General features: G+C 43.9%; 55 protein-coding genes (2 of these 55 cut by a window edge). 6 read left to right on the forward strand and 49 right to left on the reverse strand.

The annotated features are described in order from the left end of the window. From GDK41_RS09730 to GDK41_RS09945, 44 genes are all read right to left on the reverse strand, one after another. Nucleotides 1-283, reverse strand: partial view of a PAAR domain-containing protein gene (locus GDK41_RS09730; protein ID WP_152086229.1) — the 5' portion only. Its footprint begins 17 nt before the window's first position; only the first 283 of its 300 coding nucleotides appear in the window; the start codon lies at nt 281-283; its stop codon lies beyond the left edge, outside the window. A gap of 3 nt (nt 284-286) precedes the next feature. Beyond that, nucleotides 287-997 (reverse strand): phage baseplate assembly protein V, encoded by a 711-nt coding sequence (locus tag GDK41_RS09735; RefSeq protein ID WP_152086230.1) that lies wholly within the window; start codon nt 995-997, stop codon nt 287-289. Further along, on the reverse strand, nt 987-1,595 hold the full coding sequence (locus GDK41_RS09740) for a hypothetical protein (protein WP_152086231.1): 609 nt from the start codon (nt 1,593-1,595) through the stop codon (nt 987-989). The genes GDK41_RS09735 and GDK41_RS09740 overlap by 11 nt, the downstream gene beginning before the upstream one ends. Nucleotides 1,596-1,691: 96 nt before the next feature. Further along, nucleotides 1,692-2,045: a hypothetical protein gene (locus tag GDK41_RS09745; RefSeq protein WP_152086232.1), complete on the reverse strand. Its 354-nt coding sequence runs from the start codon at nt 2,043-2,045 to the stop codon at nt 1,692-1,694. Nucleotides 2,046-2,053: 8 nt separating this feature from the next. After that, nucleotides 2,054-2,788 (reverse strand): hypothetical protein, encoded by a 735-nt coding sequence (locus tag GDK41_RS09750; RefSeq protein ID WP_152086233.1) that lies wholly within the window; start codon nt 2,786-2,788, stop codon nt 2,054-2,056. A gap of 13 nt (nt 2,789-2,801) precedes the next feature. Next, a complete protein-coding gene (locus GDK41_RS09755) occupies nt 2,802-3,362 on the reverse strand; it encodes a phage tail-collar fiber domain-containing protein (RefSeq protein ID WP_152086234.1) in 561 nt (186 codons plus the stop codon). Next, nucleotides 3,362-4,303, reverse strand: coding sequence for a phage tail protein I (locus GDK41_RS09760; protein ID WP_152086235.1), 942 nt, complete (start codon nt 4,301-4,303; stop codon nt 3,362-3,364). The genes GDK41_RS09755 and GDK41_RS09760 overlap by 1 nt, the downstream gene beginning before the upstream one ends. Beyond that, nucleotides 4,304-5,194, reverse strand: coding sequence for a baseplate assembly protein (locus GDK41_RS09765; RefSeq protein WP_152086236.1), 891 nt, complete (start codon nt 5,192-5,194; stop codon nt 4,304-4,306). 816 nt (nt 5,195-6,010) lie between these two features. After that, nucleotides 6,011-6,538, reverse strand: a complete 528-nt coding sequence (locus tag GDK41_RS09770; RefSeq protein WP_152086237.1) for a hypothetical protein — start codon at nt 6,536-6,538, stop codon at nt 6,011-6,013. Nucleotides 6,539-6,549: 11 nt separating this feature from the next. Further along, the gene (locus GDK41_RS09775) at nt 6,550-7,929 is read right to left on the reverse strand and encodes a hypothetical protein (RefSeq protein WP_152086238.1); all 1,380 of its coding nucleotides are present in this window, start codon (nt 7,927-7,929) and stop codon (nt 6,550-6,552) included. A 9-nt stretch (nt 7,930-7,938) separates the two neighbouring features. Beyond that, nucleotides 7,939-8,256, reverse strand: a complete 318-nt coding sequence (locus GDK41_RS09780) for a hypothetical protein (RefSeq protein WP_152086239.1) — start codon at nt 8,254-8,256, stop codon at nt 7,939-7,941. Nucleotides 8,257-8,265: 9 nt separating this feature from the next. Beyond that, complete coding sequence (locus GDK41_RS09785; protein WP_152086240.1) at nt 8,266-9,501, reverse strand: hypothetical protein; 1,236 nt, start codon at nt 9,499-9,501, stop codon at nt 8,266-8,268. After that, a complete protein-coding gene (locus GDK41_RS09790) occupies nt 9,501-11,522 on the reverse strand; it encodes a DUF4815 domain-containing protein (protein WP_152086241.1) in 2,022 nt (673 codons plus the stop codon). The genes GDK41_RS09785 and GDK41_RS09790 overlap by 1 nt, the downstream gene beginning before the upstream one ends. 9 nt (nt 11,523-11,531) lie before the next feature. Beyond that, entirely contained in the window at nt 11,532-12,017 is a 486-nt protein-coding gene (locus GDK41_RS09795; RefSeq protein ID WP_152086242.1) for a hypothetical protein, read from the reverse strand. Nucleotides 12,018-12,195: 178 nt separating this feature from the next. Continuing rightward, entirely contained in the window at nt 12,196-12,972 is a 777-nt protein-coding gene (locus GDK41_RS09800; protein WP_152086243.1) for a DUF4376 domain-containing protein, read from the reverse strand. 9 nt (nt 12,973-12,981) lie between these two features. Next, nucleotides 12,982-16,197, reverse strand: coding sequence for a hypothetical protein (locus tag GDK41_RS09805; protein ID WP_152086244.1), 3,216 nt, complete (start codon nt 16,195-16,197; stop codon nt 12,982-12,984). A gap of 303 nt (nt 16,198-16,500) precedes the next feature. After that, nucleotides 16,501-19,740: a hypothetical protein gene (locus GDK41_RS09810; protein WP_152086245.1), complete on the reverse strand. Its 3,240-nt coding sequence runs from the start codon at nt 19,738-19,740 to the stop codon at nt 16,501-16,503. 9 nt (nt 19,741-19,749) lie between these two features. Next, a complete protein-coding gene (locus tag GDK41_RS09815; protein WP_152086246.1) occupies nt 19,750-20,310 on the reverse strand; it encodes a phage tail-collar fiber domain-containing protein in 561 nt (186 codons plus the stop codon). Nucleotides 20,311-20,396: 86 nt separating this feature from the next. Then, a complete protein-coding gene (locus tag GDK41_RS09820) occupies nt 20,397-21,335 on the reverse strand; it encodes a phage tail protein (protein ID WP_152086247.1) in 939 nt (312 codons plus the stop codon). Nucleotides 21,336-21,337: 2 nt separating this feature from the next. Next, complete coding sequence (locus tag GDK41_RS09825; protein ID WP_152086248.1) at nt 21,338-22,243, reverse strand: baseplate assembly protein; 906 nt, start codon at nt 22,241-22,243, stop codon at nt 21,338-21,340. 226 nt (nt 22,244-22,469) lie between these two features. After that, on the reverse strand, nt 22,470-23,015 hold the full coding sequence (locus GDK41_RS09830; RefSeq protein ID WP_152086249.1) for a hypothetical protein: 546 nt from the start codon (nt 23,013-23,015) through the stop codon (nt 22,470-22,472). Next, nucleotides 23,008-23,343, reverse strand: coding sequence for a hypothetical protein (locus tag GDK41_RS09835; RefSeq protein ID WP_152086250.1), 336 nt, complete (start codon nt 23,341-23,343; stop codon nt 23,008-23,010). Before GDK41_RS09835 ends, GDK41_RS09830 begins: the two co-directional genes overlap by 8 nt. Further along, a complete protein-coding gene (locus tag GDK41_RS09840; protein ID WP_152086251.1) occupies nt 23,343-27,587 on the reverse strand; it encodes a phage tail protein in 4,245 nt (1,414 codons plus the stop codon). The genes GDK41_RS09835 and GDK41_RS09840 overlap by 1 nt, the downstream gene beginning before the upstream one ends. A 16-nt stretch (nt 27,588-27,603) precedes the next feature. Next, nucleotides 27,604-28,140 carry a phage tail protein I gene (locus tag GDK41_RS09845; protein ID WP_152086252.1) on the reverse strand — a complete coding sequence of 179 codons (537 nt, stop codon included), beginning with the start codon at nt 28,138-28,140 and terminating at the stop codon, nt 27,604-27,606. Then, nucleotides 28,137-29,042, reverse strand: coding sequence for a baseplate assembly protein (locus GDK41_RS09850; RefSeq protein ID WP_152086253.1), 906 nt, complete (start codon nt 29,040-29,042; stop codon nt 28,137-28,139). Before GDK41_RS09850 ends, GDK41_RS09845 begins: the two co-directional genes overlap by 4 nt. Nucleotides 29,043-29,058: 16 nt before the next feature. Next, a complete protein-coding gene (locus GDK41_RS09855) occupies nt 29,059-29,763 on the reverse strand; it encodes a hypothetical protein (RefSeq protein ID WP_152086254.1) in 705 nt (234 codons plus the stop codon). 242 nt (nt 29,764-30,005) lie between these two features. Then, nucleotides 30,006-30,698: a DUF4376 domain-containing protein gene (locus GDK41_RS09860; RefSeq protein WP_152086255.1), complete on the reverse strand. Its 693-nt coding sequence runs from the start codon at nt 30,696-30,698 to the stop codon at nt 30,006-30,008. Nucleotides 30,699-30,707: 9 nt separating this feature from the next. Then, nucleotides 30,708-33,641: a hypothetical protein gene (locus tag GDK41_RS09865; RefSeq protein ID WP_152086256.1), complete on the reverse strand. Its 2,934-nt coding sequence runs from the start codon at nt 33,639-33,641 to the stop codon at nt 30,708-30,710. Next, nucleotides 33,638-34,180 (reverse strand): phage tail-collar fiber domain-containing protein, encoded by a 543-nt coding sequence (locus tag GDK41_RS09870; RefSeq protein WP_152086257.1) that lies wholly within the window; start codon nt 34,178-34,180, stop codon nt 33,638-33,640. Before GDK41_RS09870 ends, GDK41_RS09865 begins: the two co-directional genes overlap by 4 nt. Then, a complete protein-coding gene (locus GDK41_RS09875) occupies nt 34,177-35,004 on the reverse strand; it encodes a phage tail protein I (RefSeq protein WP_172971592.1) in 828 nt (275 codons plus the stop codon). Before GDK41_RS09875 ends, GDK41_RS09870 begins: the two co-directional genes overlap by 4 nt. Next, nucleotides 34,997-35,998, reverse strand: a complete 1,002-nt coding sequence (locus tag GDK41_RS09880; RefSeq protein ID WP_152086259.1) for a baseplate assembly protein — start codon at nt 35,996-35,998, stop codon at nt 34,997-34,999. Before GDK41_RS09880 ends, GDK41_RS09875 begins: the two co-directional genes overlap by 8 nt. A gap of 111 nt (nt 35,999-36,109) precedes the next feature. Continuing rightward, nucleotides 36,110-36,571 (reverse strand): hypothetical protein, encoded by a 462-nt coding sequence (locus GDK41_RS09885; RefSeq protein ID WP_152086260.1) that lies wholly within the window; start codon nt 36,569-36,571, stop codon nt 36,110-36,112. Nucleotides 36,572-36,582: 11 nt separating this feature from the next. Then, complete coding sequence (locus GDK41_RS09890) at nt 36,583-37,353, reverse strand: hypothetical protein (protein WP_152086261.1); 771 nt, start codon at nt 37,351-37,353, stop codon at nt 36,583-36,585. Nucleotides 37,354-37,449: 96 nt separating this feature from the next. Beyond that, nucleotides 37,450-37,755, reverse strand: coding sequence for a hypothetical protein (locus tag GDK41_RS09895; RefSeq protein ID WP_152086262.1), 306 nt, complete (start codon nt 37,753-37,755; stop codon nt 37,450-37,452). A gap of 2 nt (nt 37,756-37,757) precedes the next feature. Next, on the reverse strand, nt 37,758-38,636 hold the full coding sequence (locus GDK41_RS09900) for a hypothetical protein (protein WP_152086263.1): 879 nt from the start codon (nt 38,634-38,636) through the stop codon (nt 37,758-37,760). Nucleotides 38,637-38,720: 84 nt separating this feature from the next. Continuing rightward, the gene (locus GDK41_RS09905; RefSeq protein WP_152086264.1) at nt 38,721-39,032 is read right to left on the reverse strand and encodes a hypothetical protein; all 312 of its coding nucleotides are present in this window, start codon (nt 39,030-39,032) and stop codon (nt 38,721-38,723) included. Between the two features lie 36 nt (nt 39,033-39,068). Further along, nucleotides 39,069-39,593: a phage tail-collar fiber domain-containing protein gene (locus GDK41_RS09910; RefSeq protein ID WP_172971593.1), complete on the reverse strand. Its 525-nt coding sequence runs from the start codon at nt 39,591-39,593 to the stop codon at nt 39,069-39,071. Between the two features lie 126 nt (nt 39,594-39,719). After that, nucleotides 39,720-40,619, reverse strand: coding sequence for a phage tail protein I (locus GDK41_RS09915; protein ID WP_152086266.1), 900 nt, complete (start codon nt 40,617-40,619; stop codon nt 39,720-39,722). Between the two features lie 9 nt (nt 40,620-40,628). Beyond that, on the reverse strand, nt 40,629-41,453 hold the full coding sequence (locus tag GDK41_RS09920; protein ID WP_152086267.1) for a baseplate assembly protein: 825 nt from the start codon (nt 41,451-41,453) through the stop codon (nt 40,629-40,631). 100 nt (nt 41,454-41,553) lie between these two features. Then, nucleotides 41,554-41,802, reverse strand: coding sequence for a hypothetical protein (locus tag GDK41_RS09925; protein ID WP_152086268.1), 249 nt, complete (start codon nt 41,800-41,802; stop codon nt 41,554-41,556). After that, nucleotides 41,799-42,197 carry a 3TM-type holin gene (locus GDK41_RS09930; RefSeq protein ID WP_172971651.1) on the reverse strand — a complete coding sequence of 133 codons (399 nt, stop codon included), beginning with the start codon at nt 42,195-42,197 and terminating at the stop codon, nt 41,799-41,801. The genes GDK41_RS09925 and GDK41_RS09930 overlap by 4 nt, the downstream gene beginning before the upstream one ends. Beyond that, nucleotides 42,197-42,613, reverse strand: a complete 417-nt coding sequence (locus tag GDK41_RS09935; protein WP_152086270.1) for a glycoside hydrolase family protein — start codon at nt 42,611-42,613, stop codon at nt 42,197-42,199. The genes GDK41_RS09930 and GDK41_RS09935 overlap by 1 nt, the downstream gene beginning before the upstream one ends. Nucleotides 42,614-42,622: 9 nt before the next feature. After that, nucleotides 42,623-42,994 carry a hypothetical protein gene (locus tag GDK41_RS09940; RefSeq protein WP_152086271.1) on the reverse strand — a complete coding sequence of 124 codons (372 nt, stop codon included), beginning with the start codon at nt 42,992-42,994 and terminating at the stop codon, nt 42,623-42,625. Then, nucleotides 42,972-43,247, reverse strand: coding sequence for a helix-turn-helix domain-containing protein (locus GDK41_RS09945; protein ID WP_172971594.1), 276 nt, complete (start codon nt 43,245-43,247; stop codon nt 42,972-42,974). Before GDK41_RS09945 ends, GDK41_RS09940 begins: the two co-directional genes overlap by 23 nt. 562 nt (nt 43,248-43,809) lie before the next feature. Here GDK41_RS09945 and ettA point away from each other — a divergent pair. The 4 genes from ettA (at nt 43,810) to GDK41_RS09965 (ending at nt 47,517) form a co-directional block, all read left to right on the forward strand. Further along, a complete protein-coding gene (gene ettA, locus GDK41_RS09950) occupies nt 43,810-45,474 on the forward strand; it encodes an energy-dependent translational throttle protein EttA (RefSeq protein WP_152086272.1) in 1,665 nt (554 codons plus the stop codon). Between the two features lie 103 nt (nt 45,475-45,577). Further along, nucleotides 45,578-45,946 (forward strand): PilZ domain-containing protein, encoded by a 369-nt coding sequence (locus tag GDK41_RS09955; protein WP_152086273.1) that lies wholly within the window; start codon nt 45,578-45,580, stop codon nt 45,944-45,946. Nucleotides 45,947-46,114: 168 nt separating this feature from the next. Further along, a complete protein-coding gene (locus GDK41_RS09960; protein ID WP_152086274.1) occupies nt 46,115-46,543 on the forward strand; it encodes a hypothetical protein in 429 nt (142 codons plus the stop codon). A 59-nt stretch (nt 46,544-46,602) separates the two neighbouring features. Then, nucleotides 46,603-47,517, forward strand: coding sequence for a M14 family metallopeptidase (locus tag GDK41_RS09965; RefSeq protein WP_152086275.1), 915 nt, complete (start codon nt 46,603-46,605; stop codon nt 47,515-47,517). 48 nt (nt 47,518-47,565) lie between these two features. On the opposite strand, the gene GDK41_RS09970 is transcribed toward GDK41_RS09965, so the two are convergent. Beyond that, nucleotides 47,566-48,156 carry a CBS domain-containing protein gene (locus GDK41_RS09970; RefSeq protein WP_152086276.1) on the reverse strand — a complete coding sequence of 197 codons (591 nt, stop codon included), beginning with the start codon at nt 48,154-48,156 and terminating at the stop codon, nt 47,566-47,568. A 366-nt stretch (nt 48,157-48,522) separates the two neighbouring features. Between GDK41_RS09970 and GDK41_RS09975 the strand changes: the two genes are divergently transcribed. Then, on the forward strand, nt 48,523-49,479 hold the full coding sequence (locus tag GDK41_RS09975; protein ID WP_152086277.1) for an FHA domain-containing protein: 957 nt from the start codon (nt 48,523-48,525) through the stop codon (nt 49,477-49,479). A 35-nt stretch (nt 49,480-49,514) separates the two neighbouring features. Here the strand turns inward: GDK41_RS09975 and GDK41_RS09980 are convergent, their stop codons facing one another. Next, a complete protein-coding gene (locus tag GDK41_RS09980) occupies nt 49,515-50,024 on the reverse strand; it encodes an Mpo1 family 2-hydroxy fatty acid dioxygenase (protein ID WP_152086278.1) in 510 nt (169 codons plus the stop codon). A gap of 144 nt (nt 50,025-50,168) precedes the next feature. On the opposite strand from GDK41_RS09980, the gene GDK41_RS09985 reads away from it, so the two are divergent. Further along, a complete protein-coding gene (locus GDK41_RS09985) occupies nt 50,169-51,455 on the forward strand; it encodes an amidohydrolase (RefSeq protein ID WP_152086279.1) in 1,287 nt (428 codons plus the stop codon). A 435-nt stretch (nt 51,456-51,890) separates the two neighbouring features. Here GDK41_RS09985 and recD read toward each other — a convergent pair whose 3' ends face one another. The 3 genes in view from recD to recC are tightly spaced (each overlapping or abutting the next) and all read right to left on the reverse strand, a layout consistent with a single transcriptional unit that may run on beyond the window. After that, complete coding sequence (recD, locus tag GDK41_RS09990; RefSeq protein ID WP_152086280.1) at nt 51,891-53,786, reverse strand: exodeoxyribonuclease V subunit alpha; 1,896 nt, start codon at nt 53,784-53,786, stop codon at nt 51,891-51,893. Next, nucleotides 53,783-57,334 carry an exodeoxyribonuclease V subunit beta gene (gene recB / locus GDK41_RS09995; protein WP_152086281.1) on the reverse strand — a complete coding sequence of 1,184 codons (3,552 nt, stop codon included), beginning with the start codon at nt 57,332-57,334 and terminating at the stop codon, nt 53,783-53,785. The genes recD and recB overlap by 4 nt, the downstream gene beginning before the upstream one ends. After that, nucleotides 57,321-57,671, reverse strand: partial view of an exodeoxyribonuclease V subunit gamma gene (gene recC / locus GDK41_RS10000; RefSeq protein WP_152086282.1) — the end only. The gene runs 2,931 nt beyond the window's last position; 351 of the gene's 3,282 nt are visible here — the last part of the coding sequence; its start codon lies off the right edge, out of view — the gene reads right to left on this strand; it ends in the stop codon at nt 57,321-57,323. Before recC ends, recB begins: the two co-directional genes overlap by 14 nt.

The following is a 57,671-nucleotide window of genomic DNA, read 5'->3' on the forward strand; positions in this document are numbered from 1 at the left end:
AACTGCCCTCACCTAGCGCCATTTTGCCGCCGCAATTGGTTGAATCACCTATCCGTGCAACTGCTTTACCTGCGATGGTAAAAGTACCCGCGCCTTGTGCGATTTTTTTAGCAATGTGCTTGGTTTTAGGGTCAGCTATCATACTGTGGGTGCTAATTGGGTCGTCTACACGTAAAACGGGTTTACCCGCCACCGTAAAACTGCCTTGTGTTGCACTGGCGGTGCCTGGCAAAAACCCCACATGTACATTGGTCAAGTGACCATCTAGTGATATGGCTGGCATGACTTACTCCTGCGCACTGATGTTGCTGCCGTTGAGCTTAAGTGTTGCTGCTGCTTTTACGGCCACATTACCACCTGTAGATTCAATATTTACCACATCACCTTTGAGGTTAAGTGCATCCGTTGCCGTAACAGAAATGCTTCCTGTATTGGTGGTCAAGTTAGCATCGCCATTTTCAACCGTGATATTGGCGTTTTCTGTAACCGTAACATTTGCGTTGTTTCTCACAATCACATTAAGGTCGTTATCGCACTCCAAAATAATATCTTTGGCAGATTTAAGTTTGATAACCGCGGTATCTTCTTTGACGTCAATTAAGTATTGATGCTTGTTGCGGTCATACTCGACCATGGAGCCATCTTGGTATTTAGTACGCTGCACGTTAATACGCTCTTCTTTGGCAACATCGCTCACCACTTTGTCGATATTGTGCTCTTGTTGATACACACTCCCCAAGACCACACCTTGGGCTAAATCACCACAAGGTGCCAATACCATCACTTGCTCCCCAACTTCAGGGGCTTGCCAAGTCATATCGTTAAACGCTTGATTGGTCAGCCAAGGCAGCCAAGTAGTAAGCCAATCGCCAATTTTGACCCGCACCTTGGCTGTTTCGTAATCCACCTCATTCACAGTGCCAAGCGATATCAACTTTGCCAATCGGCTTTGCATATCTGCCTGTGCTAGATTACTTTGCAGCGAATTAGCCAGCATTGTTCACCTCCGCTATCACAACGTCACCCTCGGCATTTACCGTTGCCACATGATGATGTACGCCACCTTGTGGACCTAAATACACATCAGTAATAGTCGGCCCAGGTAACTCTTCTGGTGGCTCAACTTGATAGTAAAACTCCCAAACTAGAGTCGCTTTGCCCGCCATCGGCTCACTTTGCGTGCTAAAAGTAAATTCGGCATCTTTAGCAATAAAATACTGCCAAGGAACGGGCACACCGTCTGCCTGCATCAAGGCTTCACCAGTATCAATCACAGTATCCAAACGCTTTAGCAGCGCGATGCTATCGGCATCTTTTGCTTCGATGTCTAGTTGCAGTTTTAGCACTCGTCTATCGAGTGGATTTGGGCTTAAGTTTTTGTTCGACGTAGGCCCATAGGTAACGCCTGACGCGCTCCCTGTTGTTTGCAACTCACTGGCTTGACGTTCGGATATCAGCGTGACACAAAGCTGCGCCACTTGCGTTAAGTCTGGGTTTGGCATTGTCGGTTTTATTAAATCAACCTGTGCGATGCCTTGAAGTCCAGACGTCAGGTACTCTTGCACCTTTTCAACTAGGGTACTGCGATGATTCATAGTGATTCTCTGATATAAATGCTCAGCCTTCTAAAAGTAACAATGGCTGGAGGATTAACGGCGGACGATGTGCCCGAAGAGGGTTAAATAGTTTAACTATGGTTTTGCTAATATTTCACTGACACCTAACGCGCGAGCTTCAATCTCTTGAACAACGTTATCTATGCCTTTTTGCTGATACGGAAAAGTAACAATCCCTTGCTCTGTTTTTTGAGCAAACTGGCCAATTATTGAATTTGATTCAGATGCTGCACCTTTCACTTCTTCTAGTGAAGTCGCCTCTGCTAGCTTAGTTGTTAGCTTGGCAAATTCTACCAATAAAATATGGCATGTATCCGACACGGTACCCAGCAAAGACTCATGATCTGCGACGTTGATTTTGATCTGACCGCGCTTCACTTGCTTTTCAAGATCTAAAATTGCTTGTTCTGATAAAGGTTGATATTCCATAGTGCCCCCTAAGCATCAATTCCAGGATAATTAACGACTCGGTCGATTGAAAAATAGCTATTCCCGCCAAATTCAAGAATGTTCTGAGGCTGTAACCCTTCGCCTTGCTTTGGTGATACGACGTGATTCCTAAATCGCACAAATAGTTGGCTATAAGGATGAAGACCTGAAATTCTTATGGAGTTAATATCATATACTCTTGCACCATCCCACCAGCCTCCTGTCCCCTGTATCGTTAAGTTCTTAGCTGCTATTTCTTCGTTAATTTGCTCACTGGTCGCTTCAGAGTTAGCCAAAATGAACTCTACAGATGAACGAGACCAGTCGTTAACATACTTTCCTGGCTCTTCATAGTATCCAGGTTCCGACGAATAAACATTAACCGTATGAACTTTGGTCAACTTCAGCGGCGCTGGATATGTATGATACCCTTTGTTTGTGACGGGTACTTTAACCCACTGTGTTTGTGTTTCATTATTGGGATCAATAGCGGGTTCTAATGACGCTTTTGAATGCTGAACGCGGTCATAGTAGCTAATAATCTGATTTGCATGACTATTTCCAAATTCTAATATTGCTTTATCAATATTTTGATTTGCTTGCGCAATTACACCATCAACCTCACCCATCTTGGTCGATACAGTACTGTTAATCTGACCAATTTGGTCTTGTACCGTTTGAGTTAAATTATCCGCAGCGGTCACTACATCGGTTAAGCGCTGCGTCATCGTTTTTTCTGACATGAAAACTCCTTAATTATTGAGCTTGCTCTAAAGCCACTAAACGCAGCTCTTGTTCGATTTGCCTTTGCATGGTGTTGAGCTGTACTAGCGCCATATCGGCCAGCTCTCTATCCACAATGATATTGAGGTTGTCGACCCCTACTTTTACTTCGACACTATTGGATGGAATTTGCGCTAAAGACAAAGTCAGCCATTGCAACACCTTCACATCAGGAGTGCGATAACCCAGTGTGGTATTTTCTTGTGAGTACACGCCCAATAAGATCAGCTCAGGCTCGCCCTCACCGCTGTGATCAGGCGATTCGATAAATACGCCAATTTCACGAATGGCGTACTCTAATGGCGCATCAAACTTAGCGGCAATTTTTAGCTCGCTGGTTTCACCATCGCTGTAATCGGTATCAACAATGGCAACACGTTCTTTTTCGCCTTTTAGGGCTGTTTGTGTTTTGCTTGGTGTGTAAGCGGCATCACCAAAGGCCATATGACTAATTTTGCCTTTAAAGCCGCGCTGTGTAGCGCTGAGCAAGGCGTTTAGTCCCGCTTGAGTAAACTGCAAGGTTAATGCAGACATTAAGTCGCTCCTTGTAACGTTAAATGATTAAATTGAATGCGTGTTAGCAGTGCCGCAATACCTTGAGAGATTGCCCCAGGTTCAGGTTCTACCCCTAACCACGCAGCCTGATATTCACAACTCGCAATGGCGCTGTTACCGCCAAGGGCTACGCCCCATGAAGCTTTTGATCTTGGCGGGCTAATGCCTTTAAACTGCGCCTGTTTATCAATCGCAGCAATACCTTGTTTTGTACCTAAACCTGCAGTTAAAAATCCGTTTGCGCTGTTGGGCCTAACGCCCTTAAACTGTGCCTGTTTATCACTTGCACCCACGCCAATTTTTGCGCCCAACACAGCACCAGAAAACAGCGCGCCGTCATCTGGGTGTACGCCGTTAAATGCCCCATCCTTGCGGGCAAGTCCAATCCCTGCACCACTAAACAACCCGGTACCAAATTGCTCTTTCAACGAAATGCCTAATTGCACTTCAACGTGCACTGATGCACGCTTGGCGGTATCTACAATGCGTTTAACCTGCGCTAGCATCGCTTTGGTAAGCAAACCTTGCGCGTTGGTATCGAGGTTTTGATTCACGAGCGCCTGTACCAGCACTGTGCCCCGTTGTGAGCCTTCGCTTTGCCACCACTCTTGAATATCAGTTTCAATGCCTAAACTATCGAGGGCTTTTTTGAGTGCGTACGGGGTAGCCTTATAACGATGTACTTCAAAGGCGTCGCTTATTACTTGGCGTTTGTTTTTCTCGCTCCACGCATCATTCCAGTCATCCACCGAGAGTGACCAAGCCAGCCATGGTAATAACGGCGCTGGGCACTTTTGTGGGTGCCAAATATCGCAAAGTAACTGAGTTTGCTCTGGATAAGTTAACAACTGCGTAAGTGCGTTAAGTAATTTGCTGGCATTACTAGGTAGTAACTTGGGCAAGTTAGCAAAATTATCCATTTACTCCCCCAAAGCCACGTGGGTATTTACTTTTATGCGCTCGCACAGTGCAACCTCATCGGCCGCCACCACAATATCCTCTGATGGGCTGATAATTTGCCCGCTTTCAACCCCCGGCTGATTAAGCGCTGCAAACAGCCCCATTTGATTTATATCTCTACCTAACAAACTTTGTTTTGCTAGATACTGTGCAAGCGCAGCTCTGACCGTTTGCTCAACTGCCGATGCAGCAGGCCCTGGTGCAATATTTATCGACACCTCTAAATCAAAACGCTTTAGCTGTGGGCCAGAGATTGTCACTCTATCGCCTAGCGGGCGTACTTTTGACGCCTCTTTGGCAATGTTGCCATCGATGGTTAATCCAAAGTGTTGATGTAAGGTATTCATCAAATCAGTTGATGGCACCCCATCTTGCTCGTGGCTTAAAATAGTTAGGTGAATATCACAAGGCTCTGGGCTTGTTACATATACATCTTTTACCCGAGAATCAGCAGACAAAGCATGAAATTGATAGGCTTGCTTACTGCCTGCGGTATTTAACCCTTCAAACACCATTTGAATACGCCGACGAAAACGCTCATCCGATTCATCGGCTTGTCTAGCTAAATTGTACCTTGCAGCAATCGCCTCTAAATCATTACCTGTAGCACTTGCTAACATATTGCCCTTGATAGCGTTGTTTAATTTGCTATCGAACAGCGTTTGTTGATATGCCATCATTTCAAGCAATACCGACATAGGCTCTGACTCTAAGCTCAATGCGTCTTTATACTGTGGGTATTGTTCCAGCAGTTTTTGCTTTAGCTGTGATAGCTTTTGTTCAAAATCCAACTCTGTAATGGTGTCAGGTAACGGCACCTTAGACATATCTAATAAATTAAAAACGCGCATATGCACCTCTGACGCCAATAAAAAAGCCCACTTTTAAAAAGTGGGCTTAATTGCTTGGATAATGGAACTGTTAAGGTAAATGCTTATGTTTAAGCATTTAGTTAATCATTCAGTATATGTGTATCTTACTGATTTTTAGCGTTTAAAACAGGTCAATGCTGACCTGAGTTAAAGGCTTAAATTGGTTCATCGTCTTTGTAACCTACCCTGTCATTCTGATTAAAGTCAGAATAACGATGTTAGTTAAGAGTGACGGAATGCTTTGTTCTGCCCAAATAAAAAAGCCTACCAGAGTAGGTAGGCTTAAAATGCAAGTTGGGACATTAAACTGTATGTTAACTCGGTTGAGAAACTCGGTTGAGAAACTCGGTTGAGAAACTCAAGTGAGTTAAGTAATCAGCATATGTGTATCTTACTGATTTTTAGCGTTTAAAACAGGTCAATGCTGACCTGAGTTAAAGATATAAATCTGTTCATAGCCTTTGTGAGCAGAGTCGTTTTGAACCGTGATACCCCAAATAAAAAAGGCCTACCCAAATGGGTAGGCCAAAAACTCAAAGATGGGAATACAACTGTGTATTAACTCGGTTGAGAAACTCGGTTGATAAACTCGGTTGAGAAACTCGGTTGATAAACTCGGTTGAGAAACTCGTTTGATAAACTCGGTTGAAGAATGCAGTTGAGATACTCAGCTGAGTTAATTAATCAGCTTATGTGTATCTTACTGATTTTTAGCGTTTAAAACAGGTCAACTCTGACCTTAAATGAATATTTAAATCACGCTGCTGTCATTTTTACAAAGATCAGAATATAACGTTAAGCTGCGGTTTGCGCCTGCCTTATTACGTAAAAGGTAATACTAGTGGCACGAAAGCGAGGCTGCGCAAACTCTTCATTAAGTAGTGCTTGTGACACTTCAAAACGACCCGACGTAGGAAAGTTAAACGTTGCACTAAACTGGCCATTTTGCACTTCAATAGGAAAGTACACACGGCGACCATCATCGCGTAGCACCGGTACTAAAAATGACTCATCAGCAATATCTAGCAGCCCTGTTAAAGTGACATTCTGTCCTTCAGCCACAGTCACTTTAATCGCATCTAGCGACTCGAAATTGCTTGGAACTTTTAACGCCCCATCAATAGCTTGCAATGTAACCGCTTTAAGTTCTGGCGTGGTTCGTTGCTCAAGTTCTTCTTCACGCGCTTGTTCTTGAGCTTGATATTCCATATACCAAAGCTGCGCTTGTTGTTTAGACTCCCAACGCTCCCCCGTCTCTGGGTGGGTTAGTAAATACGTGCCATGCAAATAGATGGCTTGTTTTGTATCGCTCCAATTAAACATGTGATTCCTCCTTATGCGTAATAAACACGGTAAAGCGCAGTCTCAACGGGACTACTACCGCTGTAATAAAACTTAACCTTTTGAAATACAAGTATTGCTCGATGTATGGGAGAAAACCCAACCATCTGCGGATGAAATTGAGTGTCGTAAGTACTGTGTCCTTGATTATTGTTGTTAGCAGGAGTCACGCTTTCAATTGTTGCTTTAATTGGTAAATCAGTTCCAGGTAGATGAACTCGGCTTTTAAAGCTTCTGGTAAATAATAAATTATCTGTCCTGCCGGCATATGAACTTATCCTGTTGCGAGCTAATTTTTGAGTTGGAACCGGATCCAAAACCTTATAAGTATTATTCCGGTAACTTAAGTCACGTAAGACAGCTGGGCGATACACTTGAAGATAAGCGAGGCTCGCACCATAACCTGTAGAGGAACTCAAGTTAACACTATTCGCTGAGTTTGGTTGAATGACCAAATCATGCAGTGCCACTAAGTTATTTTGTGCAGCCCATTGCGAAAACTCACTTTCACTGGCAAAAGTTTGGTCAAGCTTTTTTTGCCACGCCATACCATCAAACACATGCAATAACTCTGAGTCCACCACATACAACTCCCTTGTTTGCGGTGATTGATATACTTTGAAGTAATCAACATTGTGACTGGATAGCACATTTAGCTCATTTTTCTTGTAAAGCGAGAGTAGCTTCGTGTCATTTTGATAAGTAAATAAATGCGTAAGCTTATCTGTATTGACAAAGAAACCGATATAATTGGCATTATTTGAACTGGATAACGAGGTTGCGCGCTGCGACTGTTTCACTACTCCCTGAGGATCTATTTCTAAAATGACTGCGGGGTTATTTGAGTTGGTTTGCGCCCCGCCATCGTAGTACAAATGGAATGTATCTGTATCATAGTTCACTAAACTAATCGCATTGTATGCACCGTAGTTCTGATTTACGTCCTTTATTAATGCGGCAGTATTATCATAGTAATCAAATACAAAGTGCATTTCGCCAAGTTTACGCTCAGGTTCACTTAACTTCTTCGGTAACCCTTCAAGTTTTCCCTCTACATTGGTCACTAAGCTTGATGTGATCTCATTAAACTTAGTCTCAAGTTCAGGCAACAAACCAAGATTATCACTTTGCTCCAATAATTTTGCTTGTAACTCTTTTACAACGTCACTGGCACTAGTTAGGTGCTCTGTCGCCTCTCCCAAGTGCTCTTGCGCCACAGCCACAATCGCGGCTTCCAAATTCGCACTACTTGATAATTTTTGGATGGCATTGCTAACTAAGGTTTGCTCTTCTGCGCTGAGTTTTTCATTACTGCGCATTTTGTCGACCAAGTGGTCGACCATTTCCTGAATGGCGTTATTAATCGTTGCCATAATGTCCTCTTAAAGTGGGTAGATGGTTTCACCAAGCAGGTGATTGATTTTTTGCTTTCGATGTAGCTCGTGGTGGGCCGCTTGTTGCTGACTTATCAGTACTTTTAGCTCTGCCAGTTTTGCGTCACTACTAAGTGCTTGCTGTGCAAGTGCTAACTGTTGTTGCGTAAGCGCCTCTTGGTGTTGATTGAGGCCCTGTGCATGAGCCTCTACATCGGTATCAATTTGTGTCAGTGCTTGAATTAGCCTTAACACATCTTGTTCAAGCAAATTGCTAGGATGAGGAAGCGGGTAATCACGCTTGGGTGTTTTAATTTCAACGCTCATACTTGCTCCTTAAGTTGAAAATGCGCGTAGGTTTTTCACTCTCGGGCGATGTGCTTCATTGCCGCGTAATACCAATTTCAGTCGTACCCGCTTTAATAAGCTTTCATCTGGTGTATTGGTGCCTTCGCTGAAAGTGTGCTGGTAATCAAATTGCTTCCATCCTCCTTCGCTGACTGAAGACTTACTCAACGCAATGAGGATGGGTTCTGGCTGACTATCATCTAATAAGTACACTTCTATTGCTGCAGCGCCTTCGAGTACCGCATCAAAGCTCACCGTAAATTGACCACCACTATGGCAGCTGATCTCACGAGTGATATAGTCGGCGCTTTGCTCAACCTCACCCAGTGCACATTGGCTGCCTGCAAACAACACCGGGCTTAGCGTGTCGGTGCCCGTTAAATTGGCGCTCACATTGAGGGTTTTACCAATCAGCTTTTGCTTAAGCTGACGTGGCGACCACTCTTGCGCGCGTTCTAAGATGTTGTCACTGCCAGCTACTTTAAAGGTAAAGTCAACATCTGTTTGTGAGCTTGGTCGCTGCACAACCGCCAGTGCCATGAGATCGCTAACGCTTTGTGCGGTAACGCTCCCTAAATCAACACTGTGTGTATGTTGAGTAAACTTGGCGGCTTTTAGTTTAAAGGTTAAGTCTTTGTTTTGATGTGGCGTCCAGGTACTGGCATTGCTTGATGACAACAATACACCTACTTGATAAGGCTGGCTGGTTACCCACCCATGTTGTTGGTCAAACTGACCGAGTTCTGCAATCGCTACCTCATGTTGCGCCCCATCTGTCAACACCACAATGGCGTATTCTTGCCCAGCTTGTAAAAACACCGGGGTAAACTCAAACAAAGTGGCAGCACCTATCAAAATATCATCGCTGGCTACTCGGCTTTGTGCTAACACCGTTTGCGTCGGTATGCCTTGCACTACCTCACGAATCTGTACTTGTACAGACTCATCTCCTTTGTCTGTAAAATACAATTCAACCGCCGCTATAAATCGGCTTTGCTGCAAGGTAAAGGTTTGTGCCAGTGGGTCAAAACGTTGCGTGGTAATGGTTGTTACTTGTGCTAGGGTTTCGGTACGAATTTGACCACTGCCCGTGTAGGTTGCGAACCCTTGTGAACCATGCTCTCCCTTGCCTTGAAACACCACGGTTTTTTCACCCGCGGGGATCGTTTGTGCGGGGATCGTAAATCGACCCGATAGTTCCCCGTTTTCATTTGCTGTGATCATCACGCTTCCTCCGCCACTAATTCAATGCCATCAAACAACACCCTCTCAAGTTGCTCATTTTTACCAAAGCCAGTGATTGTAAAGTGCACAGTTCTTTGACGTAAAAACTCTGCCTGTTGGGTTTGTACTCCCACGCGCTGGGTGTCTACTCGCGTTACAATGCGCTGAACCAAACCACCACCTCGCGTAAAGCGACGCGTAATTGGGCTACTCCAGCGCTGACGAGTCTCTGTCCAGTGATCGACATTCGGTGTTAAAGTCACTTGCGCAGGAACGGGCTCAAATGCCTGATAAGGATTCACCTTCATTGACCCCGTGCGCTTTGGTTGAGTAAGCACATCTTCTAGCGCATAAGGTAATAATTGCGTTTGCTCTGCTTCAAGTGGCTCCACTTTTGGCGTAATTGGTAACGTGAGTTCACCATCAATGATGGCGGCATTTTGATCTCTACCTTGGTCGCGCAAGCCATCGTCTAAAAATGGGTCAACAAATACGCCATATTTACTGGCAGACTCTTGCGAGTTGGCGTCATTGCGCAGGCGTTCAATGGCAAGCAACTGATATAAATCGCGAATTTGGTGCTGCATGTTTTGCAAGTCCAGCATGCTCACCGCTTGAATCGCCACCGACTCAATTCGCGGCGCCGTGCCATCCCATGCTTGATACACATATGCCAAAGGCAGATGCTGCTCTGGGGCGGCTGGCGGCTGTGGATACTCCAGTGCCGATGCGCCTTTTATTCGCTCAACAACGCCTTGTTTGGTCATGACAAATAAATCAATTCGAGGGTTAAACCTCTGATAATCTATTTCTATTTCGTCTGTTAGAATCGTCTCATCAGCACCAATATCCGATGTGTCAATTCTAAAGTGGGTTTGTGTTTGCTCTTTGGCATTAACAACTCGAGCGTAAACATAAGTCACCTGATAGCTACTGCCAGCGGGTGGTCTCTCTTTAGGACCATCAAGCAACCAAACAATATGATTGTCTTCTTGCTTGAAGTCTTGGCCTTCAACGTACTCAGTGTTGTTATACGTGACTTTTTCAATATGCGTCACGCCCGTATTGTGAAAACTCTTATCGCGAAGTTGTCCGGCTTCTCTGCTCAAGTTGCGAGTAGTGCGAATATCAATACTAGCGCGGTCTACCTGTTTTAAAGGCGCAAAGTCAACTTTTGCCCATAACCCTTCTTTGCCCTCAACTGGCGAGAGGCTTGTTTTTTCGGCGCCAATCACTTGCACATCTGGGTTTGCTGGTAGCGTCACTGGCAAAGCCATCGCGTAGTTTAATTCAAACCCCGCAATATGGGCTTTACCCGACTGTAAGCTAAAGTGTTGTTCGCCATTGTCGGTTTTAATGTAATGTAGGCCCAAGCCTGCTACAACGTAGTTACCCCCGTTTGACTCTCTATCGTATCGCGCTAATGCACTTGAAATTGAATCAACCTGCGCAGGGGCTTCTTTGATCTCCAGCACGCCTTGGTTTATTTGGTAGATAGGGTAAAACTCAGTATTAGCAGCTTGCGCCCCTGCTAACAGCCCCCAGCGACCCATTACTTGCAGGCGCGCTGCACCTGCTTCGTTGAAGTTATGATGCACTGTTGGTGAACCTTCACCAGCGGGGTCTCGCAATTCAACATCTTGCTCTTCAGTGATAACGGTACTATCTAAAAAAACGCCAACCACGGTGTCTTTACTAATATCTAGCTCAAGTGTGGCTTCTGGGATTGCTCTGATGGCACCACGAATATATACAGACGCGGCAGCAAGCCTTGCGCGTGCGCCATCATTGTCTTGCTCAACTTTAACGCCGCCACCCGAGACAATATTGCCATCTTTTAGTAAAGCGTCTGCTACACCTTTAACCTGATGGGCCACTTGGTGCTGTACATCATTAAGCTCTCGGCTTTGCAGACCTTTGCCGGCGCGAAACAGGATATGTTCGTACTGTTTGTTGGCATCAAACTTTTGGTAGTAATCAGGATGCTCTGCCCTGATTTGATCATAAATATGTGGTTGCATAATGCTCCCTTAGAAGCTTATTACAAATTCAAAAGATTCACGTACTCCTTGGTCGCGATAAATCGCGGGTCGATGCTCAAGTAGCATCAAAGTGCCTGCTTGCGACACTTCACTAGGGAGTAAATAAGGTTTGCCATTTGGCACATTGGTATTAGGTTTTGTGCCTACCATTAACCCCAGCTCCCGAACGGTTTTAGATAAGCCATCGCTAAAGTCGTAGTTAAATTGGCAATATAGATGCGGGGTTGGATAGTCGACAATTTTATAGCGCCCATTGGGTACTTGTATTTCGCCGTTTGTTTGATCAACTTCGCAATACAGCACGCGGGTTGCCTTGCGATAGCCTAAAATTGAGGTCAGTTGTGTACTAGCACTTTGCTCTGGGGGGAGTTGGTTATCCCACTCGATTGCACCTTGCCCCCACGCCAGATAAATATCTTCTTGCTTAACGGACTGAGCCAGTGCTATGCGCCCTGCACGAGTCAATATGGCCACTGTGTACTCCTTAAAATAATAATAGTTGGCGGATAACGCACACAAAAAAGCCCGCTTCTATGCTGTGCGATTCGTAAACAGGTCATGAGATCCCAAAACAAGTTCAAGATGATCAAAACAAACTTAATGAACGAACCACGTGGCGCAGAAGCAGGCTTAAATCTGCATAAACGATGAATTATTGGCTAACCCACAACTCGGTTTGCTGCACTGAAGCCAACTTACAAGCATTGAACAATTGTGTTTTGCTCACTTGCGCAACCTCGTTGTTTGCCAGCACCCAAGGGGTGTTGTCACCATCTTCCATGACCAACAAAGCGCGCGCCATACGTTGCTGGCTCAGCTCATCCGCGTCAAACTCCATGTCGTCAACTTTTACTGTAAGCTGGGCAAGCTCTTGTTTGCGTGCTTGCTTAAAGCGTTCACGCTTAACTTGTGCGATTTGCGCTTGACTGTGTGCTTGCGTTGCAGGGTAGATATAAGCCACCAAGGCCTCGTCGTCATATTCTGTGCGCGCAGGCTTTTGCTCAGTTGTAAGTGCTAAATCAACCTCAACGTATTCTTTGCGATAACATGCGCGTCGCAGCGACATGTCGATTTGCGGTTGCTCTGGCAGCTCGGGCACTGCGACTTGCTCGTCACTGTCAGCTGCAAGGTTGGCGTTGTGCGCCAGTGCCGCTTGGCGCTGCGCTTCAACTTCGACTACTTCAAGCTCCCATGCTTGATAAGCGGCGACATGGGCTTGTTGCTCTTGCGCAATGGCAAGTTTTAAGGCTTCGTCAACCTGCGCTTGCCCATGGCGTAGAGCAATTTTAGTTAGCACATCGTCATAACTAATACTTGGCAACTCAAGCATTTGCTCTGCACTCTCTGTGCTTGCTTGTTCATTAATCGCTTGAGTATCAGGCACAGTTGAGTCGACCGCTTGCGCAGTCTCGTTAGTAGTTTGTTCCATGGTTAGTCCTTAGTGGCTGGCAATACCCAGCGGAAGTTGAGTGTGATGGCAAAATACTTTCACGGTATTGCCGTTTAGATCTGTTTTGGTATTTTCACCGTTAATGATGGGGATAATTTGGTCATCGCCCCAGTTTAAGTCGTCAGTAAAGAACTTATACGAGTAGTCTGTATTGTTTTGATATCTCAAACCGATATTGTCAATTGACCAGTCCACGTCATTAAACGGCACCGCAGTCGCCGTGCTGAACATTCTTTTTACCAATCGACCTTTGAGTGGTCCATCTGTAATTCGATAAACTCCAAAACCCGTTTTAGGCTCTGTTGAGCTTTCTGATATATCAATAATTGGCTTTTGCTCATATCTCAACTCGCTCCCGTGAAACTGCATATACAGCAGGCCATTTCTTTCAACAATCGTTGGTAATGCTTTTGCACCACCTGATTGATTAAGTGGCTCACGCAACGTAATTGGGCTATGAGATACCTTGTTGCTGTTCCATAAGAAACCACCAGCATGGTTGGGGGCATTAAGCACAGCTAAATCGCGTTGTTGATTACCATCTTGGTTATCTTTGCCAATCACACCGCTTAAGCTACTAATAAATCGGTTTCCCTGCGAAACAAACCTATCGGCTGACGCCCATACACTGCTTACACTCGATTTTATTGCTGTATTAGCCGCAGCAATTGTAAAGTTTGATGGTGATTCATAACTTAACAAGGCAACGATATCAGGGTGCCAACTTCCCGAACTGGTATTTTTTATGTTATCAAAACCAACATCCGAGTTTGTCCAAGTTTCACCTAAATCTCGAGTATAAGTCGCGTTTAGCTTACTATCTGTTATTTTTTTATTAAGTGGATATCCATATGAATTATTAGGTAATTTTGGCAACCACTGGCCTATAACACCATTCGGAAAGGTTGCGGCAATCCGCTCTGGGTGGCCAACAATGTCAGTCCAAGGGAGTGAGTCAAACTCAGCGCTTTGCTCTGAACGATAATAAGAGATCATGATTTTATCGCCTACTTCGATAGCACTTTCATCATCCATATAGACATTAAACACATGGGGTGAAGATGCACTTTGATAAATGCTCACCGCTTTATTTTTTGTTAAGTTCCAACCCGATAGCTTTTCATAAACGCTGCTTGGTCGCGCCCAACCGTTGCTATCAATTTGTACATAACCCAGCGCCGAGCCACCCACCTGATAGACTTCGCTATCAAAGCGCGTCACCATGAGTTTGCCTTTACCGCGCAATGTGCCTGCTACGGCTTTATTTAAGGCATCTTCGCGCAGTTGATTAACATCCAACTTGTTGGCATTTAAGCGTAAATCTTCCACTTGGCCTGCGTAAATAGCATCGTGGAATTTATATTGGTCAGAGCGGCCAGTATAACTTTCTCCTAGGGTTAGGTTGGCCCAACCTGACTCTTGACCCATGTTACCGCCGCCTTGGTTGGCATTTTTATCAAAGCAATCCTGTGTATTGTTAATATCAGTAAGCTCACCGTGAGTCTCATACCAATGATAATAATACCCACCTGATATTCTGCGCTTGCCAGTTCCCATCGGGTTATAAGTTGGGTGATAAGCACCTTGGTTTAAGCGTTGAACTATCGCAACAGGCATAGCCAAAGGTTTAGTCTGTCCATAGCTTAGTGAGCCGATTGTTGTACCTTCCCCTTCAGCAACCCCATTATCTTGTTTAGTGAAAATGGTTTGCGTATGACCTTTCATTACAAACACTTTAGACGTAATGCTCTGTGATGAGCCTTGTGCAAACGTGATACGTCGCCTATCCGCAATTGCCCACTCTGTTGTTATCTCATGAACCGAGGGGCGCAATTCATTCCATTGATCACCGTACCCCTCAATCACCCGCACCCGATATCTCACCTGAATATATGCTTTGGCTTCTGGGTCGTAGTAAATATTATGCTCGGGATTTTTTAAAAACTTAATTCTGTTCGCATCAGAGAGTGTTGACCATTTAACGCCATAGCCTTTGGTGTCAGTGTCCCACAGGCCGAATGCTGAGTAGCTTTGTGCAACTAGGCTGCTGACTAAACTTATGCCTTCATAGTTATTTTGACCATATTGCACATTTCCCAGGGGGTACACTACATCTTTGTCAGCGATTTTTTCATGCCAAGACTCTAAAAATACGAAGTCTTTACGAGAGGTGATCACCTGCTCTGAACTTGACAGCGTTTGCCAACTATGAATGGTAATTTTCTGACCAACTTGCGGCTCTGGCACTCTAAAATACACACCGCCATTTTCAAATGTATGATTTAAAGTGACAGATTGCTTTTTGTTAGCGCTAGCCTGCAAGAACTTTAATAATGGCGCTGCGCCATCAATTCCCATTGCATCACGAAATTCAATATTTGTATCAATGCTACTACTAAAAACAACTTGCAGAGCATGAGCGCCTGAATTGTTCTTATTAACATAGAAAAGCCCTCCAGCATCCGTTTGCTGAAAAGTTAATTCTCCAAGTTCTTTATTGTAGTCACCTGTCGCTAATCCATTTGGTGTTTTATGCCTACATTCATTAAAAGCCTCAGCCGCACTGGTATGCTGAGTTACCTTGCCAGTGACTGAGTCATAGGTTTTAGTGCCATCGGGAGCTGGTGGAAAATAAACATTATTATCTAAATCGTTGGCTGCCTTAATGAACCCTAAACTATGCTGCACGCCGTCCACCAAAACCGTTGGTGTAAGCGTTTTAGAATTCCCTACAGGCGTATTAGTTGCAGGCCCGAGTACCAATCTGCCTTGATTCAACTCACCAAACGCATGCATTCCTTCATTGATTGCATATTTAGCTGAAGTGTAACTTTTCCCCCACTGAACAAACCCTGAGCCCGCATATTGCTGCTTACGTATTTGGCGCAGCGCATCAAACTGAGCTTTGGTCATCGCCTCTGGGTGTGGGTTGATTTTTTGCGTTTCATTAATCAGGCTTGGCAAGGTATCGACTTGATAGCTCTGCCCTTGAAAGTCTTTTAAGGTGACTTTACCGGTTTTGGTTTGCCAGTCGTTAATGGCTTGGTGATTACTTTTAATCAGCTCATGTGTTTGGTTAATATCGACCTTTACTTGGTCGATTTCATTAATACTCTCAACAACATCATTGGCCAGTTTTAAACTGGCACTGGTTTGCTCAGCGGCAGCTTGCTGCAACTGAGCCAGTTTTGCTTCTATTGTCATTTTCCTTTCCTTTACATAGCCTTAGCTTTGCTAAAGACTATGTATCCAACGAATCAATATGAATACCAAAACTTGGCTTCCAACAGACCAAGCTTGGCAAATGGGCTAAGCACGAGCGTGCTTAACATAAGCAGGTAAGCAAGTTGCTAATCACTTTGCCTACCATACCCATACTGTAACGAGATTAAGGGCAAAATATCGGTCAACTTTGCCCTATAAGCAGATAGATCACTCCATAAGCTGCTCACTCGTTATGAGATCCATTGTTTTAGAAAGAAATTGTTTTTTACTTACAAAGTCACCTTAGTAACTCGCAATCCCCAGAGGCAGCTGGGTGTGATGACAAAACACTTTCACCGTGTTGCCGTTGAGGTCGGTTTTAACATCTTCACCATTGACGATAGGAATCGTTTGGTCGTCACCCCAAGAGCTTATGCCCCAAGGAGCATCAACAAAGAAAATATTATTGGCAATGGTTCTATACGAATAACCATTTTCTGTATGTGCCCAATTCAATGAACTAAACGGCTCATTACCAGGCTTTACACAACGTAAAAACTTACCAGCCAATGCCCCGCCCACTTCAGGGTGCACCCAATAAAATCGACCATCAACAAAGTCATCATTCACATTAGCAGAGTTGATAACGATAAACTCTGTATTATCCCACTTCAGCTCCGCGCCGTGAAATTGTAAATACAGTAGACCGCCTTTTTCAACAATTGTTGGAAGCGCTTTTGCACCACAAGACTGATTAATCGGCTCACGCAATGTAATTGGGCTATGAGATACCTTGTTGCTGTTCCATAAGAAACCACCAGCATGTTTGGGGGCATTAAGCACAGCTAAATCGCGTTGTTGATTACCGTCTTGGCTATCTTTACCAATCAAACCACTTAGGCTACTGATAAGCCGGTTGCCTTGCGTAACAAACCTATCGGCAGATGCAAACACACTGCCCACACTCGACTTTACAACCATATTATTGGCAGGCAACGTGAAATCTGCCAACGCTTCGTAGCTCAGCAATTGCACTCGCGTCTCTTCTGCTGAAGAGGTGTAGGCATTTTTTATGGCATCAATGCTTAAAGTACCCGCACTCCAGTTTTCACCATAATCTGTCGTAAGTGCCCAGGTTAAAGCACGATTCGCTTTTTTGTTCAACTCATACGCTTTGCTAGTACCATCTGGCAACTGAGGGATCCATTGACCTAGCACACCATCAGGGAAAGTGGCTGCAATGCGCTCTGGGTGGCCGATAATATCTACCCATGGAAGTGAGTCGAATTCACTCGTCATTTGCTCGCCGTTTATTAGATAAATATCATCCCCAACCTGCCAGTCTAGTAAAGTACTTGGCCCGATATCCTGAAAACGGTTTCCTGATAGTGAAACCGGCACATCTGAGGTATAAATATTGCCACTGGGTTCAACATATGTTGGATAAAGTATACTGCCTCGAGTACTGTTATATAAGTAACTAAATGGCCTATTTTGCGGTTCAATTTCATAACCATTTTGTGTATCGACAGTTCCAAACAAGTTTACGTAGTACTTACCTGCATATGCACTGGCTATTGCTAGTTTTTTTGCTTTTACAGTGGTGAATATTGTTTTTCCTTTCCCGCGCAATGTGCCAGCCACCGCTTTGCGCATTGCATCTTCACGTAGCTGATTTACATCGAGTTTATTGGCGTTTAAACGCAAGTCTTCAACTTGACCTGCGTAGATGGCGTCGTAAAAACGGTATTGGTCGCGACGGCCGTTTTGTGAGTCAGGGTCGCCAAGCTTTCCGCCATATGGCTTAACTTGCGTAAACGCATCAAGCTGGCAAAATAGCTTTTTAGAATTTGAGCCATACCAAAGGTTTTGCCCTGCTTCATTTTCAGTAAGTACACATTTAGTGCCAAGAGGGTTATAAGTTGGATGATAAGCCCCTTGATTTAAACGTTGCACAAGGGCAATTGGTATTGCAAAACATTTGCTATCATGACCCAACAATTTTCTTGACCCAAACCCTTCAAAATCTCCTTTGGTTTTTATTGTCCGCTGGACGTTGTTAAGTGGGTTAAAGTACCCATACCCCAAGCTTTCGCTGTAATAATCAACAGCTGTAATATTTTTTCCTCTGGCATTAAAATAGGGGGTATTACTGCTAATACTCGGGCGCCACGAAGTGGCTACATGTCCAGGATATGTATAGTCAAATTCATCCCCCAAACCTTCAACCACCCTCACCCGATACCGCACTTGAATATACGCTTTGGCCTCAGGGTCGTAGTAGATATTATGCTCGGGATTTTTTAAAAACTTAATTCTGTTCGCATCAGAGAGCGTTGACCATTTAACGCCATAGCCTTTGGTGTCTTGGTCCCACTCGCCGAATGCAGAATACCCTTGTGCAACTAAGTTATTCGCAAGGGCTATGCCCTCGTGAGAGCTTGCACCATATTGCACATTGCCTAGCGGGTACACCACATCTTTATCAGCAATTTTTTCATGCCAAGACTCTAAAAACACTAAGTCTTTGCGAGAGGTGATCACTTGCTCTGAACTTGGCAGTGTTTGCCAGCTATAAATGGTAATTTTCTGACCAACTTGCGGCTCTGGCACACGAAAATAAACGCCAGATTTTGTAAAAGTATGCGTAAAAACCACCTTTTGTTTTGTATTTGCACTGATTGACAACTGTTTTATTAACGGATCTGTGCCACTTGTTCCTCCTGCATCTCGGAGCTCAATGGTTGTATCGATACTGCTGGTAAAAACAATGGAGACCTTATGAGCACCGGCACTTGTTTTATTGATTAAGTAAATACCACCAGGCCCAGTGTCATTACAGTTAAATTCTCCAAGTTCTTTGTTATAAACGCCCGAGTAAACACCATTTGGTGTTTTATGCTTACATTCATTGAACGCTTCGACCGTACTCGTATGTTGCGTGACTTTACCCGTTGCTGAATCGTAGGTTTTGGTTCCATCGGGTGCAGAAGGGAATTTACAGCTTACAATACCGTATGGATAATCGACCGACTGAAGCTCATGGGATACGCCATCAACCACCACTTTTGGAAATGGGCTAGATGACTTATCTTGACCAACCCAGCCACTTGCTTTGCCTGAACGTCCCAAATTCAGTTTATTTTGATATGTCCACATACCATTATTGACTGCATTATTAGTCGAATCACCGTAACCCCACTGAACAAACCCTGAGCCCGCATATTGTTGCTTGCGCATTTGGCGCAGGGCGTCAAATTGGGCTTTGGTCATCACCTCAGGATGAGGGTTAATTTTTTGCGTTTCGTTTATAAGCGTTGCAAGGGTATCAACTTGGTACTCTGTGTCGTTTAAGTCTTTAAAAGTGACCTTACCAGCTTTGGTTTGCCAGTCGCGGGCAGCTTGATGATTTTGCTTAGCAAGTTGGTGTACTTTGTCTATCTCTTGCCAGCTGTCTTCAATAGCGGTTTTTAGGTTTGAGACCTCATTGGTTTGCTCGGTGACAATGGCATTAATTTTGGTTAGTTTTGAATCTATACTCATTGTGGTTCCTTACCATCCGGCGTTTCTTAACCGTTTGTTCAGTAGAAAGTTTTGGTGAATTTGTTTGGTCAAGTTTTTACTTTGTAAGACGTGTGCGTAGGTCATGGTGAGCAGCTCATCGGTTAAAAACACATTGGCATTATTCACCCCAACTGTACAAGTAATGTTGTCATTGGGCAGTGCAGATACGCTGAGGTTAAATACCTCAAGCCACGCGGCATCGGCTGATTTATAGTTCAACTGCTTATTGGGTACACTGTACACAGCCACCAACGTGTCGTTAGACCAAATACCTATTTCTTTAACTGGGTATTCTTGTGGGCCATCAAATAAGGCGCTAAAGCGCAGCTGTTTGCCAAACTCATCGTCGTCGATGATTTCAGCGCCACCAATAGGCACTATTTGTAGTTGGTTACGAAGTGTGGTTTGTGTATTGCTGGGAGCATAGGCTTGATCTCCCACCGACACATGGGTGATCGCCATACTAATGCCCTGCTGCGAGGCACTAAGCAGTTTGCTCAGGCCTTGCTCAGTCCACACAATAGGCGTAAATGTGCTTGGGTCGCTCATGTTGGTTTCCAATTGATATTACAACGTGAAGTTAAAAACAAAATATGAAGGCGCAAACGCGCCAAGGTAGATGGCAGCTTGTTGCGCTATTGGTTTGGTGGCGTTGCGGTTAGGTTTAATACGCCGTAGTTCATTCGCCCGGTGCTTGCACCCGAGAAGCTTAAAGGTGCCACATTGGTGATACGTTTGTAGTTAATTTGTACACTACAAAGTTGCTGCGATTGCCAATTAGCGTTTTGCCAACGGTCATGCCATGGCCCTAACCACACCCGTTGTGCAAGGGTGCGTTGTTGGCTAAATAAACGGCTACGCACAATAGTGTTAGGCAGATGTGACGGCTGTTCTGTGCTTAAGCAATAGCGCCCAGACTCGTAAACATCTAAATGCTCACTGGTTTGACTGCGCCTGCGCTGGTGAGCAAAGCTAATTTGCTCAACGCTTGCATCAACAAAGTGCTTTTGTGTGCGGCCAAAACTGGCCTTAACTAAACCTTTGCCTTGATGCTTAAACATCACACCAGAGTAATCACTGAGCACATGACCAAACCCACAGCCTTGGCTTGATAGCGTTTGCTTGCGAATGTCATAGCCATGATATACGCGAGTCAGTTCGCTGCTCACCGGTGCCGATAGCTGTGCCAGATTAACCACCTTGGTTAAGCGCTCGTCACCGGGCACAGTGCCTGCATCAATTTGATAGGTATAATAATGCTGTCCCGGTGGGGTGTTTTCTATCTGTGCATCGTTTAGCTCAAGCCAACCAAGTGCCGTGGTTAAACTTTTTGGCGTGCCTCGAATACGTTGCCATGCCAGCCCGTCTTTAAGAGTTTTGCGCACATCTTGGCTGTAGGGCAAAATGCTTTCTAACCCATACTCCCACACTAGCCACATAAGTTGCGCATCGTGCGGATTGGCTTTCATATTGGTTAGGTTAGCAATTGCACCATCAAACAGGGTTGTTTGATCTTGGCTTTGCAAGCCTTTGAGCTGCAGCGGGCTATGATTAGGGGGTAAAAGTTGTTGCATTGTTACCTCACGCAAAGTGTGAGTTTAATATTGCCCGGAACGGCACATTGCTCTGGACTGATGTTAATTAACCCATTGGGCTTTTTAATTTCAACCTGACTCACCCCGCTTTTATGCAATTGCGCGCTTATCCAACTCGGTGCTAAGTCCCAATCTAGTTTTGCCTCATTGCGCCACGCGTTGCGCAGCAGCGATTCTAGCTCATTAAACACATCACTAGAGGTATTGGGTTGTAAATATATATCCGCTTCAATATCAACTACTTTCATATCGGCGGGTTGCACAGTGACCGAATCGGTGAGCATTTTAACGCCATCGTTCAATACTTTGTCTTTAACACGTTCCAGCGTGGTTTTACTTGGTGGTGCATCTGCTGGTTGAGGTTCGCGCTCAATGCCTAAGGTATGGCTATCCAAAGCGTCTTTTGCCAGCACGGTTACAATCACACTACCGCGGATCACTTCTCCGTCTCGTATATTGGTTACCGATACATCGGCAATCTCGTTAGGCGCGGCGTTAATGGCATGATTGCGATAGTGCTCGGCACTGCCTGCGGTGCTTGATGCAATGGTATTGTTACGAATACGTTGACGATAATCGTCATCTTGCTCATCGGCCACTCGCTCAACGCCATAAAAGGCACCAAGGTGCTCTAAATCAGCGCCTTTGGCAAAGGCCAATAAATTTGACTGCGCCGCTTGGTTAATACGCTGGCGCAGTAATAGTTCTTGATAGCTTTCTACCTGAAGCCACACGCTAAGGGGATCACTCTCAAGTTCAAGCGCTTGCGCATACTGCGGCGCAAGCTCCACAAAACGCGCCTTGCGCGCTTCATAAATGGCTTCAAATGAGAGTGATTCGATAATGTTGGGTTCAGGGAGTTTGCTTAAATCGATATAACTGGTCATCGATTTGACTCCTTGAGTTGTGGCATTAGTAAATGCCCGAGTTAACACTGAAAATGAGCGTTATGCCGATCGTTTAGGAGATCTTGACCTTCGTTAGGGTGACGAAAGACGAATGTTTAGCTAATACCGTTTTTTAGTAGCCACATAGTTGAGCCTATTTCATCATTCTGAACTAGTACCAAAAACCACTTAAACGAGCAGCGTTAAACGATTAGAAGCGGTTTGCTTAACTAATGTTTTGATTTGGCACGTAGGCGTCAAATTCCATTGGTTCAAAGCTCAGCCTAAACGGTGCGTCAATGCGCTCAAGGCCCGCGTTTAACCGCTCTGCGGTAATAAAGTAATTACCACTTTGCTCAAAGTTGCCAATCATACTCAGCGCACCATTTTCAACCTTGGCCACAAAGCGAATATCATCCACCGGCTGCGTGGCGTTGATCACCCGCTCCACCATGATCATGATTTGCGTATCTTCAAGGCCCTCAGCGTTTGCGGTCAGCGTGAAAGATTCCAGCTTAGGCACCCACCAGATCTTGCCAACAAGGTGGGCGTGGGGGCTGGTGATATTGACATTCTGCAAGCTAATAACTGGGTATGATGGTACTGGCTCTTCGTCAATAATCGGCTGGCTAAATGTTTGACTTTGTTCATTGTACACGTCACCAAGTTGGGCGTTATCACTAAGAATATAATGTTCAACATCCAGTTCTTCATCAAATTGATACAAGCCAATTACAACATTATTTTCATCTAAATGGGCGTAGTTATACATATTCGATTACCTCCCAAGAAACTGCAACATAACGGTGTTCTATCGGTCTGGCCGAACTACCGTTATACATTTCTACTAGATTTCTGACAAAAACAGTCTTGCTATCTTTCAAAACACAATAAATGCTTCCCGCCCACCCACCTGTACTCCCGCTGGGACTATTATCCGTACATTGATAGAAAGCGGATGTAGCCATGTTTACAACTGTCTTATCTGGGTTTACTTCTGGAATCGTAATATCTTTTCCTGAACCTTCCCATCCATGATACGTGCCTCTTATTACCCTTTTCACCCCGCCACCAGCAAGACTACTTACTTGTGTACTCATTATTGCATCTCCCAATGTTTGTCTGAATTTAGAATAAATGTAAGCGTGCAATGTATATCAAATTGCACACTGGTATCCGTTAATAAGGTGGTGCCACGCATCATGGCGATGTGCTCGCTGTTACTACCTTCAACCTCAATGGTTGGTGTGGCGGCCAAGGCTTTGGATACCACCACAGTGGTGCCTTCGCCTAAGCCTGTCACGGCGGGTAGCTTAAACGTGTTACTCGCGGTTAAGTGGTTTTTGCTGTTGGCTGCGAGTGCACCTTCGGTTTTTACAATGCGGCGTTCGCTATATTGGCTGATATTGCCGGTGTGTAGCACAGAGTTACCATCTACAAACAAGCCTGTGCCGTTGTTTGAGCTTAACGAGCGTTTGTTTCTCTGTGTTGTGTGGGTGTGAACAACCATATAGTCATTCGTGCTGTAATTCCCAATACTTACCGCGTCTTGTGTGTGTGATTGAATGATGCAAAGAAGCGATAGAGGGTTTCCGCTTAGCGTTTTAGCTTGAACGATATATTTTTCATGCTCATTGCTGCGAATACACAATTGAATAGGCGTATATCCGCCGCACATGGCATCCACAAAAATTCCTTTGTGGTGATCAACTAATAAATCGGCTTTTACATTAACAACCGTGCTATCCGTGGTGCCTTTTAATTGTAATGTAATGCTGGATGCTAGGTTTGAACCATTGATTTGAGCTATTGTGGTAAATTCATTCTTACTGACTGTCGGCGTGACTCCCCAGTGTTGCTCTACAGCGCCTATATCTGTGGCGGTTGGCTTATGTCCTTGGTGGTAAACTTTTTTGTTGTAATCTGGGCCAGCATAAAGCTCACCTTTTACGTTTACTCGCTTGTCAAAATAAAATTGGCTACGGTCTGTTTGGAAATGACAAAAATCAGCGTTCATCGGGCCAATATCAACATACCCACTATATGTTGATACTCGCAACGCATTGAGCGTGCCTTTACTCAATTTAGTGTTGCCACTACCTAAATGTATATCACCCCTAAAGTTCACCCACGTATTTCCATAATGCATCTGCATTGCCCAGTTATCAGGAATATTATCTGCTCCAACAGCTCCCATGCCAATATATGAATAGCCATTCCCAATATAGCTGAGGTGCAGTGACGCTGTGTCTTCTCTACCACTTTCACCCAATGAGATACCTGCAGCCTGTTCAACCTCATTTCTGGCACCGTGTTGATTGCTATGCAGCGTTAACCATGGATTATTTTTGGTGATGTTAATATCGGCACCAAAATCAAAGCTTGCGCCATTGGTGTATTTGAGTGCAGCAATGCTATTACTAGTATCCCAAATGCCTGTATAGCCGTTGACAGTATTTGGCGTCCAAATATAGCAATCAGGGCCTGACATTTTTAAGTCGCCGTTGATGGCGACATCACCCGTAAACTGCCAATTACCTTTACCCTCGACACTATTCCAATCGCTACCATTGTCACCATAGTTAATTACCAACTTCTCAGGCAAACCTACCAGCGCTCGTTTTGAGTTAATTAATAAGTCTCTATCACCATTCGTATCAATATTCGAAGTTTCAAACTTAGCCAGCTTATCGCTTTTAGGGTGATATTTAGTCGCAAGCGGTGTATTGCCCTCTTTAAATGACGCGGCTTTTACTTCTGCTCTAAACTCCCAATCATTATTGGAATAAATGTTTCTTGCAGTCCATTGGGTATCGCCATTATTACGTCTAAACAAGGTAAAGTAATCAGCGCCACTGCCGCTGGTTACTGGGTTATTATCACCATTGTATTCAATACCGCCACCGTGTTTAGGGCTTTGACCCACATAAACAATGCCTGTCGTCTGACTGTCACTTTCCGCACACACATTTAACACCGCAGCACCATTATCATTAGCACGAATATTCACGGTGGTATTATCGCCGTTATCGAAGGTAGCGCCGGATGCTTTTACATCTCCCTTAATTCTTAACCCTGATGCTTTGAGCGACATCCAATCGGTCGTTCGGTGTATCCACTTAAAGAACTCATTGCCGTTGTCGGAGGTTTTAAAGTACAGATAGCTATTGGTGTCGTTATCAGAGATATTTTGAAAACCAATGGCCGCACCATCGGTGTTTTCATGCCAGATTAACTCCTGATTAGTCAGGTTTATGCTTTCGCCTTTTGCAACCGCCCCTATCTCACTCGGCGTGGGTTTATGTCCTTCGTGGTAAACACGGTCTCCATAGTTTTCACCAGCATAAATTTCTCCATCAACCCTCACATCTTTATTGAACCAGTGATGTGGCATGTTAGTTTCATAGTGGCAATGAAGAGGATTTTGCGCACCGAGCTTTAAGTAACCTCGTGAATTTGAGAACTCTAACGCTTTGTCACCATAAGCTCCTGATACCGCCTTTAGATTTACATCTTTAATTTTAATTTGATCGGTGAAGGTCCACTTTCCTCTGCCTTCAACATTATCCCAGTCGGCTGTTGTCGTGCCATAGTTAATCACAAGCTTATCGTTTAAACCGACAAGTGCACGCTTATGGTGAATTTTTAAATCTTGCCCAGCCAATTTAAAATTGGAATTTTCAAACTCAGCGAGCTTATCGCTTTTAGCGTGGTACTTGTTAGCAAGCGGTGTATTGCCCTCTTTGAACGACGCGGCTTTTACTTCTGCTCTAAACTCCCAATCATTATTGGAATAAATGTTTCTTGCAGTCCATTGGGTATCGCCATTATTACGTCTAAACAAGGTAAAGTAATCAGCGCCACTGCCGCTGGTTACTGGGTTATTATCACCATTGTATTCAATACCGCCACCGTGTTTAGGGCTTTGACCCACATAAACAATGCCTGTTGTTTGCGAGTCTGTCGCAGCACATACATTGAGTATTGCTGCGTGGTTATTGGTTGACCGAATGTTGACCGTGGTCGTTGCATCACCATTATCAAACGTCGCATTCTTTGCCTTAACATTGTCGAACGTTGCTTGTTTAGCTTGTAGGTTGCTACTAACCGTCAAGCCTGTCGGTTTAAGTGACATCCACTCAACTTCAGTGTTTGAGCCATGTACTTGATGTATCCATTTGAAATACTCATTGTGGTTATCTGCCGTTTTAAAATACAAATAGCTGTCTGGATCAGTATCTGCAATGTTTTTAAAACCGATTGACGCGCCATCACTATTTTGACTCCAAAGAATTCGTTGGTCGGTTAAATCAATACTCTCACCCTTTGCTACGGCACCTATTTCGCTGGGAGTGGGCTTATGGCCTTCGTGATAAATCTCGTGGTTGTTCCACTTAAGTGGGTTATCCAGTTGAATATCGTCAAAGCTTAGGGTATCGGCAACTTCTTGAATAAGCGCCGTGTTATTTTGCGTTTCAAAGTAATCTAGGCCAAAGGGGTCAAAGGTGCCCACGCCATCAAAGGTGACATTGCCATGCTCGGCATGGTCGTAAAAAAAGTGCACACCAGCGTACTTAATACCGTTATATTCAAAGGTACAAAGCTTAATAGCGTCGCTCGTGCCTTTAGTCAGAAGATGACCTCGGGCATTGGTTTGGTTGTAAATTTTTGCCAAAGTGACTTCTGCGCTAATTTCCTTGTGTACACCATTTTGACGATGAAATACCAAACGGCCAGACGAGTACGAATTAGCACTAATATCTGTATTAGTTAGCTCACACAGCGCTATCACACTTTTACGATGGTGAATTTGTTGCACTTGCCCTGTTAAGTCCACGCCGATGTTTTTTGCGTGGGTGCGCTTTTCAAGGGGCATGATGGCGGTGGTTGCAATTTGTTCGCTCACCCACTCTTTGGTTGAATAGATCATCGACGGGTCGATTTTTTCACTGACCACTTGCGCATCTATCACATCAATCACCGCTTTAATGCCTAGCTCTGCAGCGGCGTTATCGGCGGCGGCAGGTTTGTAGGTTTCTGGGTATTTGATGATGGCAAAGGCTTTGCCGTCGTCGGTGTAAAATGCCGCTTCGCGCACGTAAAAACCGCCTTCGCTGGCGGGTACTACACCCACCACTTCCACCAGCGATTGCTCGCTCAATTGCTTAAGTGAGTTAACATGGCTGCGATACGCTGGTTGGCGTAAATCGCTGTCGGTTGCTGAAATATGCCCGTCGCCCACGGCAAAGTCGGTAAGTTTAATGGTTTGATTGTTTGCAATGGCAGCCAGTACTTTTTCACGGCCCGCTGCGGTGAGCTTGGTCCAATATTGAGAATTTGACATAGTGATACTTTTAAAATTAAGAAATTGGAAAAATCGTGGTCATGGATGAGCCGCAAAACACGCCCGTGGTGGCAACCCCTAAGTTGCCTTGCAAGTGCATTTGCATGGTGTAGTCGACCGATTTGCGTTTTACGCTGTCTATGCGCCTGCGAGTTTCTTGAATGAGCGGCAGATCAATCCCTTGGTTTGATACATACACGTCAACATGAAACGTGCCCGCGTCGCGCATGGGTGAATGCTCAAACCATTCGCTAATTTCTGCGCCCAGATTAAACGGCTGCAAAGCTTTGGTAATGGCGTAGCGCGTACCAAGGTGGCGGTGTTGATCTAAACTATTGGCCACTACTTGGCGTTTTAGCTCAACGGGCCATTGTTCGTCCCATTCTTCAACGCCTTGGCTCCACGCCAACCAAGGTAAAAATGCCTCGGGGCACGTACTTGGCTCCCACAAGATGGGCAACACATCAACCCCTTGATTGATGGGCGCAAGCAATTGTGCAGTTTGTTGCTGAAGCTGGGCTTGCAATGGGCTACCTTGATGAAGCGCACTCATATCAGCACCTCGAAGGTCAGCGCATCAAGGCCGTTTTTGCACCAAGCTACTTCGTCGTCGGCCACCACAATGTTTTGTGCTGGCGAGGTGAGTTCTACTTCTTCTACCCCCGCTTGGTGCAGCACGGCAAACAACGCTGAGCGCTTGATAGGCTTGCCCAAACTGCTACGCTCGGCAATAAACTCGGCGGTTTTTTCTAGCACTTGCTGTTTTACCTGCGCGTGGCCGGGGCCAAGCTCTAACTTAACATGGGCTTGTAAGTTAAATTCTTTGACCTTGGCGGCCACAATTTGTACGCGGTCGCCAATGGGGCGAATTTTTTGCGCCTCTAAAATATCCGATACCGAGTCTTGATCACCCTTTTTTAAGCCAAAGGTGTATTCAAGCTTGTTCATAAGCTCGGTGGATGGCTGACCATTTTGCGTCTCGTTACTTAAAATGGTGATCACAATATGGCACGGCGATGGGCTTGCCACATGCACGTCTTTTACCCGCTCATCGGTGCTGAGCGTATGGTAACGGTAGCTTTTTTCGGTGCCTGCCGTATTTAGGCTGTTAAACGCCAGTTGCACGCGCTCGCGCAGGCGGGTGTCGCTTTCATTTTGCTGGCGTGCAACCGCGTATTTGCTGGCTATTTGGTCTAAATCTGCCCCTGTTGCGCTGCTGAGCATGGTTGATTTAGCCGCATCGTTCACCCGTGCACGCAGTAACATGGCTTGATACGCATAGGTGTTGAGCAGTTGTGTAAGTGGCTCAGATTCAAGCCCCAAGGTTTGCTCAAGCGCTGGATTTTGCGCTAATAAATTGTTTTTTAACTCTTGAAGCAGTTGCTCGTAGTCTAACTGTTCTAACACATTCGGCGGCGGCAACTTTGATAAATCAATTAGTTGAGATTTTGACATGGCTTGTTAAGTCCTTTTATTCACCGTGGTAAAAATAAATGGCAACGTTGTTAGGCTGTAAAACTTGCCCATTTTGAATGGTGTTGTTGGCAAGGTTTAAGTTCATTGCCTTGGTGGTATCTAACCAATTTTCGCCTTGTAAATACGCACAAAAATCAGGCCCGTCGGGCTGAGCTTGTCGAGTGAGTTTAAAGGCGGTATCGCTGCCATCAGGTACATGATTAAGGTTGTATCGGCCCATCACCCCTTTGGGAAAGGTTTGCGCAAACTGGTTGGGCGTGGCTATCACATCCATCTGCGGCATGGCGGTAAACTCTTCCCCCTCACCGATGGTGGCAATCATAATATGTGCGGTTACTTGGCTGTGCTCGCTGATGGAATTACCCAAACTAAACCAGTTTTCATCACCTGTGTTGGGGTTTACCAAGGCTAAATCTTCGCCATTTATTACCTTGCATTGGTCCACTTGCAGCCATTCACCTAAGCGATGACCACCCGCAAAACTGCCCAAATTGGTATTACCAAATGAGGTAAATTTAATCAAAACAGGTTGAATAAGACCTTGCACACCCGCATTGGCAAAATACTGCTCACGGCCATATACTGACAAGCTTTGAGTAAGTGGATTGTTGGCAGGCTCGGCTGCAATGCTATCAATAAAAATAGTACTGGTAGATGCTCGGCACACATCAGCATGCACCAAGGTAAATGGGTTGCTCATTGTAAATCCTTTTGGGTATTGGCAAAAAAACACACAAAGATCGACATAAAAAATGGGCATAGAGTTAAACCCTATGCCCACCTCGTTACGGGAAAGACCACTGTTTCAATTTAGCGAAATAGTAGCAATTAATAGGAAAAGAAAACGGTCAAGTTTGACCGATTTAAAAAGAAGTGAAGCAGTCATTTTGTGACTGCCTGATTGGAGTATTATAGAAGCTTTTTAATAGAGGCCAGCTGCTTTTAAGCAACCCATAACTGTGATTGCTTTTGCAATGCAAGCTGACAAGCTTGGGTTAATTGTGCTTTGCTCACTTCAACCACCTCATTGTTAGCCATCACCCATTGCTGCTTATCTGTATCAGACATTATTAAGATAGCTCGAACCATACGCTGTTGGCTTAGCTCGTCACCATCAAACTCAAGGCCATCTACGCTCACCGTGATTGCTGCCACATTTGCAGTACGTTGTGCTTTAAAACGTTCTCGTTTAACTGAAGCGATATATTCAACGCTTTGGGCGATGGTTTTGGGGTGATGATAGGCAATCAGTGCCTCATCGTCATAAACAATATGCGCATCTTGTGCTTCGGTTGTGAGTTCTAAATCAACCTCTACGTTTTTGACTTCATAACATGCGCGGCGTTTTGCCATATCAATCACAGGCTCTGGCGGTAACTCTGGCACATCAATCTGATCGTCAGGGTTTGCAGCGTTGTGCGCTTGGGCCTGTTCAATCTGCGCTTGAATATCAGCCAATGATGCTTGCCACTGTTCGTGTGCTTGCGCGTGTTCTACCTCTTCTTGCTCAATCGCCAGCTTAAGTGCTACTTTGATTTGCTCGCTTGGATGTCGAAGCATTTGTTTAGTGGCAACGTCAGCGTAAGTAACTGTAGGTGTTTGTAGTTCAATTGAGTCGATTGTTTGTTCAGTCATGATTCGGCCTTAGTTGTTATATGCGATACCAATTGGGAATTGGGTGTGATGGCAAAATACTTTTACCGTGTTGCCGTTAAGGTCGGTTTTAACGTCTTCGCCATCAACAATTTGGATGGTTTGGTCATCACCCCAAGATCCTTTAAAGTTTACAGGTGCAAATACAACATTCCCCGAAGCAATACCCACAACTTCACCATTGTCATTAACGTAAGCTACATCCTCGATAATGCCTGTTAGCGTTGCTAACGCTTGCACCACGATCCCTTTAAAAGCACCTAATGAAAAGCGATATACCTGTCCTTTAGTGAAACTTTGCGAAACGCTTGAGTTTGCTAACTGCACGTCATGGAGTTGATATTGCATTTGCGCACCATTAAATTGCATGTACAGCAAACCATTACTTTGTGTAATGCTATAAAGTGTTTTTACCGCAGGAGAATTATCATTTGGCGCATCAAGAGAGATTGCTGGGTGTAATGGCTCATCACCTGCTCTTGCAGACCAGCTCAGTGTTTGATGTGGACTATAATATGTGTGCTTACTTAGAGGTAAAAACTCTTGGAAAAGCGCACTGTCCATTCTTTTCCCTATATTCTGCGTAAGACTAAACTGCAGTTTATTTCCATACTCTTTCCTATGTGCTTGAGTCGCATAAACACTCCCTAAATCACCTAATACACGCTTACTCGCTTGAGCTTGGGTGAACACACTTGCTGACTCATAACTAATTAGTGCAACTGTCGTTTGTGCAATATTAGTGTTTAAAGAGCTTGCGATTAGATTGAAATTCCAGTCGTTGCCATTTCTAACTTCCCACCCTGATTCACCGTTATCATTTGTAAAAGTAATGGCCATATTTAAACCATTATTTGTTATCGCTTTTCTATTTAGTTCATAGTTTTGCTGGCCATCAGGAATTTGAGGCAACCATTGTCCAACAACACCACTGGGGAAAGTAGCAGCAATGTTTTCTGGGGAACCGATGATATCGACCCAAGGGAGAGAGTCGAATTCACTCGTCATTTGCTCGCCTTTTATTAGATAAACATCATCTCCAACCTGCCAGTCTAGTAAAGTGGTTGAACCGACATTCTGAAACCTGTTTTCTGGTAATATACTCGGCGCATCTGAGGTATAAATATTGCCACTGGGTTCAACATATATGGGGTAAAGGATATTGCCTCGAGTAATGTTGTATAAGTAACTAAATGGCCTATTGTGAGGTTCAATTTCATAACCATTTTGTATATCGACAGTTCCAGCCAAGTTTACGTAATACTTACCTGCATATACAGTCGCAATTGCCAGCTTTTTTGCTTCCACAGTGGTAAATATCGTACTTTCTTTTCCTCGCAGTGTACCTGCCACAGCTTTGCGCATTGTCTCTTCACGCAGCTGATTTACATCGAGTTTATTGGCGTTTAAACGTAAGTCTTCAACTTGTCCCGCATAGATGGCATCATGATATTTATAACTACCAGGGCGACCTGTTTGCCCAGCGCTGTTGGTGCCGTATGTGGCATGTCGACCAATACGAGAAGGTGTCGCAAGCTCAAAGCAACCCGCTTTGCTTGGGTAGTAATTGCTAGGTAGTGTATTCCAATGGTAATTAGCGACGTTAGTTTGCGTAAACTGCGCTGTGCCCATTGGGTTGTAAACTGGATGATATGCGCCTTGGTTTAAACGTTGCACGAGTGCGATAGGAATTGCAGTAATATCCTTGCCTATAACCCGCCAAAGCCCAGCATCTCCCAGAGTTACTGTATTGCTCACTGCCTGAGAGTTTGCAGATTGGAATATTTGGTGATCAGAGACGACACTTGCGGACAGGTCGTTATAATCAACATTAGCGCCTCGCGGTAGCATCCATTGCCAAACGTCATCACCAAAGTCACCATGACCTAAATACCTTGACCTATATGGACTATACCCTGAGCCACTAGAAAGCTGAGAACGCCCTTGCCAATCATCGCCTAATCCTTCAACAACACGCATTCGATAACGCACTTGCACAAACTTGTTAGTTTGAGCATCGTAATAAATATTGTTCTCGGGCTCACTTAAAAACCGTGTTTTTTGCTCATCGGTTAACGTCGACCATTTAGCACCATAACCCTTGGTGTTTTGGTCCCATTCACCAAAAGCAGAGTAACCTTGTGCAACAAGACTGTTCTGTAATGAGATACCACCATAACTACTTGCACCGTATTGCACATTACCCAGCGGGTAGACGACGCCTTTTTCGCTGATATCTTCATGCCATGACTCTAAAAACACCAAGTCTTTACGGGAAGTGATCACTTTATTCGTGGCGGTTTCTGATGTGAACGCCGCTTGCGCATCACTGTGCTCAGTGACAGTACCCGTTGCTGAATCATAGGTTTTAGTACCATCGGGTGCTGGGGGCAGTGTAAACAGTACATAATCTTTATGTGCAACCTTTGAAAGCGCCAAAAAGACACCATCTACTAGCGCCTTAGCGCGATTGCTTGACAATTCACCAATTCCACCAATATCGGAATCTGCAACCCCCAACGAGATTGAATTTATACGGTTTAACCAAGTCCACATCCCTTCATTTATAAATTGATAATTCGGTGTAGAAATATGTTTCCCCCACTCAACAAACCCACTACCCGCATATTGATGCTTACGTTGTTCACGCAAGGCATCAAACTGCACTTTAGACATCGCTGGCATCCAAGGCTTAATGGCTTCATCCATACGCGTTTGAATTTCACTGTTTACCTTAGCCGCATCACTTTTTACTTTATTGAGCGTGGTTGTGGTCGCTGATGACATATCTGATTTGGCATCAGCCACGGCTTGTTCAATACGGGTTACTTGCGTTTGCACGGCTTGGGTTAATGCATTACTTTTATTTGCTAAATCGGCATTGGTGGCATTGAGAGATTTGATTTGGTCTTCGATGGTGCTCATGACAGCACTCCTTTTTGAGCTAGTTCGTTATATAAATTGACAATGGTCAGGTTGGTTTCAAGCTGTGAGGCAAGCATTTTAGTTTGTACTTCTGTCATATGAATAAAGACATCGTCGTAGTACAAACGTAAATCACCATCATGGGTAACGGTGATAGCATCTTGGGGCGCAGCGCTGAGTAATAAATCAAACCCTTGCACCACGGTGGCCATCGGGGTGAGATAAAACAAAACATTTTCTGGATGTGACCACACCGCAAATAAGGTGCCGTCAGATAAGAAAAAGCCAACCTCTTTAACGCCATAGCTGGTATCGCTGGTAAATTTGCCAGAGACGCGAAATTGACCATTTTTAAAGTCGGTTGCATCACCCGTTGGCACTCTACTGCGTTCATTTTGTAACTTGGTTTGACTGCGCTGCGGCGTATAGCCTTTATCGCCAATCGCGATATGGCTTAGGTGTACACTCAGGCCCTTTTCTTTGGCATTAACGGCTGCGTTAAGACCAGCCTGCGTAATAATTGGTTGATAAGTACTCATGTAAATTCCATGGTTAATGTTTGAAATGTGGTACTACCCGACACACTGCTAAACTCAATGTCTGAAGTACTCAATTGAATATCCGTGTTTTGCACCAGTGCTTGGTGGCTAATTTGCAATGGACTTGTTACACAATGTGTAAACATGCTGGTTGTTGCAAAGTTGTCATCTGCACTTTGCGCAAGCTGACTCGACGCTATTTGCAGGAGGTTACTGGTGCTACTGACATAAAGCGCAGCGTGCTCAAACTCGCCATCGGCATTTTGTGTTAGCTGTGTTCGTTTAATTTGTGTAGCGGTACTAGTCGCTGAAAAATACAACTGATTTTGTTGAATAATGCCGATTTGAAAGTCAATTTGTGTGCGTGCGGGCTTGTTCGCCGCAATGGCTCGCCAAAGCTGAGCTTGTAACTTTGGGGTGATAAAGGTATCACCTTGCTCATTCAAATTGTTTTTTGCTAAAGCCAGTACAGTTGCGGTATGCGGCACGCCATCGGTTTGCCACCATTCTTGTAATTCAAGCTCGGCGTCCAGCGCGTTTAGCGATTGTTTAAGCGCGCCAAAGGTGCCCTTTATTCTGTGGCTTGGTACGCTATCAGCAATAACCTGACGTTGAATATGCTCAGGCCAACTAGCATCCCATGCATCCACACTTAATCCATGCGCAAGCCAAGGTAAAAAATGGGCCGGACATTGCCATGGGTTCCAAAGATGCTTTAATGGTACAGGCACTTTTTCTATCCGAGCGGCGGCCCCTGACAGCGCATGTTCAAATAACGAACTACTTACGGGCAATAGCGGGTCGTATTGTTTAGCATCAGACATTGCGCTGTGCCTCAATTGATATGTCAATATTTTCGCAATAGGCCACTTCATTTTCGGCAACAAAAATATCGCTGCTTGGTGAACTTAGCTCAACACGCTGCACGCCCGCGCCATGCAAAACCGCATATAAACCCGATAAAGAAATATCATGAGCAAACTTGCGGTGCTGTTTCAGCCAACCGTTACACTGTGCTGCCACTGATTGATAGATGCTATCGCCATCTAAGCCTGGGTAAAGGTGTAACTTGGCCTTGATAGCAAAGCGTTTCACCTTAGGTTTTAGTAAATTAACCCTATCTGTAAGGGGTCGAATGTTGTCCTGATTTAAATAGCGATTAACTTCACTCAATACAGCATCCGACGGTGTTCCATCACCTTCATCGCTGAGCAACGTGATGGCCACATCCCCTGGCATGGGGTTTTCAAGTCCTGCGCTGTAAGTGTTTGTTAACAACTTAGTGCCAACTGGTAACGCCTCAGCAAATTCTTCGGGTGGTGATTGCAAAACAAATTCCGGCGCTTCAATAAACACATCTTGAATATGGTTTGACGCTTTAAAACAATGAAATGCATAGGCCCCTTCTGGGCCGGCAGTGCTGAAGCCTTCTAATGCTAATTTAATGCGAGTACGAAAGCGCTCATCGCTTTCATATTCAATCTCATCGGCAGGCAGATTTTCACTGGCTTGGCTTATCATTGCACGCGGCACACCAAAGCGCTGACCTAAAAAGTCCAGCTCTTCAGTGGTGGCTTTGGCAAGTAACACTGCCTCTGCGCCTTCATTAATACGCTTGCGAATTAGCAATTCACGATAGGCAAAAGTATCAATGAGTTTGATCACCGGATCGCTTTGATAACTCAATTGAGCATCAGGAAAGCGCGCTTGAAAATCATCAATAATGGCTGTTTTTATGTCGTCAAAGCTTAACGGCTCTATCAGCTCTGGCGTAGGAAGTTGGTTTAAATCAATGGCACTAAAGTTGGTTAAGCTCATAGAAAACTCAAAATTGGCAAAAATTGCGTGTGGGTTAACAGATTCAGAATTGGGTAGTTAGTGCGATATAAGCGGCAAGTGAGTACTTGCCGCTTATATTGGCTGGATAAGTTAGCCTTGTTTTAGCACTTGGCTCACGCCTTGTGCGCGTTGGCAAATTTCGTCCATCACTTGGGTTTGACCTTTCACTTGGTAAGGGAACATCAAGTTGCCTTCTGTCACTTGTTGCTCAATATTGCCTATCGCTGCTTTTAACGACTCGGTCGAAGCCCGCATCTCAGCAAGGCTCTGCGCTTGGCTTAGCTTGTTAATAAAACCACTGAGCTCGTTAAGCAAAATATGAGTGGTGTCTGAAGTGGTGCCTAGCAGTGATGCATTGTCGGCCACTTGTTGGTTGATTGATTGGCGCGACGCAGTACGTGTTTGCTCAGCCTGCTCAGCGTCCGTTAGTTGCACTTCAAATGTAGCATCCTCACCAAATTGTTCTAACACCAACTGTGCAGTGACATGCTCAGGGGTGTTTGCGTTATAAAACTGGTCTACTTGTTGATTATTTACGATTAATTTAGCCATGGTTACTCTCCTTAGTCATATGCGTTTTGGTCAGCGTCGCCAAGATATGGGAACTGGCCCCATTGCCCTTTTGACAGGTCTACATCACCGGTAACTACCGCCGGTAAAGCAACTTGAATGATGCCCGTTTCGGTTTCGGGTTTGCCCTCTCCTCGCACATACGGGTGACAATGAGAATAGGCGTTACGCAAGGTGTCAACCCCATATGTATGACCACAAAGCTTTGCTGGCTCGCCCGCTTTCAAGCCGTGGCACCACCAGTTATCCGGCACAACACCTTTTATATGCTTTACTATTCCTGCAATAGTCATATGCGTAGGCGCTCTGAAATACTGATACATCAAATAGGCATATAAGTTGACATTCTCTCCGCGTCTATTCGGATAGTACTCCAATTCCCAAATTTTAAAGCTATTGGCAAAGTACTTACGATCAGAGTTTATTGCTTGCAAAAACTCACGTGCCAATGCTGAACGTTGCTCGGGTTCAACTCCTGTCGTGACTGTTTCAATAAGCTTGGCACTTTTCACAAAACCACCGCTCCAATATTTTGGAAAAGAGCCCTCATCGTTTGCGATCAATGCTTGGTTTTTAGTCAGTCGAAAGTGAGACTGTTTATCTCGGGCTGAATTAATGTAGTTATTTACTTGGTTGATATAGCCGTCAACTTTGGTTTTTGACTGGGCTACCTTTGAGTCAATATCTGAAATTTTGTTTTCTACTACGGTGGTAAGCTCTTCTGCTTTACCGACTAAATTGGCAATATCTTGTTCTAAAGCCATTTTGTTCTCCAACTAATGGTTTGCCATACTGCAAAATTGGCAGGGTTAAAATAAAAAACCCGCTAAAAAGCGGGTTTTGTGTGGTTTAAAAGTGGGTTATTCAGGTTTGGTGTAAGTCGCTTTGATTGCGTTTCTCTGTGTCAACCAAGCCTGTTTGGCCGCAACTGCTTCTGACGAGGTTTCACCAAACTCTGTTACTGCAGCCATATAGTCAAAGAATAAGTAATCACTCTCTTTACTGTATAGAGCGCGCCTAAGTGCTTGTATTTCCAGTTCATCAAAAATAAGTTCATAGTCATTTTCTGCAACTTCTGCTTGCTTTGCGATATGCTCAGCATGCGCGGCATCTTTAATACCACCTGCGAAAACTCTTTGCGTAGAAATTTGTTTTAAAACAGCCATGATTATACTCCTTCGCCAATTGCTGGTGCCGTATGTGAATAGGCATGACCAACACTATCTGCCCAAATCATATTGTTACCGTGATCGCCCGTGCCTACATACGGTAAAGCAACCGCAACCTTCATCTTACCAAGGCCTCTAAATATTGGTTGGTGACACCCGCCCCAACCTTGGCGAGTATTACGTTTATACTGCCAACCTTTCCCCTTATCACCTGCATTTACTCGAATTGTCGCTGAACGATTTGAAGACGGATAAAACTCTAAACTACCTGATTGTTCTAACACATTAATCCAGCAATTTGCTTGGGTTAAAAACTCACCTTTATCCCAACCTGTAAACGAAGGGCAACCTTGATTGAGTACAAAGAGCAAACCTAAGTTTTCATCTGTCGTCATGCCTTTGGTCAATTCAACATCAAATAGTAATATTTTAAAATCACTGCCGTAAAAAGGCTCTGCTTCTGAACGATACACGCCAATCGCACGATGAAATTCACTATTTGGCGTCAAGCCATAGTCAGCCAACATTTTGTTAGTTAATTTGGTGACGGTTGCCGTGCCTTCAGTCCCTTGATAATAAAAACAGCTCCATGGAGCCGCATGAGATTGCATTACATCTACTGCAACGCCATCCTCATGCCCCGAGTTTATTTTTGCAAAATACTTCGTGTCTGACAGATTATTGGGTGCAAGCGGCAACGCTTTTTGAAAGCTTGCAATTTTTGATTCTACAGCTTGCTCTTTTGCAGCTAACCGGCTATCAACTTCTTGAGATTTTTGGTCTAGCTTTGCTGTGATCTCTTGAATTTTGCCATCCACTGTTTCGGTCAACTTATCCGTTGATTCTATCAACCGACCGATATCTTGTTCCAATGCCATGATGTTTCCTTTAATTTCAGAAAAACAAAAACCGCTCGATAGCGGTTTGCGTGTTTAGTTAGATTAAGTTTCGTGTATCAAAAGCTAGCTTTTGGGATATCTCGCTTGAATGGCCTCACGCGCTTTTAACCAAACAGTTTTGGCATTAACTGTATACTCATGACACTCGCCATATTGAGCCAACATCGCAAGGTACTTAAGCGCAAAACCATCCGCTTCGACCTGATAGGCATGACTACGTGCAGCACATAGCGCTGCCATTTGTTGGGCTTGTTTCGCTTGTTTAAGTGCTACGGTTGACGTTAGCGGCACACACTGATGACAAATGTTTTCAGCATCTTGCTCGTTTTGTCGTTTTTTTGAGTTGTCAGCTATATCTGTTTGAATATTCTGCATCTATATCCTTCCTCTTACTTTTGATACCAATTTTATTTAAAGTACGCCCGCATCCATCAAGGCAAATTTTTGCTTGAGGTGGCGGACCATATTGCCGATTTGTGCTGCGCCTAGTTTGGCAAGCTCCGGGGCAATTAAAATATTGAGGTTAACGCCTTGGTCAATCACCGTGATTGAGTCAGCGGGAACCCCGGTCAACACCAAGTCAAAAGCCAGTAACAAGTCGACTTCAGCTGATTTGTAGGCAATTGGTTTATCTGGGTTTGAGTAGACCGCGAACAAGGTGCCGTCTTCTAAATAAAAGCCGACTTCGTTAACCCAAAAGTTGTGATTAGTGTCGTCAATCACACTCATATGAATTTGTGCGTTGCCTTTGTCTTCACCGCTGGCAACTGCAATTCGGTGTACTTCTGCTTGTAACGCAGAGCGGCTTTGATCGGGTGTATAGTTACCCGTGCCTAAGCCGACTTTGTTGATTTTGGCTTGAAAGCCATTTTTGTCTGAATTAAACACCGCCTCCAATCCGGCGGTGGTAATGGTTGGCCGTAAAATTGTGCTCACTGCACTTACTCCTTGTTTCAATAGAAATAAAAGCAGTTACACGGCATGCACTGTGGTAACTAACACCTAATTTGAAAGCCGCTGGGCAATGTGTGGGTAGACCAAAAAGCGATTGCCGACAGGTAACTACTTGTTTGGATATAGATAAAAGCGCCCAACGCTGATGCGTCGATTACTAAAATGACACGCCGCTGCAAGCTCTGATTGCAAGTAGTAGCAACCAGCTGGAAGCTTTTGGTCGCTTGTCATATAAAATCTCCCAACCGTATGACGCTGATTATGAAGATGCAGGCCAAATGCGAGGCTGTCTTGTAGCTTTGCTTCTACCGCTTTGGTTGACCCACGCTGGCGGTTTACGGCATAGCGCCCATGGCTACTAACAGTCAAACCCGCGGTTATTTCGCTAGGAGCCGCCTTGACAGGCAAGGTATCGTAGTTAATTCGCCCTACCTGCAAGCCACTGCTGGTGGTTGCAACCGTGATGCCTAAATCTAACTTTGCACCTACTAAAAAGTTAAAGTGTGCGCGCTGTGGCTTGGTCTGATTGGTCACACGGTCAATCGCTTTGTAAAGCTCATCAGATAACGCAACTTGCTGACTGGTGTATACCTGCTCATTAGCCCAGATAATAAAGGTAAAGGTATTTGGTTCTTTGCTATGTATGGGTATTAATGCGGTGTTATCCACATCTTCAAACCATTCAAAAAATTCGATAACGGCACCCAAAGACTTCAGCGCGCGTTTAACCGCCCCCACCGTGCCTTTGTGTTTATGGATGGCTACTGAGTTTTTGATCAACGCACGTTTAGCCGCTACTGGCCATTGCTCGTCCCAGTCATCAACGGATAAACTCCATGCCAACCAAGGCAGTAATTTTTCAGGGCAAGTATCAGGGTGCCAGTGCTTTGCGACATAATCAGGTATCGGTTTTACATTATCAAAGTAAGTAGCGCGCTCATGTGCTTGCTCAAATTTGCTGGCATTTGGCGCTAATAAAGACTTAAAGTCTTTGTTGGTGTCTGACATGTGCCACTCCTACAAGTATTGAATGTTGATTGCATCGGCAACTGCCGCTTCATCTTTATCGCAAGAGATATCATCCACAGGCTCTATTAGCTTTACTTTACGAACGCCGGCCTGATGCAGCATGTCGATAATTCCGGAGTGAGGAACCTCTTGACCAAGTTTGTAATGTTCACTAATAAAGGTCTTTAACTTGGCATCGATTTGCTCACTTACCTGCGCTTTATCGGCTATTTCGTTTAAATAAACCTGTGCTTTGATCTGATAGGGCTTTGGCTCAACTTTATGCACTTTGACTAAGTCAGTTAATGGCCTAATGTCGTCATTATTTAAATGCGCTCTTACTTGGCTTATCACCTCTATGGGATCAACGCCTTGCTGTGGTAGCACTTTCACATCCACAACCCCAGGCCTTGATGAATACACATAGACATCTTTAACATCTTGGCTAGCTGCCAAAGTTTGATATTCATAGGCGCCCATAGTACCTGCCATGCTGTAACTTTCTAAAGACAGAGGGATACGCTGTCGATATCGCTCGTCATCTTCATTTTTGGAACGCTCAACGCCAAATAAGTTACCTAAATGGTCTAAGTCCTTACCCTTCGCGTAAGCTAACATCACTGAGCGAGCAGCATCATTAATGCGCTGACGAAGTAACAACTCTCTCGTTGCGGCTATTTCTAACAACTTAACAGCAGGGTCAGACACCAACGGAGTATAATCAGGCAATGCATCCAATAATGAATCGTGCATTTGCTGATAGATCGTTTGATAATTTAAATTCTCTATCACATCTGGCACCGCCAAGCGTGATAGCTCAATTGCATTGTTCACAAGTAACTCCTTTTGGGCATAACTAGGTGCCGCGTGTTCGTTGATGTACACACAATATGATTAATAACATGATGTTTAGTGGTGGTGTTTGGTGTGTTGTTTATTCGCTGCGAAGATTAGTACCAAGCAAGGTATCAAGCTTTTTGTCGATAGAATCTAAACGTTTTTCAATGCGTTTTTGGTCTTCATTGCGGATCTGCTTTAGGTGGTCAAGCTCTTGCGAATTAGTGGTAATACGCTTGTCTAAGTCTCCCAAATAAAGGATCCCTGATACCAGCAAAGTGACCGTGGTAATAATGTGGGCTAAATTGAGTTCCTTCTTCATTTGCCAATGTTCTGGTTGACTCACTTAGCAACTCCTTTAATTTTTTCAACCGTTCGTAACCCCGCAAGCCCTAACATGCCAAGAGTCAACTCGAGCATGACATTCAATGGCAGCACAGGTGCGCCAACTTCAGGCCAAAGCCATTGTAAAATAGGATTAACTACAAATGAGAACAAAAAGCCAAAACCGCAAACCCAAAGCAAAAATGGTCTCGCACCCGCTACAAATACACTGCGATGTGATGCGCTAAGTGCATTAATTTTTGCTTGAACTTGAGCCGATTTTGCAACTAGTCTTGCTTTGAGTAAATCTTGTTTAAGAACTTCTTCTTCACTGGTAAATAGTTCATCTAAAATGTTGCCAACGGTTTGGATAGGATCTTGACTGGTTGTGCTAAATAGTTTGGTTAGCAACCCCATCATTGCCACTCCCCTGTGAGCATTTGCTTAGCCAGTTCATTCGCTCTGTTAGGTACTTGATTTGCCCAACGACTATTTAGCATCTCCAAAGCAGCCTGTTCATAGCTGCCACGCTCAACATGACTTATCATTTTTTTAAAGCCCATTAACCCATTTAAACCAAGGTTAAACGCCATATTGATAAGCACAGCTAAACGCGCTTCATTGCATTTGCTCACGTCTATACGACGCTTTACACCCGCTTTTGCTTCTTGCACATCATGTGCTAAAAGCTGTTCGGCTTCTTCCTCATCAACGCCGTTATCATCGAGGTTTCGTCCATAGCCTATGGTAAGCTTTCCCCCCGTACAGTAATAAGGGTACTGCTTGTACCCTTCGTGCTTTTTGATCTGTTCGACCGTGATCATCAGCGACATAGTTACCCCTTATACACAATTAATGTTGGCCGACAACTCGGCCAACAGACTGCGCTCAGCTTTAACGAGCCAAAACTCTGCTGAACGTTTTGAGTCAAACCCAACTAATTGTGCAGCATCTGCCAAGGTGCCTGTCATCAAATAACGCGCACGAATAGCGCGAATACACTCGGGTCTAAGTGCAGCAATTAGCTGTGTAATTAACTCGATTTCTTTTGGCACCGACATCGCGTCTGCGCCCGCTTCTCCACCTGTGGGGCGGGTGAAAGAATCGCTTATAGACGTTTTTTTAAAGCCTTTGCCAAACTCTCTTGTTTTCCAAAAATTTCCCCAACGCTTAAGCGCGCTGCGAACTTGTTTAATTGTTATGTGAGTCGTCATGATTGATCTTTCCAATTACATCTAAAATATCTAATAAATATACGTCTTCAACTAAGCTGATAACGTCATTCCAACGTGGGTCAAATTCCCGATTTTCCCAACGTCTGAGCGTGCGCTCTTCAATCCCGTAACTGGCAGCCGATTCGGCCTGTGTAAACCCTCGTAGCCGGCGGGCAAAACGCAGGATTTCTCCACCTCTAGGGGTTTTTTTCCTAGTGAAGATGCGTGCGGAGTTAACTGGTGATTGAGTCATTACATTTCCTTTTAATTTCTTAATATTTTTTATGACCGCGAAATACCGCTGAATGCTCTAAATAAGCTATCCAAAACAGATAAATGCGACAGAACTACACAATTGAGTGATGACCAAACTTCAACGTAGGATTAACTTAACAAAAGCCCTATTCCAAAGCGCTGTGTTAAACAATCTCGTGCTATTGGCGAACAATCCTCTGGCATAAATTTTCGACAAAACTCTATGCGTCAAAATAAACATACTTGGGGTGTTTCTCTTGATTGGGGATTATTTACAATTTATCTAAACAATTGTTCTCAATGTAGGCTAATCTTACCGTTTTCTGGCCCTCTAAACAGGTCAAATATGACCTACTATTAGAAAGTTAACGGTTTTCACGGAGTTAGAGGTGAATTGCTCAATAAAAGAACAACTAATACACATTTGTTAAATAATTCGGAGGTATTATAAAGATATTAATACGCTCATACCTTAGTAAGAGTAATTGTGCTAAAACATTGCCCCATCGCTGCGCTTTCACTAAAATAACGCCAAACTAGATAATTAGAATTGGAACCTCATGGCTCAATATATTTATACGATGTCGCGGGTGAGCAAAGTAGTGCCACCTAAAAGAACTATCTTAAAAGATATTTCACTGTGTTTTTTCCCCGGCGCCAAAATTGGTGTGCTTGGTCTAAATGGTGCGGGTAAATCGACCTTGCTGCGCATTATGGCCGGTATTGATAAGGAATTTGAAGGTGAAGCGCGTCCGCAACCGGGCACAAAAATTGGTTACTTACCTCAAGAGCCTGTACTAGATGAAAGCAAAACGGTACGCGAAACTGTTGAAGAAGCCGTTAGTGAAGTTAAAAACGCTTTAGCACGTCTTGATGAAGTATATGCAGAATATGCTTTGGAAGACGCTGATTTTGATGCCCTTGCCAAAGAACAAGGTCAACTAGAAGCCATTATTCAAGCGCACGACGGTCATAACATTGATAACGTACTAGAGCGCGCAGCAGATGCACTGCGCTTACCTGAGTGGGATGCAAAAATTGAACACTTATCTGGTGGTGAACGCCGCCGTGTTGCTATCTGCCGTTTGCTACTTGAAAAGCCAGACATGCTGCTGCTAGACGAGCCCACTAACCACTTAGATGCAGAATCAGTTGCTTGGCTGGAACGTTTCTTACATGACTATGAAGGGACTGTTGTTGCAATCACCCACGACCGTTACTTCTTAGATAATGTCGCGGGTTGGATTTTGGAACTCGACCGAGGCCATGGTATTCCTTGGGAAGGTAACTACTCTTCTTGGCTTGAACAAAAAGACGCACGTTTAAAACAAGAAGAGAAGTCAGAAAAAGCGCGTCAAAAGTCGATTGAAAAAGAACTTGAGTGGGTGCGCTCGAATCCTAAGGGCCGACAAGCCAAGTCTAAAGCGCGCATGGCTCAGTTTACTGAAATGCAGCAATCTGATTATCAAAAGCGTAACGAGACCAATGAGTTGTTTATTCCACCTGGCCCGCGCTTGGGTGACAAAGTTATTGAAGTAAACAACCTGACAAAAAGCTTTGGCGATCGTGTACTAATTGATGATTTAAGTTTTACCGTTCCTAAAGGTGCCATCGTCGGTATTATCGGTGCTAACGGCGCGGGTAAATCAACTTTATTTAAAATGCTTAGTGGTCAAGAGCAGCCTAGTGGCGGTGAGATTGTTGTTGGTGACACTGTTGAACTTGCTACGGTTGAGCAGTTCCGTGACGATATGGATGAGAACAACACGGTATTCCAAGAGATTTCAGATGGCCAAGATATCTTAAAAATTGGTAATTTTGAGTTTCCAAGCCGAGCGTATGTTGGCCGTTTTAACTTTAAAGGCAACGACCAGCAAAAGTTTGTAAAAGAACTCTCTGGTGGTGAGCGTAACCGCTTACACCTTGCAAAACTACTTAAAGCAGGTGGCAACGTGATCTTACTGGATGAGCCAACCAACGACCTAGATGTTGAAACACTGCGTGCACTTGAGAATGCCATTTTAGAATTCCCAGGCTGCGTTATGTGTATCTCGCACGACCGCTGGTTCTTAGACCGCATTGCAACGCACATTCTTGACTATCGTGATGAAGGTCAGGTTAACTTCTTTGACGGTAACTACACCGAGTATGAAGAATGGCTCAAAAAGACTTACGGTGCTGAAGCCGCAGAACCTAAGCGTATTAAATACAAAAAGATAGGCTAAACCAAATCCTATTAAAGCCTCGAACTCTCGAGGCTTTTTATATTTGGTAATGACTCACATAAACAACTATGCTTAAACCTAAAGATAATTCAAAGGAGTAGTAATGGAAGACCGTAGAAAGTTTACTCGAGTGTTGTTTTCAACGCCGGCTTTGCTGATGACTGCAAGCGGCGATTATCACTGTCAACTGCTTGACTTATCACTTAAAGGGGCACTTGTGACGTCACCAAAAGGGTACGTACCGTTAAAAGATGAGCTGGCTAGTATCAAAGTTATGTTGCCAGATAGTGATATCTCAATTGCAATGGAAGTCGAAGTCAGACATATAGAGCAAGATCATCTCGGATTGCATTGTAGCCAAATTGATTTAGACAGTGTAACGCATCTAAAACGCTTGATTGAACTGAACATTGGTGATGATCACGTGTTACACAGAGAACTTGAACAGTTAATACATAGCCCAAATGATTAGATATCAGCACAAAACTTATTGATAAAGCATCTTAACCACTGAATTTTCATGTATTAACACCAACTACACGTAGCCATAGCAAAAAAGTGAGTGACATTTTTTGCCTCCATATTTTATCCACTTTGTTTCATTAAGCTAAGTAAACTAACCAACAAACAAACCGCCAAAATGAAACATCAAACAATGAAAGAACTTAGGCTACAGATCAATGTAAGTTTTTATACTTTGACAGCGTCATTAATTATTTTCTTTTTTGCCGTCACACTGTTTATAACAAGCAGTCATAATAACGCTTTTGTGAAGCTGACATTATTGTTGTGTTTTACGCTGTTCGGCATAGTAAATATCAACTTATTAATGGCGCTATCAGGAAAGCGAGCTGTTAGTTTATGCAACAATGGCCTTCACTATGTCTCTGCTGTTGGGCAAAAAGTATATATTCCCTTAGAAGAAATTACCCATATCAAGATCAGAAAATTATTCGCTACTAAAATCACTGAAGTACTAACTATTGACTGCAGCGTGTACTTCATCAGCTTTCAGTTCTCAACATTGCAAGAGTTAAAACTTAAACGCTCTGGGTATTTAACTCAGTAAGTTGCAGCCACAAACTAAAGTCAATAAGATTGGGTTTTGTTCAGATAACTGAGGCGGTTATGTCAAAACCCTACCCCATTGGCGAGCCAAACCATCCGTGGCAAGCGCACCACAAATTACAGTGGCTAGAGCAACAAGAGATAAAGCGTAGTTATGCCGAAGATGTAGTAACACAAATCGATAGCCTAAGAGGTGTGCTCAATGTTCACCAATATGGCACATTAAAGTATGACGAAAAGCATTATTTTCTTTACGCATTAAAAAGTCAGAATTGGCAAGAACATAAACCCACCGTGCTGATCACAGGTGGTGTGCATGGCTATGAAACCAGCGGTGTTCATGGTGCGTTGGCGTTTGCAAAACACCATGCGCAACATTACGCAGACTTTTTTAATATCGTGATACTGCCTTGTATCAGCCCTTGGGGTTATGAAACGATTAATCGCTGGAACCCCCATGCGATTGATCCGAACCGCTCTTTTTACCCAAACTCTCCTGCTGAAGAGTCAAAACGCGCCATGGAGTACGTCGATTCGCTCGCGTGCAACATGGTCTGCCATGTTGATTTGCATGAAACTACCGATACTGATAACAGTGAGTTTCGCCCGGCTCTGGCTGCAAGAGACGGCGTAGAAAATCACAATTGGAACATACCTGACGGCTTTTACTTGGTTGGTCACACTCAAAAACCACAGCCTGAATTCCAAAAAGCCATTATAGAAAAAGTTGCCACTGTGACACCGATTGCTCCAGCCGACGACACGAATAAACTTATCGGCGTTCCAATAGAACAATTAGGGGTTATCAACTATGACGGCACCGCACTTGGATTATGTATGGGTATGACAAATGCAGCCTATGTAACAACGACTGAGGTGTATCCTGACGGGCGCTCGGCAACACCTCAAAACTGTATAGATGGTCAAGTAGCGGCCATTACAGGCGCTTTAGAATTTCTATTAACGAAAGGCTAACGCTCTTTGGCACAGCAACAGTTATTTGCTGTGCCAAATTCGCTTACTTTAAGCAAGCATTTCTTCATGCTCGTAAATAATCGAAAAAATCTCTTTAAAAGAGTGCGCTTTTTGAAAAATATTTACAGGAATGTGTAATGCTCTGGCAATATCGCTGGCAGATATCATACCGCGCAACCCACCGCTTTTACTTACCAACAGCACATGCTGTTGACCAATTTCTTTTAACGTTTCAAGCACATCACCTATTTTTGCCTCTTGAACTACGCTATAAGGCAGCGCATGAAGCTCACTTTTGCTTGTCATCACGTCTTCAACGGTGAGATCACTGCGCGCTTGATTACGCTTTTGCGCGATACTTAATACTTTACGACCTGTTAAATCTCGTGAGTTTACAACACCTAGAAACGTATCATCATGATCAATAACTAATTTAGAGCGTACGTGACCATTGACCATCATGTAAAGCGCGTGATCTATGTCAACATCTTTGAGGATCACCTGAGGTGCTCGACGAGTAAAATCTGTAATAACCGTTAACGCACTTGAGTGTAACGTCAACGGCTGCGAATCGTAATGATCACAAAGCGAGTATACATTTTCTAATTTAACCGTACTCATTTTTTTAAAGCCGCTCATCGAGCCCTCTCTTACTACGTGAAGAAGCAGTTTTGAAAATATGGTTCATTCTGCAATAATGCGCAAGACGGGATCACGATATAGTTGTAATCTTGTGTAATTGGCTAATACAATAAAAATCTCTAAACTATTGTTGTAAAATATAGATTTGTAAAATAGCGCAATGATATGTAGTTTTTAGATATTTTTTTACCTATCTCTACATATCAAAAAGTTAATAAAGCAACAAAACTGGGTTGTAACTCGCAACCTGTGGGTATCTTAGAAAGCAGTCTAAATTAGCAAAAAAATGGAATAATCGTATTGGCAATGACAGCTTTTATGACGCTTGATGACAACACTAAATAGTAATGTAAGGACATATAAATGGCTTATCTAATTGACGAACATAAACTCAGTAAAGTATATCTAAAAAGCTATCATACGGTTGGCCGCTATAAATACAATGTAGATACTTTGATAGATCAGCCGGGGGTATCTCGTCATCACGCTATTATTGAACTTGCACAAGACAAATGGCTTATCCGCGATGTCAGCACCAATGGCATTTGGATAAACGACAAAAAAATTGATAAGAACTTACCCTATCAATTGTGTGAAAACGACAAGCTTGACTTTGCGGCCCCAGGTCAAAATTCTTTCGTTGTCGCAAATCTAAGCACTCAATGCCAATATCTCGTTTCGCAAAGCGACAACCAACAAGTAATTGAGGTATCTGATCAGTTATTGCTTCCCAATGACGATAACCCAACGCACATTATCTACTTTGACCAAATGCTCAATTACTGGTTTCTTGAAGACTTAAATACCAGTGACCGTCAAGCGCTCATAGATGGTGGGCTTGTCAGTGCCTTTAACAGCCAATGGGTATTTTATTCAGCAGGTACAGCTGCTATGACTAAACACCTTGAGCGTTTACCCAATGTAAAACCTTGCGGGCTTTCGTTTTCTGTAAGTCAAGATGAAGAAGCCACACAATTATCAGTAAATCTAGACGATAACACCATTGATTTAGGCGTTCGTAGTCACCATTACTTACTGCTGTTATTGGCTCGCTTACGCATTCAAGATAAAGACGATGGTGTCGAACAAGACCAACAAGGCTGGATCTACCGTGAAGATCTTATTAAAGCGTTAGGTGTGCAAATGAACCACATGAATATCATGGTCCACCGAGCTCGAAAACAGCTGACGGAAGCAGGTGGTGATAAGTTTCCAGAGCTTGGCTATTTAATTGAAACATCAAATGGCAAATTACGCCTAAACAGCCAAGATATCACTATAATCAAAGGCCATAAGCTTGAAACACGTATGACGCTTTAACTTTATAACTAAGGAAAGGCTTTAAGGCCTTTCCTTTAGCGATACTGCCCCGCTTGCGATAATATTTTCTGTTCTAACCCTTTCATCAACCCCACGATAAATAACGCTTCTACAGCCACAAACAACGGGCCAATGATCAACCCCATTAAATCATCAACAAAGGCCGGTTTTTTTCCTTCAAAATAGTGACCAACAAATTGAATAACCCAGCCAGCGATGAACAACGTTGCCCCAAATAAATAAAACCAACTATGATCTGAAGACCAACCAATATGAAGCTGCTTGGCACCGGTGTATACCAAGGCAAACAATAAGGTCATCAGAGCACCAAGGCGAAAATCTAAACGCAAGTAATAGCCACTACAAAGTAGAACCACTACAAGGGTTGGGGTGATCACCAAGGTATTAACCTGAAATATCGGAATATACAGGAGTATACCTATTGCAATAACAATAAGAGGGATCCCCACAAAATGCGTTGCAATATTACGCTTGTCTCTGTGGTATTTGGCATAATTTATCAGTTGTTGTTCTAATGTGCGCATAAGCACCACCTAATTAAAGTAATTACTTTATTCTTTAAACCACATTGCTCAAATTTTGTCAATTTTGCGCTTTATCTAAAAGCAATAGCATCAAGCAATACTCTAAGTTAGGCTAACCATAAAACAATCATAAGGATACCGCTCATGCGCTTGCTATCAATATGGCTAATTTTCGCCAATTTACTAATTAGCAACCTAGCTTTGGCTAACAACTCATTAAACTTAGAATCAATAACGCCAGATGTAATAAAGTGGCGTCGTCATTTACATCAATATCCAGAGCTTAGCAATAGAGAGTATAAAACAGCAGAGTATATTGCTAACCACCTTAGAAGCCTTGGCCTTGAAGTACAAACGGGTGTTGCTCACACTGGCGTAGTCGCTAAGTTAGTAGGCGCTAAACCTGGTCCACTGATAGCCCTTCGTGCGGATATGGACGCGCTACCAGTGACCGAACAAGTAGACCTACCTTTTGCATCTAAGCAAGTCGCTGAATATAGGGGTAAAAAAGTCGGAGTGATGCACGCATGTGGCCATGACACTCATGTTGCTATTTTGATGGGTGTTGCAACATTATTAAAACAGCAGCAAGCGCAGCTATCTGGCTCTGTCATGTTTATTTTTCAACCAGCGGAAGAAGGTGCGCCTGAGGGTGAAGAAGGGGGTGCTCAGCTTATGCTCAAAGAAGGCCTATTCGCTTCGCAAAAACCAGAGGCGGTTTTTGGCTTGCATGCAACCAGCCGCTTAAAAGTCGGCCAAATTGGCTATAGAAGTGGCCCTATGATGGCCAGTGAAGACTCATTTTCAATCATTGTTAACGGCAAACAAACTCATGGTTCAAGACCTTGGCGTGGGGTTGACCCTATTGTAAGTGCAGCACAAATAATCATGTCGGCACAAACCATCGCGTCAAGGCAAGTTGATGTAACAAAGGCCCCTTCCGTGCTTTCATTTGGTGCAATTAACGGTGGCGTGCGTTCAAACATTATCCCCGATCAAGTTGAGTTAATTGGTACCATCAGAACCTTTGACCAAGCGATGCGTGCGGATATAAAGAAACGCTTAGTGAACACTGCAACGCTGGTCGCACAATCAGCAGGAGCCACTGCTACTACAAAGATCAATGCTGGCTACCCCGTTACAATTAACGATCCGGAGCTTACTGAAACAATGCTACCGACACTACACTCTGTGGTCGGCAGTGATAATTTAATTGAGCTTGATTTGATCACCGGTGCTGAAGATTTTTCATACTATGCACTTGAAACACCGGGATTATTTTTAATGCTGGGGGTTACACCTAAAGATAAACCACTTAGCGAAGCCGCCAGTAACCATTCGCCATTATTTTACGTTGATGAAGATGCATTGCCTATAGGCGTGGCTGCATTAGCTAATTTAGCCTTGGATTATTTAAATCATACTAATTAACCTCAGCTGCACATAAGAGAATTTGCCCAATAAAGCTATTTCACTCACTCTCTTCGTTATTTTCATTTGTAATAGCTCGCTATTACTTCACGAAAATGCCTTGATAGTGAGCGAAATATCGTCATTGGATATTGAAGGGGTTGCAATGTCTCTCTTCTGAGCTATCAAAACTCTTATCCGCAGCTGAGGTTAATTAACTTAACTGAGTGGGCGGTTTTTAGGCCAAATTTAGCCCTCGAAATGTTAAGTAACCTAAACTCGGGATAAGCATTAGCAATAAAAAAGCCGCTATAGTCATTAAACTATGGCGGCATATTTGCACCACTGGGCAGTGGGTGTATTAAGGGAATATCAGCTTTAAGCAAAACTGCCGCTCAAACGCCGATATAAAAACTATAGAGCAGTTCACTAGAAACACAATATATTGCCTACTTGTTAATTTTTCATTAACCTATCTCGTAATCCAGAGCTACGAGATACCGACTTTTGCATTGCATTGAATATAACTTGTTCTTGGGCCACCAGCTCAAAGTGCTTTTTAGCCCGTGTGATCCCCGTATAAACTAACTGACGATTTATACCAACCGATGCTCTTTGTATCGGCGGTAAGATCATTGCAGTATGCGCAAACTCAGAGCCTTGCGACTTGTGGATGGTCATAGCATAAACATTCTCATGACGGGGTAAACGAGCTGGATAAAACGACCTAAAACTGCCTTGTTCGTCAATAAAGGTGGCTTTTAGTTGTTGCTGCTCGTCAAGTAATAGTATCCCAATATCGCCATTAAACAGTTTTAACTGATAGTCATTTTCTATCACCATGATTGGCTGACCCGCATAATGTCGGCTGGTGGGAGCAATTAATTGTCGAGCATATAAAACCTGCTCAATACGCTTATTTAATTGCTCTACCCCGTATGGGCCCTCACGCAATGCAGCAAGTAGTTGGTACTGTGAAAATGCATAATGAATTTCTTGCGCGTCGCGACCCTCGTGCATCAATTCTAGATAGTTACTGTAATTGTCAGCCGCACGCTCTATCAAAGCGAGGTATTGCTCATTATTCAACCCAAGTACAGTGATGTCTTGATATCCTTTTTGCAATGTTTGACTAAGCAACGGCCTATCATTGTTGTTCACAGCTAAGGCGAGCTGTCCAATACCGCTGTTGCTATTAAAACGATGGCTTTTTTGCAAAAACGCAACACTGTCAGACAAGGCAAACTCGCTTTGCTTTTCATTAAGTACTGGCTTTTTGTCAAAACATAGCTTGTTTAATTTATCACATAGTTTCTGGCTATAATTAGGCTGTGTATTGAGTGTTAACTCTTGGCATAAATCACTCATAACACTGCCGGTATCAACAGAAGCCAACTGGTCTTTATCTCCCAATAAAATTAACCTTGCGTGCGCAGGTAATGCTTGCACAAGTTTAGCTAGGAGCGAGAGATCGACCATAGAAGCTTCGTCGATAATTAACAAATCAAGATGTAACGGATTAAATTGGTTGTGACGATACTGATTGCTTTGTGGGATCACACCGAGTAACCGATGAATTGTTTGTGCATGATCAACAATTAAATCACTCAGTGCAGCGTCTAATCCTAACTTGGCTTTAGCGCCCAAAATTGATTCACTTAACCTTGCCGCAGCTTTACCTGTTGGTGCCACCAGCTTTACAGTCAGCGGCGCTTCAAAATACAAAGATTGTAAAATAGCTAATAGCTTAGTTACGGTGGTGGTTTTACCCGTACCCGGTCCGCCAGTTATCACGCAAAAGCCAGTGCTGGCGGCCATGGCACATGCCACCTTTTGCCAGTCTATATGATCAGCTTGCGTGTCAGGAAAGTAGTTTTCTAGCAATTGGATAAGCTTGTTTTCATCTAGCTTTAAAGGCTGTTGTTGCATTTGTAGAAAACGCTCAGCTAACAAGGCTTCGTAACTGGCTAAGCGGGATAAATACAACTTATCGGCAAACAGTACCAATGGTTTGCCATCACCCACTGCTGGGTGTTGCAATAACTGCTGCCATATTGTGCCAGCATTGTGAGGCTGCCAAGGTGCTAAAGGGCCTTCCAACTCATGCATAGCCAATGAGAAAGGATCAGCCCAGTTAATTTCCTCGTAAGATAGGCAGCTATGCTGTTGCTGTTCAGCACGAAGCAATAGCAATATCAAATATAAGCAGTCATCTACCCTCTGCTGATTCAATAATTTGGCTAACGCAAGATCAGCATGGCGAATGCGCGTGTGCGACAACAATGAGCCAATATAGTCATCGTGATCAAATACAGCCTCTTGGATATCGGCAAATAAATCTAACTGGCTCATAGCAAACTACCTTGGCTAAACAGTGCATCTAACTTTAGCAATTGTTCTGTACTTAACTGATTAAAAAACACCCCTGCTTCATCAGGCAGTGCTCTTAAAAACAAGTAATAAACGCCCCCTAAATGGGTCTCTGGTTGGTAATCTTTGACACGCTGTATCAGCAAGCGATGTAATGCGACCGAGTAAATCATGTATTGCAGATGATACTGATGAGCATCCATCGCGAGCTTTAAATTATCAGCTTGGTAATCATCTGGGTTATCGCCAAGATAATTAGACTTATAATCCAAAATGTAATACTTACCTTGGTAAACAAAGATCAGATCGATAAAGCCTTTTAATAGTCCTTTTACACTGTCAAAACTTAGTTGGCTATGCTGACCGGTGATATCACTCACCAAACGATTCAACTGTGTGGCATTGAGCGGCTCTAAAGGAAGGTAAAACTCCATTTCTACCAAACAGTCTTGCGGTGCTAGCTTAGCAAGTTGCAAGCCGATTTCGGTATTGAGTTGGCATTGCAAACAACCTTTTATCCAGTCGTATACTGGCATTTGCCATTGCTCGTCAATATGATACTTGCTCAAGCTTTTTTCTATCGCTTCACTTAACGGTAATTGCTCATTGCTTGCAGGTAAATCAGGCGATGTAAAATCAATAAGCTCAAATATCTCATGTAAGCAGCTTCCCGGCTTTGCGCCTTTTGGAAAGGTATATGAGTCCTGCGATATATTTGCTAAATGAACCCCCTGATCTGGTAAATCTAACTGATGATTTTCATCCAGCGCACCAAGCGGCCTATCATCAACATGGCTTTGATAACTTAATTGGCTAAAGCTAGTAGCGCGCCAGTTACGTTCAATCTGTGCGGTCACTGGCTTAACGGATAGAGACTGAGGTTGTGTTAGAGGTGCAGCAACTTGAGCCGCAGCTTGCACGTCATCTGATAACCAGTTTAGCTTAATATCCCGATGTCCCGCGCAAAATGACTCTAACGCTTCGTGCCACAAAGCTTGCGTTGCAAAGCTCTGAGCGCCAAACAGTGCATAACCTATGGCAGTTTGCGTTATACCAGGCTTTTTGCTGCGCCCTGCCGCCACGTTAAACAGCCCCACATCACAAAAATGGATAGCTCTTGTAAGCGCAACGTATAACAACCGTATATCTTCAGCTAAACGCTCTTGCTCAGCGAGTGCCTGCTCATCTTTATCGGCATCTAGTGCGTAGACTAATTGCCCATCTCGATGGAAAAGTACGTCACTGGCCTCGCGGTAACTACTCACAAATGGCAGATAAACGATGGGGTACTCCAAACCTTTAGATGCGTGCATAGTGACTATCTTCACTAAATCCGCATCGCTTTCTAGTCGAACCTGCGCACTATCTTGTGATGCTTGTTGAGTTTGTGTTGCTAACCAGCGTAGCACTCGTAACGTGCCATCAAGCTCTATTTGCTTTTGTTGTAAAAGCTCAGCCAAATGTCGATAATCGGTCAGCCATCGCTCAACATTATAGCCCTGAGCTTGCCAAAGCGCTTGCAGCTTGTTTTGCACAAGTAACTGCTCAAGCATGGCCATAGCGCCTTGTTTGTACCACAGCTTTTGCAATGCACTAAATTGGTCAAGATAACTTTGCCATTGCTGCTCATTAGTACGAAGTTGAAAAACTTGCTGATAGTCCAGCGCAAATAAGGGGCTTACTAATATACCTCGCAGTGCAGCCTCATCGTACTTACCGTGCAATACTTCTAAGAAGCTCAGTATTGCAAGGCTAATTGGCTGACTGAAAATACTATCTCGCGCCAAGTAAACACTGGGTATGGCTAAGCTAGACAACGCCGACTTGATGATGCTCGCCTCACCTCTATCTCGCACCAATACACAAATATCACCCGCTTGCACGGCATTTTTTCCTATCAATGCCTTGCCTTCTTGCGCTTCAATCAGTAGCTGGGCAATTTTATTTGCATAATGTTTTGCCAGTACTGGCTGTGCTTTAGACTTGCTGGTTATTGGCGCATCATCTTTGTAAACACTAAATTGTAAAGCCGCATTACCCAAAAGGTTTGATGAAAAGCGGCTATCCTCTGATTTGCCATGAGCCGTTACAGAAATAAATGGAATGGCTTTGTTGAAAATAAAACTATGCTCATGGTTAGAAAATATCGCATTGACCGCCGCAACCACCCCTGTGGCAGAGCGATAGTTGGTTGCTAAGGTATATTGATTACACTCTTCAACTTGCTTTTTTGCATAGATATAAGTAAATATATCTGCTCCCCGAAAGCCATAAATGGCTTGCTTAGGGTCACCTATCATGGTTAATGCACTCGCGCCGTCACGGCCATAAACTGTATCAAATATGCCATACTGGATTGGATCGGTATCTTGAAACTCATCGATCATCGCTACGGGAAAAAGCTGGGCAATTTTAGCAACTAAGACATCGCCTTGCTCAGACTTTAACGCCTCATAAAGCTGACGCAATAAATCATCGGGGCTGATTAAGCCATGCTGCTGCTTATGAGCACGCAACAACCGACGTACCTCAACCACACTGTGCTGCAATATCGCAATTTTTAGCCCTGTGCTTACTTGTTCATGCAACTGGGCCATCTTATCAAACTCACTAAGCATGGGGTGTTCAATCAGTTTTGCGCCCTTTTTATAGTTAGCTGGGTTGGATAAGGCCGCCTCGCCCCAGATTGAAAACGAATGTTTAGCACTACCAAATTCAAAATACCAATCGTCGTTTTGGCAATAGGCAATCAAAGCGTCGATATTTGCCACTCTGCCCGGGGTTTTATTTTTCGCTAAGCCAGAACTGGCAAGCACGCTAAAAAAGTCACTACGCAGCAATGACTGCTTAAACTTTTGAGCCTGTTGCTGATATTGTGTTCTCGCTGCGAGCACCGTTTGCAAATCTAACTGGGGAGTAATAGTCGCCTGTTCTTTATTTAGAGCACTGATAACGTCTTTTGCCAGTGATTGAGGGCTCTTATAATGCTCAATAATGGCTTGCGTGGTATCTCTGTCTAATGGATAAACAAAGCTGCGCCAATGATCTTTAATTGCCTCTAAGACAAGCTCAGACTCATCTAAAACAAACTCCAAATTAAATGCCACATTAGACTCAAATGCGTGCTGTTTTAACATTCTTTGACAAAAACCGTGGATGGTAAAAATTGCCGCCTCATCGATTGATTTCGCCGCAGCGTCTAACAGTACAAAAGCGTAGTGAGGATCATCTACCTGACTAAGCACACTATTTACTAACTCATCTTTGCAAGGCTGCCCAAGTAAGGTATCGCGTGCGAGCAAAATACGCGCCCTCACCCGTTCTTTAATCTCTTGCGTTGCCGCTTCGGTAAAGGTAACCACTAAAATCTGCTCAACACTTAATGGCGCGCTTGGTTGTTCAGAGACCTGTAGACCAAGTAAGCAACGTAAGTACAAACCGGTAATGGTATAAGTTTTACCCGTACCTGCACTGGCCTCAATTAAACTACTACCGGCTATGGGCATCAATTGTGGATTAAGCATCTGCATATCGCTGCTCCTGAGCTAATGTTACAATATCAGTCAGTAAGTCGTGGCTGATAGCTTGCAGCGGCTCAAGCACCTCTTCAAGTGTTGTAAAGTTTAAAGCAACGTACGCATCCTCACTTTCACCATAACCAATATATTGTCCGCCGTTAAACTTAGCTGCCGCCTTATTCACATCGCCCGTTGAAGCTAATTCATACCCTGTACTGACAAAAAAAGGCATCGGTTCAGCCAAACATGCTTGATAAAATCGCAACCACTTCTCTAAGTGGCTTTGCGCTTTGGGCTTATCGATGGGAGCAAAAATCACCTGCTCATCGAGCCCGTAAATATAAGTGTG

Source organism: Pseudoalteromonas sp. A25 (assembly GCF_009176705.1).
Classification (GTDB): Bacteria; Pseudomonadota; Gammaproteobacteria; order Enterobacterales; family Alteromonadaceae; genus Pseudoalteromonas.

Bases quoted from the DNA above. Each gene is read 5' to 3' on its own strand.
- GDK41_RS09735 (WP_152086230.1), bottom strand. From the start codon at position 997: ATGCTGGCTAATTCGCTGCAAAGTAATCTAGCACAGGCAGATATGCAA.
- GDK41_RS09740 (WP_152086231.1), bottom strand. From the start codon at position 1,595: ATGAATCATCGCAGTACCCTAGTTGAAAAGGTGCAAGAGTACCTGACG.
- GDK41_RS09745 (WP_152086232.1), bottom strand. From the start codon at position 2,045: ATGGAATATCAACCTTTATCAGAACAAGCAATTTTAGATCTTGAAAAG.
- GDK41_RS09750 (WP_152086233.1), bottom strand. From the start codon at position 2,788: ATGTCAGAAAAAACGATGACGCAGCGCTTAACCGATGTAGTGACCGCT.
- GDK41_RS09755 (WP_152086234.1), bottom strand. From the start codon at position 3,362: ATGTCTGCATTAACCTTGCAGTTTACTCAAGCGGGACTAAACGCCTTG.
- GDK41_RS09760 (WP_152086235.1), bottom strand. From the start codon at position 4,303: ATGGATAATTTTGCTAACTTGCCCAAGTTACTACCTAGTAATGCCAGC.
- GDK41_RS09765 (WP_152086236.1), bottom strand. From the start codon at position 5,194: ATGCGCGTTTTTAATTTATTAGATATGTCTAAGGTGCCGTTACCTGAC.
- GDK41_RS09770 (WP_152086237.1), bottom strand. From the start codon at position 6,538: ATGTTTAATTGGAGCGATACAAAACAAGCCATCTATTTGCATGGCACG.
- GDK41_RS09775 (WP_152086238.1), bottom strand. From the start codon at position 7,929: ATGGCAACGATTAATAACGCCATTCAGGAAATGGTCGACCACTTGGTC.
- GDK41_RS09780 (WP_152086239.1), bottom strand. From the start codon at position 8,256: ATGAGCGTTGAAATTAAAACACCCAAGCGTGATTACCCGCTTCCTCAT.
- GDK41_RS09785 (WP_152086240.1), bottom strand. From the start codon at position 9,501: ATGATCACAGCAAATGAAAACGGGGAACTATCGGGTCGATTTACGATC.
- GDK41_RS09790 (WP_152086241.1), bottom strand. From the start codon at position 11,522: ATGCAACCACATATTTATGATCAAATCAGGGCAGAGCATCCTGATTAC.
- GDK41_RS09800 (WP_152086243.1), bottom strand. From the start codon at position 12,972: ATGGAACAAACTACTAACGAGACTGCGCAAGCGGTCGACTCAACTGTG.
- GDK41_RS09805 (WP_152086244.1), bottom strand. From the start codon at position 16,197: ATGACAATAGAAGCAAAACTGGCTCAGTTGCAGCAAGCTGCCGCTGAG.
- GDK41_RS09810 (WP_152086245.1), bottom strand. From the start codon at position 19,740: ATGAGTATAGATTCAAAACTAACCAAAATTAATGCCATTGTCACCGAG.
- GDK41_RS09815 (WP_152086246.1), bottom strand. From the start codon at position 20,310: ATGAGCGACCCAAGCACATTTACGCCTATTGTGTGGACTGAGCAAGGC.
- GDK41_RS09820 (WP_152086247.1), bottom strand. From the start codon at position 21,335: ATGCAACAACTTTTACCCCCTAATCATAGCCCGCTGCAGCTCAAAGGC.
- GDK41_RS09825 (WP_152086248.1), bottom strand. From the start codon at position 22,243: ATGACCAGTTATATCGATTTAAGCAAACTCCCTGAACCCAACATTATC.
- GDK41_RS09830 (WP_152086249.1), bottom strand. From the start codon at position 23,015: ATGTATAACTACGCCCATTTAGATGAAAATAATGTTGTAATTGGCTTG.
- GDK41_RS09835 (WP_152086250.1), bottom strand. From the start codon at position 23,343: ATGAGTACACAAGTAAGTAGTCTTGCTGGTGGCGGGGTGAAAAGGGTA.
- GDK41_RS09840 (WP_152086251.1), bottom strand. From the start codon at position 27,587: ATGTCAAATTCTCAATATTGGACCAAGCTCACCGCAGCGGGCCGTGAA.
- GDK41_RS09845 (WP_152086252.1), bottom strand. From the start codon at position 28,140: ATGAGTGCGCTTCATCAAGGTAGCCCATTGCAAGCCCAGCTTCAGCAA.
- GDK41_RS09850 (WP_152086253.1), bottom strand. From the start codon at position 29,042: ATGTCAAAATCTCAACTAATTGATTTATCAAAGTTGCCGCCGCCGAAT.
- GDK41_RS09855 (WP_152086254.1), bottom strand. From the start codon at position 29,763: ATGAGCAACCCATTTACCTTGGTGCATGCTGATGTGTGCCGAGCATCT.
- GDK41_RS09860 (WP_152086255.1), bottom strand. From the start codon at position 30,698: ATGACTGAACAAACAATCGACTCAATTGAACTACAAACACCTACAGTT.
- GDK41_RS09865 (WP_152086256.1), bottom strand. From the start codon at position 33,641: ATGAGCACCATCGAAGACCAAATCAAATCTCTCAATGCCACCAATGCC.
- GDK41_RS09870 (WP_152086257.1), bottom strand. From the start codon at position 34,180: ATGAGTACTTATCAACCAATTATTACGCAGGCTGGTCTTAACGCAGCC.
- GDK41_RS09875 (WP_172971592.1), bottom strand. From the start codon at position 35,004: ATGTCTGATGCTAAACAATACGACCCGCTATTGCCCGTAAGTAGTTCG.
- GDK41_RS09880 (WP_152086259.1), bottom strand. From the start codon at position 35,998: ATGAGCTTAACCAACTTTAGTGCCATTGATTTAAACCAACTTCCTACG.
- GDK41_RS09885 (WP_152086260.1), bottom strand. From the start codon at position 36,571: ATGGCTAAATTAATCGTAAATAATCAACAAGTAGACCAGTTTTATAAC.
- GDK41_RS09890 (WP_152086261.1), bottom strand. From the start codon at position 37,353: ATGGCTTTAGAACAAGATATTGCCAATTTAGTCGGTAAAGCAGAAGAG.
- GDK41_RS09895 (WP_152086262.1), bottom strand. From the start codon at position 37,755: ATGGCTGTTTTAAAACAAATTTCTACGCAAAGAGTTTTCGCAGGTGGT.
- GDK41_RS09900 (WP_152086263.1), bottom strand. From the start codon at position 38,636: ATGGCATTGGAACAAGATATCGGTCGGTTGATAGAATCAACGGATAAG.
- GDK41_RS09905 (WP_152086264.1), bottom strand. From the start codon at position 39,032: ATGCAGAATATTCAAACAGATATAGCTGACAACTCAAAAAAACGACAA.
- GDK41_RS09915 (WP_152086266.1), bottom strand. From the start codon at position 40,619: ATGTCAGACACCAACAAAGACTTTAAGTCTTTATTAGCGCCAAATGCC.
- GDK41_RS09930 (WP_172971651.1), bottom strand. From the start codon at position 42,197: ATGGGGTTGCTAACCAAACTATTTAGCACAACCAGTCAAGATCCTATC.
- GDK41_RS09935 (WP_152086270.1), bottom strand. From the start codon at position 42,613: ATGTCGCTGATGATCACGGTCGAACAGATCAAAAAGCACGAAGGGTAC.
- GDK41_RS09940 (WP_152086271.1), bottom strand. From the start codon at position 42,994: ATGACGACTCACATAACAATTAAACAAGTTCGCAGCGCGCTTAAGCGT.
- GDK41_RS09945 (WP_172971594.1), bottom strand. From the start codon at position 43,247: ATGACTCAATCACCAGTTAACTCCGCACGCATCTTCACTAGGAAAAAA.
- ettA (WP_152086272.1), top strand. From the start codon at position 43,810: ATGGCTCAATATATTTATACGATGTCGCGGGTGAGCAAAGTAGTGCCA.
- GDK41_RS09955 (WP_152086273.1), top strand. From the start codon at position 45,578: ATGGAAGACCGTAGAAAGTTTACTCGAGTGTTGTTTTCAACGCCGGCT.
- GDK41_RS09960 (WP_152086274.1), top strand. From the start codon at position 46,115: ATGAAACATCAAACAATGAAAGAACTTAGGCTACAGATCAATGTAAGT.
- GDK41_RS09965 (WP_152086275.1), top strand. From the start codon at position 46,603: ATGTCAAAACCCTACCCCATTGGCGAGCCAAACCATCCGTGGCAAGCG.
- GDK41_RS09970 (WP_152086276.1), bottom strand. From the start codon at position 48,156: ATGAGCGGCTTTAAAAAAATGAGTACGGTTAAATTAGAAAATGTATAC.
- GDK41_RS09975 (WP_152086277.1), top strand. From the start codon at position 48,523: ATGGCTTATCTAATTGACGAACATAAACTCAGTAAAGTATATCTAAAA.
- GDK41_RS09980 (WP_152086278.1), bottom strand. From the start codon at position 50,024: ATGCGCACATTAGAACAACAACTGATAAATTATGCCAAATACCACAGA.
- GDK41_RS09985 (WP_152086279.1), top strand. From the start codon at position 50,169: ATGCGCTTGCTATCAATATGGCTAATTTTCGCCAATTTACTAATTAGC.
- recD (WP_152086280.1), bottom strand. From the start codon at position 53,786: ATGAGCCAGTTAGATTTATTTGCCGATATCCAAGAGGCTGTATTTGAT.
- recB (WP_152086281.1), bottom strand. From the start codon at position 57,334: ATGCAGATGCTTAATCCACAATTGATGCCCATAGCCGGTAGTAGTTTA.